Raw genomic sequence first — 57,671 nt, forward strand, 5'->3', positions numbered from 1 at the left:
CTGGGACGTCGCCGGTGTCGTGGAGGCCGTCGGCGAGGACACCTTCGACTACGCCGTGGGCGGCCCCCAGGGCCGTCCGGGCGGCGCCCCGAACGGTGCCACGCAGTCCGGTACCGCGGCCTTCCCGCAGAGCGACCCGTTCGGTCCCGGTACGCCGCCCGGCGGCCCCGGTGCCAACAACGGCTTCGAGCGTCCCCAGGGCCCGGGTCAGCCCGGGCAGGGGCAGGGCGCTCCGGTGACCCCGCGGGTGCGGCCGCAGCTGCCGCCGCGCGGTGGCGCGCCGCGTCCGGAGCTCCCGGGCGTCGGCAGCGCCGCGTCCGCCGGGCTCCCGCCGGCCCCCAGCTGGGGCGGCGACCAGGGCCGCCGAGGCGGTCAGGACGTACCGCGCGGGCACGACGAGGTCCAGGGCCCCGGCTCCACGGCCGAGTTCGCCCGCCCGGACTACAACGCCCCGATGCCCCGCTCCGGGGACGCCGGTACGACGGGCCAGTTCGCCCGCCCGGGCACCAGCGGTCCCCAGGACCCCGCGTCCACGGGTCAGTACGCCCTGCCGGATCTGCGCGGCGCCCAGGACCCGGCCGCCACCGGCCAGTTCCCGCGTCCCGACTTCCCCGCGGTCCAGAACCCGGCCTCCACCGGCCAGTTCGCCCGGCCCGACTTCCCGGCCGCCCAGGACCCCTCCGCCACGGGCCAGTTCGCCCGTCCGGACTTCCCCGGCCGCCAGGACCCCTCGGCCACCGGCCAGTTCGAGCGCGCCGACATACGCGGGGCGCAGGACCCGGCCTCCACCGGCCAGTTCCCGCGGCCCGACTTCCCGGCGCCGCGGACCGGCGGTCCCGGTGTCGGCGGGTACGGCGACCAGGGCGGCCAGGGCGGCCCGCAGGCCCCGCAGCACTACCAGGGCCAGCAGCCGCAGCAGCAGCCCGGCGGCCAGGCTCCGGGCCTGCCCCAGTCCCGCCGGCCGGAGGCCCTGCCCCCGGCGCAGCAGCTGGGCGACGGCCGGACCCCGCTCTTCGACAACCTGGAGTCGAACTGGTTCCGCCAGGAGGGCGAGCAGCCCCCCGGCCAGGCACCGGGCGTACCCCAGCAGCCGCAGCAGGGGCTGCCGACCGGCCCCACCCCGGTCCCCGCCTCCCCGCAGCAGCCCCTGCCGCAGCGCGGCCAGGAGCGTGCGGCCGAGCCCGCGCAGAACCCCGCACCCGGCTCGCCCACGGTGAGCTGGCGCTCCTCCCCCAACGACGAGCTGATGCGGCAGGCCGAGCGCGTGCGCCAGCCCGCCGCGGGCGGGATCACCACGTCGGGCCTGCCCCGGCGGGTGCCCCGGGCCAACCTCGTGGCGGGTACCGCGCAGCAGCAGGCCGAGGCCCAGGCGGGCCCGCAGGTCTCGCGCGCCCCGGACGACGTCCGCGGCCGTCTCACCAACCTCCGGCGCGGTATCCAGCAGGGCCGTCAGGCCGGCACCACCGGCCCGGCGACCGGCAGTTACCACATCGACCCCACTTACCAGCAGGAGCGATAGTTGAGTTCGATGAGCCAGGCGGCACAGAACCTGAACTGGTTGATCACGAACTTCGTGGACAACACCCCCGGGGTGTCCCACACGGTGGTGGTCTCCGCCGACGGCCTCCTTCTGGCCATGTCCGAGGGCTTCCCCCGGGACCGCGCGGACCAGCTCGCCGCGGTGGCCTCCGGGCTGACCTCCCTGACCGCCGGCGCCTCCCGCATCTTCGAGGGCGGCGCCGTCAACCAGACCGTGGTGGAGATGGACCGGGGGTTCCTCTTCCTCATGTCCGTCTCCGACGGATCCTCGCTGGCCGTACTCGCTCACCCCGAGTGCGACATCGGCCTCGTGGGCTACGAAATGGCCCTCCTCGTGGACCGCGCCGGCAGTGTCCTCACTCCGGACCTGCGCGCGGAGCTGCAGGGCAGCCTCCTCACCTGACGTCCAACACTCCCGGCCGGCCGGTACTGCCGGCCGGGAGACCGGGGCCCCCGCCCCGGAACCCAGTACCGCCGTTTGGCCGTCATCCCGTCCCCCCACCGGCCCCGTCGGACGGCACGTTGACCACTGCTGTCCAGCCCGGAGGATCCATGACCCCGCCCCCCGCCTATCCCGATGCCTACGGCGACCCGTCGTACTCGGAAGGCGACCAGCCGCTGGTCCGCCCCTACGCGATGACCGGTGGCCGGACCCGGCCCCGCTACCAGCTCGCCATAGAGGCGCTGGTCAGCACCACCGCCGATCCGATGCACCTGTCGGGCCTGCTTCCCGAGCACCAGCGCATCTGCACACTGTGCCGCGAGGTCAAGTCGGTCGCGGAAGTGTCCGCGCTGCTGTCGATGCCGCTCGGTGTCGCCCGGATCCTCGTCGCCGACCTGGCGGAGGCCGGAATGGTGGCCATCCACCAGCCGGGCAATGGAGAGGCCGGCGGCACGCCGGATGTAACGCTGCTCGAAAGGGTGCTCAGTGGACTTCGCAAGCTCTAGCAGCGGCGGAGCGACCCGCTCCACCACCTCCGCGAAGATCGTGGTGGCGGGTGGCTTCGGCGTGGGCAAGACCACGTTCGTGGGTGCCGTCTCCGAGATCAACCCGCTGCGCACCGAGGCCGTGATGACCAGCGCGAGCGCCGGCATCGACGACCTGACCCACACGGGGGACAAGACGACCACCACGGTCGCCATGGACTTCGGCCGCATCACCCTGGACCAGGACCTGATCCTGTACCTCTTCGGTACGCCGGGTCAGGACCGCTTCTGGTTCATGTGGGACGACCTCGTGCGCGGCGCCATCGGCGCGATCGTGCTCGTGGACACCCGCCGTCTCGCCGACTGCTTCCCGGCCGTCGACTACTTCGAGAACAGCGGTCTCCCCTTCGTCGTGGCGCTCAACGGCTTCGAGGGCCACCAGCCGTACACCCCCGAAGAGGTGCGCGAGGCCCTGCAGATCGGGCCCGACGCCCCGATCATCACCACCGACGCCCGTCACCGTGCGGATGCCAAGAGCGCGCTGATCACTCTGGTCGAGCACGCGTTGATGGCGCGCCTCAAGTAACACGGGTTCGTCTGCGCGAGTCGAGGGCGGGCTGTGTCATGCGACACGGCCCGCCCTCTCTTTTCATAACGTTTCGACAGAGAATTGTCACCTGCCGGACACACGGTGCGTTCGGGCGGTACCACTCCGCTCACAACTCGCCCCGTTTTTCCCGTCGGTTGCTCTTTATGTCCGGTTTATGCGGGGCATAAGGTTCTGGGCATGGCCGGATTCAACTGTTTGGAACACGGCCGTCAACCGTGCTGGAATCAACGAACTAGCTAGTAGCACCGCCGAGAGGTTGTTGGTCGAGTGAGGCGAAGCAATTCGAGCCCCGCGGAGGAACCCGCGCGCGGCAACTTCACCCCGCCGCCGCGCGCGGGTGCGTCGTTCGACGTACCCGTGGACGCGCCCGTCGGCGGTGGCAGCACCAGTAAGTTCGCGCCCCGCAACTGGCGCGTGCCGACGAAGCTGAACGCCATCCTGCTCGTGCCGGTCCTCGTCGGACTGGTCATGGGCGGCTTCCAGGTGAAGGGCTCCATCGACACCTGGAACGAGGCGAAGGACGCCGAGAAGACCGCGCGCATCGTCCAGGCCGCGGCCGAGTACGGCCAGGCGCTGCTCAACGAGCGCGACCTCACCGCCGAGCCCCTCCTCAAGGGCGAGCGTTCCAGCGAGGTCGTCACCAAGGCCTACACGGCGACCGACACGGCCAAGGCGAAGTTCGCCGAAGCCGTCAAGGGCATGCCGAAGAAGCAGGGCCTGGAGCGCCGCCTGGAACTCTTCCAGGTGGAGGAGCCAAAGCTCGACGTCATCCGCAAGACCGCGTACGCCGCGGCCGCCGAGACGCCGAAGAAGGACCTCCCCAGGGCGGCCGGGCCCATCCCGACCGAAGAGGGCTACCTCCTCGTCCAGCACAACCTCATGCAGTTCTCCAACGAGCTGGGTCTGGGCACCGGGAACGTCACCAGCTACGGCCGCATGGTCTACGCGATCGAGCTGGCCAAGGCCGCGAATTCGCTCCAGCGTTCCGTGGGCACCCACCTGCTCGTCCGTCCGAGCGAGACCGAGGAGATCCGCAAGGCCCAGCTGGTCGCCTTCTCCTCCTACGCCTACCTCGAAGAGATCGCGATCGGCGAGTACGTCGCCGCCGGTACCGAGGCGGACACGGACAAGCTGAAGGAGGTCATGGGCAAGCGGTCCGCCCTGGGCGCCGCCAAGCTCGCCGAGGCGCAGACCCAGGCCCAGCAGGCCGGTACCCCCTTCAAGGCCCCGCCGGTCGTCAACGGTTCTCCGCTGACGGGCATGACCGAGGCGATAGCCGGGGGCGACAAGCCCTCCAAGCTCGCCGCGAACGGCACCACGCCGCTGGCCTGGCAGGCCGCCGCCACCGCGAAGTTCGACGGTTACGCCGAGGTCGAGAAGGACCTCCTCGACAAGGCCGTCCAGGACACCATCGTCATCTCCGACGACGCCCGCAACGCCGCCATCATCAACGGCGCGATCGTGGTCGTGGCCCTGCTCGCCGCCTTCATCCTGGCGGGCATGATGGCCCGCCAGATGGGCCGCTCGATGCGCCGCCTGCGCAGCGCGGCCTTCGACGTGGCCGAGCAGCGCCTGCCGATGCTGGTCGACCAGCTCTCGCGGACCGACCCGGGCAAGGTCGACACCCGGGTGGTGCCGATCCCGATCGACTCCCTGGACGAGATCGGCGAGGTCGCCCGCGCCTTCGACCAGGTCCACCGGGAAGCCGTCCGGCTCGCCGCCGAGCAGGCGCTCCTGCGGGGCAACGTCAACGCGATCTTCACGAACCTCTCCATGCGCAACCAGTCGCTGATCGAGGGCCAGCTGACCCTCATCACGGACCTGGAGAACAACGAGGCCGACCCGGACCAGCTGGAGAACCTCTTCCGGCTGGACCACCTGGCCACCCGTATGCGTCGCAACGGCGAGAACCTCCTCATCCTCGCGGGTGAGGAACCGGGCCGCCGCTGGGACCAGCCGGTCCCGCTGGTCGACGTCCTGCGCGCCGCCTCCTCCGAGGTGGAGCAGTACGAGCGCATCGAGCTGTCGGGCGTCTCCGAGGCCGAGATCCACGGCCAGGCCGTGACCGACCTCGTGCACCTGCTCGCCGAGCTGCTGGAGAACGCCACCACCTTCTCCTCCCCGCAGACCAAGGTCCGCGTCAACGCGACCCGTCTGCCCGACGGCCGCGTCATGATCGAGATCCACGACAAGGGCATCGGCCTCACCGCCGAGGACTTCGCGGACATCAACCACAAGCTGGCGGACCCGCCGACCGTGGACGCCGCGATCTCGCAGCGCATGGGTCTGTTCGTGGTCGGGCGGCTGTCGGACCGGCACGGCATCCGGGTCCAGCTGCGCCCCTCGGGCGAGCAGGCCGGTACGACCTCTCTGGTCATGCTCCCGGACGCGATCACCCACGGTGGTGGTGGCGAGGGCATACCCGACGACGACTTCACCGTCTCGCAGATGATTCCGGAACAGCGCCAGCTCCAGCAGAGCGCGCCCCTGCGCACGGCCGCCGAGCTCGGCTTCGACGACTCGCAGTACGACCGTCGGCCGGGTTCCCAGGCCGACGGGCAGAACGGCGAGCCGGTCGCCCTGGACCCGGTGGGGCGCTCGCTGGGCCGTGACGAGCGGCGGGCCGCGCTGGAGGCGCAGGTCGGCTACGCGGAGCAGGCTCAGCCGCAGCAGGAGTATCCGGAACCCCAGCCGGAGCACGGCTACCAGCCGTACCCGGGCCAGGGATACGAGCAGCAGCCCGAGCAGGGCTACGAGGCCGCCTCGTACGCGCCCCAGGACAGCTACCCCCAGCAGGCCGGATACGACGCGTACCAGCAGGACGGTTACGCCTATCCGGAGGCCGGGTATCAGGACCCCGCGCAGGCCGAGCAGTCCTACGACGGTGGCTACGAAGCCCAGTCCCACCAGGCAGACTGGCCGGAGCAGAACAGCTACCCGGCCGCCTACCAGCAGAATTACGGGACCGAATCGGAATCACCGTCCGGTCCCGAACAGGCCCCGGAGCGCGTAGGCTTCGACCGTCCGGACACCGCTGCCGACGCTGGTCACCACCTGACCGGAGCGGGTCTGCCGCGTCGTGGCAGCCAGCAGCAGTGGCAGCCGGCGCAGAAGGAAACGGAGTCTTCCGGATCCCTCTTCGAGCAGCGGCCGCAGCGTCAGCAGCAGCCCGCCGAATCGGAGCGGGCGCCGGAGGAAGCGGAAGGTCCCGAGTCCTGGCGTTCGCGCAACGACGAACGCTGGCAGCAGGCCGGAAAGCTCAAGGAGCCGAAGGCGGGCGGGGTCACCCCGTCCGGTCTCCCTCGGCGGGTACCCAAGGCCAACCTGGTCGAGGGTGCGGCGGAATCGACCCCGCAGGGGGGCCCACAGGTCTCCCGCGCCCCGGAGGACGTCCGTGGCAGGCTGAGCAACCTGCGCCGCGGTGTCGAGCAGGGACGCAGTGCGGGTTCGGAGCAGTCAAGTAACAGCTATGACCAGGAGCGTTAGTGTGAGCCCGATGAGCCAGGCGGCACAGAACCTGAACTGGTTGATCACGAACTTCGTGGACAACACCCCCGGGGTGTCCCACACGGTGGTGGTCTCCGCCGACGGCCTCCTTCTGGCCATGTCGGAAGGCTTCCCGCGGGACCGCGCCGACCAGCTGGCGGCCGTGGCCTCCGGACTGACCTCGCTGACCGCGGGTGCCTCCCGCATCTTCGAGGGCGGCGCCGTCAACCAGACGGTGGTGGAGATGGACCGCGGGTTCCTCTTCCTGATGTCGGTGTCCGACGGATCCTCGCTCGCGGTGCTCGCGCACCCCGAGTGCGACATCGGCCTGGTGGGCTACGAGATGGCCCTCCTGGTGGACCGCGCGGGCAGTGTCCTCACCCCGGACCTTCGCGCGGAGCTCCAGGGCAGTCTTCTCAACTAGCAAACAGGCAGTGCGTTTCGCGCCATCGCACCATAGGGTGCGGTGGCGCGGTTCCACAGGGAGTACTGCGTTCTTGGAGTCGGAGGAGGAAACGTGACAACACCCCACGGAGGACATCCCTATGGCGGCTCGCAGCAGCCGCAGGGTGGACACGACCAGAACCGCTTCAACTTCCCTTCCTCTCCCAGCCGGCCCGCGCCGGAGCACCAGCCTTACCCGCAACAGCCTTACGGGCAGCCCTCGCAGGCCCCGCAGCGGCAGCAGCCTTACACGCCCCCGCAGCAACACCAGCAGCCCCGGCAGCCGCAGCGGTCTTCGCAGCCGCCGGCTCCCAAGGCGCACAACCCGCTGGTGCGTCCGTACGCCATGACCGGCGGCCGGACCCGGCCCCGCTACCAGCTCGCCATCGAGGCGCTGGTCAGCACCACGGCCGATCCCTCGCGCCTGCAAGGGCAGTTGCCCGAGCACCAGCGCATCTGCCGGCTCTGCATCGAGATCAAGTCGGTCGCCGAGATCTCGGCCCTTCTCTCCATCCCCCTCGGCGTCGCCCGAATCCTCGTCGCCGACCTGGCGGAGGCGGGCCTTGTCGCCATCCATCAGCCCGGCGGGGACGAATCCGCCGGCGGTCAGCCAGACGTGACACTGCTCGAAAGGGTGCTCAGTGGACTTCGCAAGCTCTAGCGGCGGTGGCGGAGCGACTCGCTCCACCACCTCCGCGAAGATCGTGGTGGCGGGTGGCTTCGGCGTGGGCAAGACCACGTTCGTGGGCGCCGTCTCCGAGATCAACCCGCTGCGCACCGAAGCCGTGATGACATCCGCTTCCGCGGGGATCGACGATCTCACCCACACCGGGGACAAGACGACCACCACGGTCGCCATGGACTTCGGCCGCATCACCCTGGACCAGGACCTGATCCTGTACCTGTTCGGCACCCCCGGACAGGACCGCTTCTGGTTCATGTGGGACGACCTCGTGCGCGGCGCCATCGGCGCCGTCGTCCTCGTCGACACCCGCCGTCTCGCCGACTGCTTCCCCGCCGTCGACTACTTCGAGAACAGCGGCCTGCCCTTCGTGATCGCCCTGAACGGTTTCGACGGGCACCAGCCGTACACCCCCGAAGAGGTCCGCGAGGCCCTGCAGATCGGCCCCGACGCCCCGATCATCACCACCGACGCCCGCCACCGCGGCGATGCCAAGAGTGCCCTGATCACTCTGGTCGAGCACGCGCTGATGGCGCGCCTGCGGTAGTCGCCCCACCGCGTACGAAGAGGCCCCCCGCACTCGGCGACGAGTGCGGGGGGCCTTTCGCGTGGTGCGGGTCGCAGGGGGGACGGACACAAAAAGGCCTCCCGCACTCGGCGACGAGTGCGGGAGGCCTTGCGCGGGGACCTAGCCCTGCCAGCTGTGCGGGGCGCGGAAGCCCGGGGTGCGCTCGAGGCGGCGCCAGCGGGCGGTGGAGCCGGTGGTGTGGACCGGGGCGGCCTCGGGGGTGGCGGCGGCGCGGGCGAGGAGGATCGCGGTGATCGCGGCCAGCTCCTCGGGCTCGGCGTGGCCCTTCTCGACGCGCAGCAGGGTGTCGGTGGTGGGGCTCATGAGTGGCAGGTCTCCTTCGCTTCTACTGGGGCGGGTTGCCGTGCTTGCGCGACGGCAGATCGGCGTGCTTGTTGCGGAGCATCGCGAGGGCGCTGACGAGGACCTCGCGGGTCTCGGCGGGGTCGATGACGTCGTCGACGAGACCGCGCTCGGCGGCGTAGTACGGGTGCATCAGCTCGGACTTGTACTCCTTGACCATGCGGGCGCGCATGGCTTCGGGGTCCTCGGCGTCGGCGATCTGCTTGCGGAAGATCACGTTGGCCGCGCCCTCCGCGCCCATGACCGCGATCTCGTTGGTCGGCCAGGCGTAGGTGAGGTCCGCTCCGATGGACTGCGAGTCCATGACGATGTACGCGCCGCCGTAGGCCTTGCGCAGGATCAGCGAGATCCGGGGCACCGTCGCGTTGCAGTACGCGTACAGCAGCTTCGCGCCGTGGCGGATGATGCCGCCGTGCTCCTGGTCGACGCCCGGCAGGAAGCCGGGGACGTCCAGGAGGGTGATGATCGGAATGTTGAACGCGTCGCACAGCTGGACGAACCGCGCCGCCTTCTCGGAGGCGTGGATGTCCAGGACGCCGGCGAGGTGGCCGGGCTGGTTCGCGACGATGCCGACGACCTGGCCGTCCATCCGCGCCAGCGCGCAGATGATGTTGCGGGCCCAGCGCTCGTGGATCTCCAGGACGTCGCCTTCGTCGACGAGTTCCTCGATGACCTTGAGCATGTCGTACGGACGGTTGCCGTCGGCCGGGACGAGGTCCAGCAGGACGTCGGAGCGGCGGTCGGCGGGGTCGGCGCTCTCGTGGACCGGGGGGTTCTCCCGGTTGTTGGAGGGCAGCATGGAGATCAGGTAGCGGACCTCGGAGATGCAGGTCTCCTCGTCGTCGTACGCGAAGTGCGCGACGCCCGAGGTCTCGGCGTGCACGTCCGCGCCGCCCAGACCGTTCTGCGTGATCTCCTCGCCCGTCACCGCGCGGACCACGTCCGGGCCGGTGATGAACATCTGCGAGGTGTCGCGGACCATGAACACGAAGTCGGTCAGCGCCGGGGAGTAGGCCGCGCCGCCGGCGCACGGGCCCAGCATCACCGAGATCTGCGGGATGACACCCGAGGCCCTGGTGTTGCGCTGGAAGATGCCGCCGTATCCGGCGAGCGCCGAGACGCCCTCCTGGATACGGGCGCCCGCGCCGTCGTTCAGCGAGACCAGCGGAGCACCCGCCGCGATCGCCATGTCCATGATCTTGTGGATCTTCGCCGCGTGGGCCTCGCCGAGCGCGCCACCGAAGATCCGGAAGTCGTGGGCGTACACGAAGACCGTGCGGCCCTCGACCGTGCCCCAGCCCGTGATCACACCGTCGGTGTAGGGCTTCTTCGCCTCCAGGCCGAAGCCGGTGGCCCGGTGCCGACGCAGCTGCTCGACCTCCTTGAAGGAGCCCGCATCGAGGAGGAGCGCGATGCGCTCCCGCGCCGTCAGCTTGCCCTTGGCATGCTGCGCCTCGGTCGCACGGTCACTGGGTCCGCGCCGCGCCTGCTCGCGCAGATCGTGCAGCTCGGCCACGCGGCCGCGAGCGTCCGTCGGCTCGCTCGAAGTCTGGTCCACAACGGTCATGTACTGACCTTACGAACCCGCCCCCCGAAAACCCTCCGTTGGTTCCGCACAGTCTCCGGCCCGATCCGCTGTCCGGCCCGGACAGAAGGGCCCGAGCATGCGAGGACTCCACCAGTTGGGACCTTGGTCCTTTGTGGAGACACCACAAAGACCTGTCAACATGGCGCATGGTGGTTGAAATTTGAACTGAATGGGTCTAGCGTCATTCTCGTTGAAGATTGAACAAAAGAGCTTCAACGAGACGCGCTCCGACGGGGCGCCACGACCGAGGAGTCACACCATGGGTATCTTCACCCGCCGCAGCCAGGACACCGCCACCGACACCACCGGCGCGTCCGCCGTCGCCACCCGCGAGGTGGACCCGGCGCTGGCGGCGCTCACCGGCGACTACGTCATCGACGCCGCCCACAGCAGCATCGGTTTCACCGTCCGCCACGCCATGGTGACCAACGTCCGCGGCGCCTTCGCCGACCACGAGGGCACCCTGCACCTGGACGGCGCCGACCCGGCCCGCTCCACGGCCTCCATCGACGTGAAGATCGCCTCTGTCGACACGGGCATCGCCGACCGCGACGGCCACCTGCGCGGCGGCGACTTCTTCGACGCCGAGGCCTTCCCGCTGATGACCTTCCGCTCCACCGAGGCGGCCCAGCTCGGCGGTGACACGTACCGGATCACGGGCGACCTGACGATCAAGGACGTCACCCGGCCGCTCTCCATCGACCTGGAGTTCAACGGATCCGCCACGGACGTCTACGGCAACGAGCGCGTGGGCTTCGAGGGCTCGGCCACCATCCTGCGCTCCGACTGGGGCCTGACCTGGAACGCGGCCCTGGAGGCCGGTGGCGTGATGGTCAGCGACAAGGTCAAGCTGACCTTCGACATCTCCGCGATCAAGCAGGCCTGACCCGGTGGGCGGGCAGGCCCGGGGGCGGCGGCGACGCTCAGAAGTCGCCGCCCCCGAAGCCGCCGCCGCCACCGTCGAAACCGCCACCGCCTCCGAAGTCTCCCCCGCCGAAGTCGGACGGGTTGAAGTCGGCGCCGGAGACGTCCCCGCCGTCGAAACCGCCTCCCATGTCGGAGGCGTAGGCGGGACCGGACATCATCATCGAACCGAGCATCGTGCCCATGAGCAGACCGGGCAGCATGCCACCGCCGAAGTAGCCGCCGACCCAGGGACCGTACGCCGGGCCGGCGTCGTAGTACGGACGCGGGCCGTGCTCGGTGTCGACCGTACGAACCGCCGGGTCCTCGCCCTCGCGCAGCCGGACGGCGTCCGCCGCGCAGACGGGAACGGTCCGCGGAGCTCCGCCCGCCGGGGCCCATGCGGCGTCCTCGGTACTCACGCCGTGGCGCGGGTCGAAGAAGCAGGGCGCCCGGCGCTCGGGCACGGGCTTGCCCTGGCGGCGCGCGTCCAGTGAGGCCAGCGCGTACCGGCCGTCCTCCAGTGCCTGGGTCACGCCCCGCACCTCGTCGGGGTGCCGGACCGAGGCCATGATCTGCTTGGCCTTCTCGTACGAGTCGAGGCCCTGCTCGTAGTCCTTGCGCATGGCGTCGTCGGCGCCGGGTTCACCGGGGTGGAAGTCCAGCCGGTCCAGCTCCTCGCCGAAGGCCGTGATGTCCTCGTCGACGACCACGGAGAGCTTGCGGATCGCCTCGCGCTCCTCCTCTTCCTTCTTCTTGCGGTTGCGGCGCACCAGCGCGTACGCACCGCCGCCGCCGACGAGCGCCACCGCGCCCAGCCCGATCAGCGCGCCGGAACCGCCCCCGCCGTCCGAGCCGGAGCCGCCCCAGGAGGCCGGCGCGCCGCCCTTGGTCTGGGACAGGGCCTGGTCGACGAAGTTGTTGAGCTGGGTGACCGCGTCCACCGCGCCGCCCGCCTTGACGGCGTCGGTGAGGTTGCGGACGGAGTTGACCGGCATGACCGTGCGGTCGGCCGCGGCGTTGAAGCCGTCGCCGAGCCGGATCGCGTAGAGCCCGGTGATGCCGGTCTCGGTGCGCACCGTGCGCAGCACGGTGGCGGCCGGGAACTCGGCGGTCGCGGGCAGCACCGCCACGAACACGGGCTTGTCCGCGTCCTTGATCTTCTTCGCCAGGGCGTCCGCCTGGTCCTTCGGCAGCTGCGCCTCGGCGCGCGGGTCGACGTAGACCGGGCCCTTCTTGAGCGCCTCCGCGACGGCGGCGGGGCCGGTGGCGGCGGACGCCTGCGGCGCGACCACGAGGGCGGTCGCGGACAGGGCCAGCAGCAGACCGGAGAGTGCGGATATCAGCCTGGTCCTCATGGTCACGACGGTACCCGAACCGGTCATTTCCCGTGTGAGCTGGACATAAGGCTCGGGGGCCCGTCGCCGGGCCCCCGTACCGCGCTCCCCGCCGCCCGGGGACTACTCCGCCGGCTCCACTCCCGCGCGCAGCAGGCCGTAGGTGAAGGCGTCCTCCAGGGCCTGCCAGGACGCCGCGATCACGTTCGTCCCCACGCCCACCGTGGACCATTCGCGGTGGCCGTCGGTCGTGGCGATCAGTACGCGGGTGGTGGAGTCCGTGCCGTGCTTGCCCTCGAGGATGCGGACCTTGTAGTCGATCAGCTCGAACTTGGCGAGCTGGGGGTAGAAGCGCTCCAGCGCCACCCGCAGCGCCCGGTCGAGCGCGTTGACCGGGCCGTTGCCCTCGGCGGTGGCGACGATGCGCTCGCCCTTGGCCCACAGCTTCACCGTGGCCTCGTTCGCGTGCGTGCCGTCGGGGCGGTCCTCGACGATCGCGCGCCAGGACTCGGTACGGAAGTACTTGCGCGCCCGGCCCTCGACCTCGGCCCGCAGCAGCAGCTCGAAGGAGGCGTCGGCGGCTTCGAAGGTGTAGCCCGCCAGCTCGCGCTCCTTGACCCGCTCGACCACCCGGGAGATCAGGGCGCGGTCCCCGCCGAGGTCGACGCCCAGCTCCTTGCCCTTCAGCTCGATCGAGGCGCGCCCGGCCATGTCGGAGACCAGCATCCGCATGGTGTTGCCGACCCGCTCGGGGTCGATGTGCTGGTAGAGGTCCGGGTCGACCTTGATCGCCGAGGCGTGCAGCCCCGCCTTGTGCGCGAAGGCGGAGACACCGACGTAGGGCTGGTGGGTGGAGGGGGTGAGGTTGACGACCTCGGCGATGGCGTGCGAGATCCGGGTCATCTCGGCCAGCGCGCCCGCGGGCAGGACCGTACGGCCGTACTTGATCTCCAGCGCGGCGACGACCGGGAAGAGGTTGGCGTTGCCCACGCGCTCGCCGTAGCCGTTGGCCGTGCACTGGACGTGGGTGGCGCCCGCGTCGACGGCGGCGAGGGTGTTGGCGACCGCGCAGCCCGTGTCGTCCTGGGCGTGGATCCCCAGGCGTGCTCCGGTGTCGGCGAGGACGGTGGCGACGACGGCGCCCACCTGGGCGGGCAGCATGCCGCCGTTGGTGTCGCAGAGGATGACCACGTCGGCCCCGGCCTCGTGCGCGGCGCGCACGACGGACTTCGCGTAGGCGGGGTTGGCGCGGTAGCCGTCGAAGAAGTGCTCGCAGTCCACGAACACCCGCCGGCCCTGCTCGCGCAGGTAGGAGACGGTGTCCCGGACCATGGCGAGGTTCTCGTCCAGGGTGGTGCGCAGGGCCAGCTCGACGTGCCGGTCGTGGGACTTGGCCACCAGCGTGACGACCGGCGCCCCCGACTCCAGCAGGGCGCGGACCTGCGGGTCCTCGGCCGCCGAACCGCCCGCGCGGCGGGTCGCGCCGAAGGCGACCAGCTGGGCGTGCTGGAAGTCGATCTCGGTGCGGGCGCGGGCGAAGAACTCCGTGTCGCGGGGGTTGGCGCCCGGCCAGCCGCCCTCGATGAAGCCCACGCCGAAGTCGTCCAGGTGCCGGGCGATCGTCAGCTTGTCCGCGACGGTGAGGTTGATGCCCTCGCGCTGCGCTCCGTCGCGCAGCGTGGTGTCGAAGACATGGAAGCCGTCGTCGAGGACCGCGCTCGCCTCTGTCGCCTCTGTCGTCGTCATGCTGATCTGACTCCTGTCGGATGAGTGGCTCCGGATTCCCGCCCGGGGGAAGGCCGCCGTCGCTTGCCCCCATCATCGCGCGCGGTCCGCTCCCGGCAGGAATGGGGCCGGGAAACGAAAAGACCCCTCGCGGGTGCGAGAGGTCTGCGCGCGGGTCTGGGGCACGATGCCGCTGCCGCGAAGTTCTTCCGCGGTCTCAGCGGTCACTGCGGACCGGCGCGCTGCTGCCGATAATCATGGGCTGAGCAAGCACGCCCGCAGTCTGCCACACGTCCCGCCCCGCGAGCGGGCCGTCTCAGGATCCGGTCAGCGGTGGTGCCGTGTCCGGGGATACGAGCGCCTCATCGAGGAATTCCCCGACGTGCGCCAGGATGTCGGCGCGCCCGATCCCGGGCAGGCCCACGGCCAGCTGGATGCTGAACCCGTCCAGCAGCGCCCGCAGCCGGGCCCCGAACCGGTCGGGGTCCACCCGCCGGAACTCCCCGCGCGAGACGCCCTCGGCGAGCAGGGCCACCAGGTCGCGGTGCCAGGCGCCCTCGATGGCGGCCTGGCGGTCGCGCTCCTCGGGCCCGGCGTTCTGGGAGCGGTTCCAGACCTCCATCCACAGCGTCCAGTGCGGATCGCGGGCGCCGAGGGGCACGTACAGGTCGACGTACGCCTGGAGCCGCTCGCGGACCGGGCCGCGGCGGGAGAGCAGGGCGCGCCGCTCGTCGCCGAGGGCGGACTCGCTCCACTCCAGGGTCTGCAGGAGGAGTTCGTCCTTGCTGCGGAAGTAGTAGAGGAGGTGGCCGCTGCTCATGCCGACCTGGCGGCCCAGGCCGGCCATGGTCAGGCCCTCCAGGCCGCGCTCGGCGATCGTGGCCATGGCGGCGACGAGTACGTCCTCGCGCGGCGGCGCGTTCTTCCGCGCGCGTACCCCTCCGGCCACCATGGGCCACTCCTTACCGTCCGCCGCAGGTCAGGCCTTCGGCTGCTGCTGGGTGATGCAGTGGATACCGCCACCCCCGGCGAAAATCGTACGCGCGTCAACCAGTCGCACGGTCCGCTCGGGGAACAGTCCGCGGAAGATCTCGGCGGCCTCCTCGTCGCGCGGGTCGTCGAAGGAGCACAGCACCACGCCGCCGTTGCACAGGTAGTGGTTGATGTAGGAGTAGTCGACCCACTCGCCGTCCTCCTCCAGGACGGTCGGCGCGGGCACCTCGACGACCTCCAGGCGGCGCCCCCGGGCGTCCGTCTGGCCGCGCAGCAGGGCCGCGATCAGCTTGCAGCGCTCGTGGTCGGGGTGCGCCGGGTCGGGCTGGGTATGCACCAGCACCACGCCGGGGCGGGCGAAGGCGGCGACGATGTCCACGTGGCCCTGGGTGCCGTAGGTGCCGTAGTCACCGGCCAGGCCGTAGGGCAGCCAGATCGCCTTGGTGGTGCCCAGGTGGGCGTGGACCTCCCGCTCGACCTGCTCCCGGGTCCAGCCGGGGTTGCGGCCCGCGCCCAGCTGCACGGTGTCGGTGAGCAGGACCGTACCCTCGCCGTCGACGTGGATCGCGCCGCCCTCGTTGACGAGCGGGGTGCTGTACGTCCGGGTGCCGGCCAGGTCGGAGACGTGGCGGGCGATCTTCGAGTCGTGCTCCCAGCGGGCCCACTCCTGGGCGCCCCAGCCGTTGAAGGTCCAGTCCACCGCCGCCAGCTCGCCCGCGTCGTTGGTGACGAAGGTCGGGCCGATGTCCCGCATCCAGGCGTCGTCCAGCTCGCGCTCGACCAGCTCGACGTCGTCCCCGACGATCGCGCGGGCGCTGTCGGCGTCGCCGGGCGCGACGACCAGGGTCAGCGGCTCGAAGCCGCGCACGGCGCGGGCGACGGCGCCCCAGGCCTCCCGGGCCTCGGCCAGCTCCCGCTCGTTGGTGAAGGTCGGGTTCGGGCTGGGCCAGGCCATCCAGGTGCGCTCGTGGGGAGCCCACTCGGGGGGCATGCGGAACCCGTCGGAGGCGGGGCAGGCGGGCGTGGCGGTCATGAGGGGGTCCTTCCGGGCTGCGGGGTGGTGCGGGGGCCGGGCGGGGGCTCGGCGGGGCGGGGCGGGCGGATCAGAGGAAGTACAGGCGGTTCAGCGACACGGAGTCGGCCGCTTCGGAGCGCAGCGGGTCACCGTCGAGGCTGACGAGCCCGCTGCGCGCGTCCACGTCGACCGCGCCCACCCGGGAGTTGAGGAGGAGGTCCTTGGGTCCGATGCCGCGGGTGCCGCGGACGGCGACCCGGCGCCTGCGGGTGGGCATCTCGTCGCTGCCGAGCGCCGCGGCGGCGGCCGAGACGAAGGCGACGGAGATGTCGGCGGCGGTGGCGCCGTACGAGCCGAACTGCGGCCCGAGGACGAGGGGTTCGCAGGTGTCGGTGGCCGCGTTGGGATCGCCGGTGACCCCGTAGGCCGGGAAACCGGACTTCAGGACGAGCTGCGGCTTCGCGCCGAAGAACTGCGGGCGCCACAGCACGATGTCGGCGAGCTTGCCGACCTCGATGGAGCCGATCTCGTGGGCCAGGCCGTGGGCGATGGCCGGGTTGATGGTCAGCTTGGCCATGTAGCGCAGCACGCGGGCGTTGTCGTCGCCCTCGCCGTCGCCCTCCAGCGGGCCCAGCTCGCCCTTCATCTTCGCGGCCATGGCGAAGGTGCGGCGGATGGTCTCGCCCGCGCGGCCCATGCCCTGGGCGTCGGAGGAGGTGATGCCGATGGCGCCCAGGTCGTGCAGGACGTCCTCGGCTCCCATGGTGCCCGCGCGGATCCGGTCGCGGGCCATGGCCGCGTCCCCGGGGAGGTCGGGCTTGAGGTCGTGGACGGAGACGATCATGCCGTAGTGCTCGGCGACCGCGTCCCGGCCGAAGGGCAGCGTCGGGTTGGTCGAGGACCCGATGACGTTGGGGACGCCCGCCATCTTGAGCACGTTGGGGACGTGGCCGCCGCCGCAGCCCTCGATGTGGAAGGCGTGGATGGTGCGCCCGTCCAGGACGCGCAGGGTGTCCTCGACGGAGAGGCACTCGTTCAGGCCGTCGCTGTGCAGGGCGACCTGTACGTCGTACTCCTCGGCCACGCGCAGGGCGGTGTCCAGGGCGCGGGTGTGGGCGCCCATGTCCTCGTGGACCTTGAAGCCGGACGCGCCGCCCTCGGCGAGGGCCTCGATGAGGGGGGCGTCGTGGGAGGAGGAGCCGCGGGCGAGGAAGCCGATGTTGACGGGCCAGGCGTCGAAGGCGTTGAAGGCGTGCTTCAGCGCCCACGGGGAGTTGACGCCGACGCCCCAGACCGGGCCGAACTCCTGGCCGATGATCGTGGTGACGCCCGCCGCGAGCGAGGCCTCCATGATCCGTGGGGAGAGCAGGTGGACGTGGGTGTCCACGGCTCCGGCGGTGGCGATCATGCCTTCGCCGGAGACGATGGAGGTGCCCGTGCCGACCACCACGTCCACCCCGTCCAGGGTGTCCGGGTTCCCGGCGCGCCCGATGGCGTGGATGCGGCCCTCGCGGATGCCGATCGACACCTTGCGGATGCCGAGGACCGCGTCGATGACCAGGACGTTGCTGATGACGACGTCACAGGTCTCGCGGACGGCCGCGGCCTTCAGATGCAGGCCGTCCCGGGCGGTCTTGCCGAAACCGGCCAGGAACTCGTCGCCCGGCTTCTGGGCGTCGTGCTCGACCCGCACGGTGAGGCCGGAGTCGCCGAGCCGCACGCGGTCGCCGGCCCGGGGGCCGAAGACGGAGGCGTACTCGTGCGGGTCGATGTGGCGGCTGCCGGGGGCGCAGTGGTCGCTGTGCCGGGTCTGCTTGCTCACGCCTGGTCTCCGTCCGTGACGTCGGTGCTCTCGGCGGCCCCGGTGGTTTCGGCGGCCCTGGCGACCCCGGGGGCTCCGGTCCCGAGGTAGCCGCAGGCGGCCGCCCGGCGCAGGGCCTCGGCCTTGGCGCCCGGGGCGTCGAGCGGGCCGTCCACCAGCCCGGCGAACCCGATGGCGATGCGCTCGCCGCCGATCGGGACCAGCCCGACCTCGGCCGCGCCGCCCGGGTCGAAGCGGACCGAGGACCCCGCGGGGACGCACAGCCGCATGCCGTAGGCGGCGGCGCGGTCGAAGTCCAGGCGCGGGTTGGCCTCGAAGAAGTGGAAGTGGGAGGTGACGCTGACCGGCACGGAGGCCGTGTTGCGCACGTGCAGGTGCACGGCGGGCTCCGGCTGGGGCGCGCCCGGGCCCGGTACGACCGCGCCCGGCGCGTGCTCGCCGAGGCCGACGGCGCCCCGGATCGGTGACGAGACCACCGCGAGGCGGGATCCGTCGTCGAAGACGGCCTCCACGTGCACCTCGGTGACCACGTCGCTGACGCCGGGCAGGACGTCGTCGGGGCCCAGCACGGAGCGGGCTTCCTCGATGGCCTCCGCCAGGCGCTTGCCGTCGCGGGCGGCCTCGCAGACCGTGTCCGCGACGAGCGCGGTGGCCTCCGGGACGTTGAGCTTGAGCCCGCGGGCCCGTCGGGCCCTGGCCAGTTCCGCAGCGCTGCGGAGCAGCAGCCGGTCGCGCTCCGTAGGGGTCAGCCGCACGCCGATCCACCACCTTTTGAGTCGATGGGTTAGAGCATCACTCTAACTCTTCATTTCCCAGCAGTGAAGCATTGACCTGGGAGCAGGCCTTGGGTCACATTGAATGTCGCTCAAACATTGCATCGCCGCCCCCCGCCCTGCCAAGGGAGTCCCCCCATGCCCATCGAACAGCGCGGAGTCGACACCATCCCGGAGGAGGAGCGAACGAGCGGTCCCCGTGACCTGATCTCGATCCTCCTCGGATCCAATCTCTGCCTCGGTGTGATCGTCTTCGGCTGGCTGCCCCCGTCCTTCGGACTGGGTCTGTGGCCGTCGGTCACCGCCATCGTGACCGGCACGCTCGTCGGAATCGCCGTCACCGCGCCGCTGGCGCTGGTCTCACTGCGCACGGCGACCAACCTCTCCACCTCCAGCGGCGCCCAGTTCGGCGTCCGCGGCCGGCTCGTCGGCTCCGTCGTGGGCCTGCTGCTCTCGCTCGGCTACACCGCCCTGACGCTGTGGATCGGCGGCGACGTGATGGTGGGCGCCCTGTCCCGGCTCACCGGACTGCCGGACACCGGCGTCTCGCGGGCCGCGATGTACGGCGTGCTCGCCGCGTGCACGGTCGTCGGAGCCGTCTTCGGCTACCGCCTCCTGCTGCGCATGAGCAAGATCCTCTCCATCGGCATGGTGGTCCTGCTGGCGATCGGCCTCTACGCCTACGCCCCCGACTTCACCACCACCGCGGCGGAGACCTCCTACCTCCTCGGCTCCTTCTGGCCGACCTGGCTGCTCGCCGCCGTCGCCGCCGGGCTCAGCGGCCCCGTCGCCTTCATCACCCTGCTCGGCGACTACACCCGGTACGTCTCCCCGCGCCGGCACAGCTCCCGCAAGGTGCTCTGGGCCACCGGCCTCGGCCTGCTGATCGGCCTGCTGATACCGCAGCTGTTCGGCACCTACACGGCCCTCGCCGCCAAGGCCGGCGCCGACGACTACGCCGGGCCGCTCGTGGCCGCGTCGCCCTTCTGGTACCTGGTCCCGCTGCTCGCCGCCGCCGCGGCCGGCTCGGTGGGCAACGCCGGGCTGATGCTGTACTCCATGGGCCTGGACCTCGACGCGATCATCCCCCGGGCCACCCGCACCCGGGCCACCGTGATCGCCGCCGCCGTCGCCACCGCCTTCGTCTTCGTCGGCTCCTTCGAGTGGAACGTGCAGTCCGCGATGACCTCCTTCGTGCTGGTGCTGACCGCGATCGGCACCCCGTGGGCCGTGATCACCCTGATCGGCTTCGTCCGATGCCGGGGGCAGTACGACGCCGACGCCCTGCAGGTCTTCAACCGCCGCGCGGTGGGCGGGATCTACTGGTACCGCGCGGGCTGGAACCTGCGCGCCACCGCGTCCTGGGTGATCGGCGCGGGCGTGGGTCTGCTCGCCGTGAGCACCCCCTTCTACGAGGGGCCGCTGCTCGCCCTGACCGGCGGGGTGGACTGCTCCTTCATCTTCTCGGGGCTGGCCGGAGGCCTCGTCTACACGGCGCTGACCGCCCGCACCGGGCCCGCGCGCACCCCGGCCCCCGCCGGGGAAGCGGCCCCCGCCGAGGAGCCGGTCACCGCCTGACCCTCCCGCGGCACACGAACGGCCCGCGCCCCGGGATTCCGGGAGCGCGGGCCGTCGTACGTACGGGAGCGGGAGGCCGTCCTAGCCGAGCGGGTGCATCCAGCCGTGGGTGTCGGCGGCGCGGCCGGTCTGGAGGTCGAGGAGCGCCTTGCGGAGCTTCATGGTGACCTCGCCGGGCTCGCCGTCGCCCTGGGTCCAGTTGGCGCGCTCGGACTTGACCGAGCCGACCGGGGTGATGACGGCGGCGGTGCCGCAGGCGAACACCTCGGTGAGGGTGCCGTTCTCGTTGTCCCGCTTCCAGTCCTCGGTGCTGATGCGGCCCTCTTCGGCGGTGTAGCCGAGGTCGCGGGCGATGGTGAGGAGGGAGTCGCGGGTGATGCCGGGCAGGAGCGAGCCGGTCAGCTCGGGCGTGACGATCCGCTGCGTGCCGTCCTCTTCCCCGTACACGAAGTACAGGTTCATGCCGCCCATCTCCTCGATCCAGCGGTGCTCGACGGCGTCGAGCCAGACCACCTGGTCGCAGCCGTGCGAGGCCGCCTGGGCCTGGGCCACGAGGGAGGCCGCGTAGTTGCCGCCGGTCTTGGCCGCGCCGGTGCCGCCCTTGACGGCGCGGACGTACTCCTCGGAGAGCCAGACGGAGACGGGCTTGACGCCACCGGGGAAGTAGGCGCCGGCCGGGGAGGCGATGACCATGAAGAGGAACTCGTTCGCCGGGCGGACACCGAGGCCGACCTCGCTGGCGAACATGAACGGGCGCAGGTACAGCGAGGCCTCACCGGAGTCCGGCACCCAGGCGCGGTCCTGCTTGATGAGCGCGTCGCACGCCGCGATGAACAGCTCGGTCGGCAGTTCCGGCATGGCCATGCGGCGGGCGGACTTCTGGAACCGCTCGGCGTTGGCCTCCGGGCGGAAGGTGGAGACGGTGCCGTCGGGCTGCTGGTAGGCCTTGAGGCCTTCGAAGATCGTCTGCGCGTAGTGCAGCGTCATGTTCGCCGGGTCCATCGACAGCGGCGCGTAGGGGACCAGCTCGGCGTCGTGCCAGCCGCGGCCCTCGGTCCACTTGATCGTCACCATGTGATCGGTGAAGTGGCGGCCGAAGCCGGGGCTGGCCAGGATCGCCTCGCGCTCCGCGTCGGACAGGGGGGTCGAGGAGGGCTTCAGCTCGATCGTGGGCGTCGTCATGAGTGCTTGTCCTTCACCGGTTCGTAGGGCGGACCGCGCTCACGGCGTACTAGGACGTCCGAGCTTCCCCGTATTCCGCGGCCTCGCGTTCGATTATCGCGCGAGGGGAGGCCTCGGTGAAACGGGGTGTTGTGCGGCCCAGGGGAGATGGTGGCACCCGGGGCCGTACAGGAAAAGCCGCCGGGTGCGGTGTGCGACCCGACGGCTTCCTGGAAGTGGAACTGCCGGGTCAGCCGGCTACTCGTGCGACGAGGGCGTCGCCGATCGCGTCCGTGCTGCGGAAGGTTCCGTCGCGCTCGGCCAGGTCGGCCGTGACCGCGTCCTCGATGCGGGCGGCCTGGGCGTCGTAGCCCAGGTGGCGCAGCAGGAGGGCGACGGAGAGGATCGTCGCGGTGGGGTCGGCCTTGCCGGTGCCCGCGATGTCCGGGGCCGAGCCGTGGACCGGCTCGAACATGGACGGGAAGGCGCCGGTCGGGTTGATGTTCCCGGAGGCGGCCAGGCCGATTCCGCCGGTCACGGCGGCGGCCAGGTCGGTGAGGATGTCACCGAAGAGGTTGTCCGTGACGATGACGTCGAAGCGCTCGGGCTGGGTGACGAAGAAGATCGTCGCGGCGTCGACGTGCAGGTAGTCGGTGGTGACCTCGGGGTACTCCGTGCCGACCGTGTCGAAGATGTTCTTCCACAGGTGGCCGGCGTAGACGAGGACGTTGTTCTTGTGGACCAGCGTCAGCTTCTTGCGGGGGCGGGCGTTGGCCCGCTCGTACGCGTCGCGCACCACGCGCTCCACGCCGTACGCCGTGTTGACGCTGACCTCGGTGGCCACCTCGGCGGGCGTACCGGTGCGCAGCGAGCCGCCGTTGCCGGTGTACGGGCCCTCGGTGCCCTCGCGGACGACGACGAAGTCGATCTCCGGACGGCCCGCCAGCGGGGTGGCGGTGTTGGGGAACAGCTTCGACGGCCGCAGGTTGATGAAATGGTCGAAGGCGAAGCGGAGCTTCAGCAGCAGCCCGCGCTCCAGCACGCCGGACGGGACCGAGGGGTCGCCGATGGCGCCGAGGAGGATCGCGTCGTGCTGCCCCAGGGCCTCCAGCTCCGCTTCGGGGAGGGTCTCTCCGGTGCGGTGCCAGCGCTGGGCGCCGAGGTCGTATTCCTTGGTCTCCAGCTTCACGTCCTCGGGCAGGACCGCGGTAAGGACCTTGAGGCCCTGAGCCACGACTTCCTGGCCGATTCCGTCACCGGGGATCACTGCGAGATTGATGCTGGTCGCCATGTCGAAACCGTACTCCCAGTCCCAGTCCTCGACATGTCCCGTCCAGCATGCGGACGGGACGTGTCGTGAGCAGGGAAGAACCATTCGGTGGCCCGTCGGGAACGGCCGGTCAGCGGCCCGTCGGGGAGGACCCGGTCAGTGGCCGGTCGAGCCGCCGTTGTCACGGCGGTCGAGGGCGCGCTGGAGGGCGGCGGCGGCGTTCTTGCGGTCGGCGTCGGCGGGGCGGGAGCCGTGGCGGACGCGGCGGACGGCAGAGGTCTCGGACATGGTGATCGACTCCTTGAGAAGAGAGGGGGGTCTCCAAGGCGCCGGAAGGGGCGGGGAGCGGTGCGCCACAGGGGTTGCCTGTCTCGGGGCGCACGCTCTCGACCGCCATTCGCTGGATCAGCGAGACGTTCGGCTCCTACAAAGCTAGGCCAGCTCGCCCTGTATGTCTCCGCAGTTACTCGGACTTCCTACTATCTGAGACGGCGAACCGCCCGAAAGGACCCGCGGCGGACCCTCCTCGACCCCCCCGATCCCGCGTCCACCCTCCGTTTCAGCCCCTCTGGGCCCGGAGTTCCCTGATCAACGCCCGGACGGCCAGGGTCGACGCGGATTCCGGTGTGGTGACGTATCCCACCTGCCGCACGGGCCGCACAGGCCCCAGGTCGGTGATCTCGACGGCGTCGGTGGCCTCCCGCAGCGACAGCTCGGGCAGGATCGCCATCCCCAGCCCGCGGCCGACCATCGTCAGCACCATCGCGTCGTCCTCCGCCTTGACCGTGGCGCGCGGGATCCAGTCCTGGGCCCGCCACCAGTCGCGGGTGTACGAGCCGCAGTTCTCGTCCCAGTCCAGCAGGGGCAGCTCCCGCGGAGCCGCGTGCCCGGCCGGGTGGACCAGGGCGTACGCCTCCTCCACGAGCACCCCAGCGAGCAGGCCGGGCGGCAGTGCGCCGGACCCGCCCAGGGTCGCGATGCCCAGGTCGGCGCGGCCCGCGGCGACCTCGCCCGCGCTGCCGGCCCCCAGTTCGCGCACCACGCGCACCTCCGGCCGGATGCCCGGGTGCAGGGCGGTCAGCCGCTCCAGGGCGGGCGGCAGCAGGTGCAGGGCGGCGCTGCGGAAGGCGGTGATGCGCAGCGGGCCCTCGACCACGTCCCGCCCCGCGTCCTGCCCGGCGCCGCGCGCCTCGGCGCCCATCACCTCGTACAGGCGCAGGATCCTGCGGGCGTGGGCGACGGCGCGCTCCCCGGCGGGGGTGGGCCTGGCGCCCGTACGTCCGCGCTCGAAGAGGACGACGCCGAGCTTGGCCTCGCTGCCGCGCACCGAGTGGGAGACGGCCGACTGGGTGAGTCCCAGCGTCTGAGCGGCGGCCGAGAAGCCCCCCGCTCCGGCGACCGCGACCAGCACCCGGAGCTCCTGGGGCAACAGCTCCACGGGCCTCCCCCCTCGTTCCATGAGTGTCGTTCATGGATGGCTCCCATCCATGAACGCAACCCTCTGCCCGGCCCCGGGATTCCTTCCTAGCCTCGTGATCATGACCACGCAGACCGCATACGCCGTCCACCAGAGCGCCCGCCCCACCGGCTTCCCCACCGCCGCCGACTTCCGCCTCGCCGCCTCCCCCGTCCCCTCCCCCGCGCCGGGCACCGCCCTGGTCGAGAACCTGCTCCTCTCCGTCGACCCGTACCACCGCGGGATGATGGACGGCGGCGAGGGCGGCTTCGAGCTCGGCACCCCGCTGGAGGGCCGAGCGGTCGGCCGGGTGACCGCCTCCCGCGACCCGGGGCTGCGCGAGGGCGACCTGGTCTTCCACCGGGAGGGCTGGCGCACGCACGCGCTCGTCACCCGCGGCGTGGCCGGGACCCGCGTGCTGCGCGGCCACGAGGGGATCCCGCTCGAGGCCTACCTGAGCATCCTCGGCGGCACCGGCCTGACCGCCTACGCCGCGCTGACCCGCACGGCCGCACTGCGCGCGGGCGAGGACCTGTTCGTCTCCGCCGCCGCGGGCGGGGTCGGCGCCGCCACCGGGCACATCGCCCGGCTGCTCGGCGCGCGCCGGATCATCGGCAGCGCGGGCTCCGCGGCCAAGGTGGCCCACCTGACCGGAACCCTGGGCTTCGACGCGGCCTTCGACTACCACGACGGTCCGGTCGGCGAGCAGCTCGCCGCGGCCGCCCCGGACGGCATCGACGTGTACGTGGACAACGTCGGCGGCGACCACCTGGAGGGCGCGATCGACGCCCTGCGGGAGTACGGCCGGATCGCCTGGGTGGGCGCGATCTCGATGTACAACGGCGACCGCTCGCCCGCCGCGCCGCGCAACCTCTTCGAGGTCGTACACAAGTCGCTGCGGCTGGAAGGGGTATTGGTTCGCAATCACACCAATCTGCAGGACGAGCTGGAGGACTTCCTCGTTCCGCACCTGCGCAGTGGCCGAATCGGCACCGACACCACTGTTGTCCAGGGCTTCGAGCACACGGTGGAGGCCTTTCTGGGCATGCTCCGCGGGGACAATCTGGGCAAGATGCTGGTCAGGATCGGTGGCTGAATCACACCACCCGAAGTTCACCGAACTCTTACCGCACGGCTGTAGACCTTTGAGCCCCGCGCCGCCACTCTTGCGCCTGACGTGCCGACAGGGCACCGGAGTGGGGAGTGGTGGCCAGTGACACCGATCAGCCGCAGAGGGTTCGTGGGAATCGGCGCGGGGCTGGTGGCGGGGGCCGCCCTGCCCCCGCTCACGGCGTCGGCGGCCGCGGCCGCCGCGACCGGCACGATCACGGACGTGAAGCACGTGGTGATCCTGATGCAGGAGAACCGCAGCTTCGACCACTACTTCGGCAAGCTGAAGGGCGTCCGGGGCTTCGCCGACCGCGCCGCGGGCAACATCCCGGGCGGCTGGGGCATGTTCAACCAGCCCAACTGGGGCGGCCGCCAGTACCCGTGGAAGCTCAGCTCCACCCCGGCCGTCGGCGGTGTCGACGGCGAGACCCTGGCCCAGTGCAACGGCGACCTGCCGCACAGCTGGTCCTCGCAGCACGCGGCCTGGAACAAGGGCCGGATGGACAACTTCGTCACCGGCGTCGGCAACACCCGCACCCTCGGCTACCTCGACCGCGGCGACATCCCCTTCCACTACGGCCTCGCCGACAACTACACCGTCTGCGACGCCTACTTCTGCTCCACCCTCAGCGCCACCGGCCCCAACCGCACCTTCCTGTGGAGCGGCAAGGTCGAATCCGGCAGCAAGGACGGCGGCGACGAGTCCGGACTGACCTGGGAGACGTACGCGGAGGCCCTCCAGCGGGCGGGCATGAGCTGGAAGGTCTACCAGAACGCCCAGGACAACTACGGGGACAACGGTCTGGCGTACTTCAAGAAATTCACCGACGCCGCCCCCGGCAACCCGCTGTGGGACCGGGGCATGGGCTCGGTGCCCAAGGTCACCGGCTCCACCCCCGACGACATCGCGGCGGCCATCCGCGCGGACGTGGTCGCGGGCACCCTGCCGCAGGTCTCCTGGGTCGTGGCCAACGAGGCCTTCTCCGAGCACCCGTACGCGCCGCCCGGCGACGGCGCGCACTTCGTGGACCTGGTCTACCGCGCCCTGTCCGCGAACCCCGAGGTCTTCGACTCCACCGTCCTCTTCCTCAACTACGACGAGAACGACGGGTTCTTCGACCACGTGCCGCCGCCGGTCGCCCCGCCCGGCACCCCCGGCGAGTACATCGACGGCACCCCGATCGGCCTGGGCTTCCGCGTCCCGATGATCGTGATGTCGCCGTGGACCCGCGGCGGCTGGGTCAGCTCCGAGGTCTTCGACCACACCTCGGTCCTCCAGTTCATGGAGACCTGGACGGCGGCGATCGGCACCCCGGCCACCTGTCCGAACATCAGCGACTGGCGCCGCAAGGTGACCGGCGACCTGACCGGCGTCTTCGACTTCGCCCACCCGGTGTACGGGGTCCCCTCCGGCCTTCCGTCCACCGCGAAGGTGATCGGGCAGTCGACCTGCGGCCCGCTGTCCAACCCGGTCCCCCAGGACAACGCCCTGCCGGTGCAGGAGGCCGGCACCCGTCCTGCGCGCGCCCTGCCGTACCAGGTGAACGGCAACCTCGACCGCTTCGAGTTCGGCGCCGCGGGCAAGATCCTGGCCTGGTTCTCGATGACCAACCAGGGCGCGCAGGCGAAGAGCGCGGCGCACTTCCAGATTCGCCCCCACCAGTACCGCGACACCGCGTCCTGGGAGTACACGGTCGACCCGGGCGGCACCGCGAGCGACTACTTCAACATCGGCCTGGGCAGCGGCTCGGGCAAGTACGACCTCTCGATGGTGGGCCCGAACCGCTTCCTGCGCCGCTTCATCGGCGACACGTCGAAGCCGGGCAAGTCCCTTGAGGTGGCGGCCCGTTACGCGACGGAGCCGGGCACCGGCAAGACCGCGCTCTACTTCAAGCTGACCAACGCCTCCGCGTCGGCGGTCACCTTCACCATCCGCTCCAACGCCTACCGCACGGACGGCCCCTGGACCTACACGGTGGCCGCGAACTCCTCCCGCGAGGACTACTTCAACGTGGTGGCGTACGCCAACGGCTGGTACGACTTCACCATCCTGGCGGACTCCGACGGCACCTGGTCGCGCCGCTACACGGGCCACATCGAGACGGGCGCGCCGAGCATCAGCGGCTGATGGCCCGGCCGGGGGCGCCACCGCGCGGCCCCGGCCCCAGTCCAGGGGCCCGGCCCCAGCCCCGGTCCCGGTCCCCGGATTGCGGACGCCGATGTGGTCTATACCAGCCGCATTCGGCCGACGCGGTGCTGTCGGGAGCGGGCCGGGGCTCGGCAGACTCGGCGCATGTCGCCTCAGACCCAGCAGTGGACCCCCACCCACGGCGAGCCCTATCGCCCCGTCGCCTACCGCCCCGAGCGGATGCCCGCATCCGAAACCCTGGCGCGGGCCGCCGAGTTGCGGGAGCGGATGGACCGGCGGCGGACCGTGCGCCACTTCTCCGCCGAGCCGGTGCCCGAGCGGGCCGTCCGGGACGCGATCGCCTGCGCCGCGACCGCCCCGTCCGGGGCGCACCAGCAGCCGTGGACCTTCGTCCTGGTCAAGGACCCCGAGGTGCGCCGCCGGATCCGGGACGCCGCCGAGCAGGAGGAACTCCTGTCCTACGACGGCCGGCTCGGCGACGAGTGGCTCGCCGCGCTGCGCCCGCTGGGCACGGACGCGGTCAAGACCCACCTCACCGACGCGCCCGCGCTGATCGTGGTCTTCCAGCAGCGCTACTGGCTCGGCCCGGACGGCGCCAAGCGCAAGCACTACTACGTCGACGAGTCGGTCGGCATCGCGGTGGGCATGCTGCTGTCCGCCCTGCACCTGAGCGGCCTGGCGGCCCTGATCCACACCCCGAGCCCGATGCGCTTCCTGAGCCACGTGCTGCGCCGCCCGGAGAACGAGAAGGCCTTCGCGGTCATCCCGGTCGGCTACCCGGCCGACGACTGCGAGGTCCCGGACCTCGTGCGCAAGTCCCTGGACCAGGTCATCGTCGAGGTCTGACCTCCCCCTCCCCCTCGGCGGGCGGTGCCTCCTCCCGCCCGCCGAGGGCCGCGGCCAGCCGCATCCCGATCCGCACCCGGTCCTCGACGGAACACCCCTCCAGGGCCGCCCGCACCTGCCGCAGGACCAGCCAGTCCCGCACCACCTTGGCCACCCCCAGCACGGCCGCCGCCGCCAGCGCTCCGGTCAGCACGCGGGACACACCTCCCCCACGGTCCGCAGGAGGAGCTTGGCCCCGCCCAAGGTGATGATCCCCGCCGAGGAGAGCTCGGGCGGGCCGGTACCGGGGGCCGGGGCGGCCAAGCCGCTGCGCCGGAGCCGACGTTCCACCACCGCGATCCCCGGATCCGCATCCCACTCGATGACGAGGTCCGACCGCGCGTGGCCGTAGGTGTTCGCCCGCCCGTGCGGCGCACCGGCGGCGTTGAGCACCAGCGGGCGCCGCAGGACCCGGCTGAGCAACCGGTCCCGGGCGTCCGGGCCACGGGCCCACAGGTCGAGCCGCGCCCGCTCGGCGCCGTGCAGCGGGGCGTCCCGGTCCCCCAGGGCGACCGCGCCCGACCTGCTCGAGGGCCGGTGCCAGGCGGGCGAGGACGGGAGGATGCGGATGGCACCGCCGCCCGCCGCGCACCGCAGATGGAGTCCGTCCTCACCCCTGTGGTCCCGGCGCAGTCCCGGCACCCCGCGGAGGGTTCCGGTCGCCGCGTCCAGCACCGGCATCAGGGCCGCGAACACCCGGTGCGACACGTCCGGGTGCAGCCCGATCCCGAGCCCGGCGGCGGTGGGCCGCACCCCCGTGATCCCGAACAGCGTGCCGTTCGTCCGCTCCTGGGCCAGGGCCTCGGCGAGGGCGACCACCACCCGCGCCTCGAAGGCCCGCTGCGCGGCGCTCTCCGCGTCGGGGACGGGCCGGCCGCGCGAGATCAGGCCGTCGGCCGCCCACTTCATGCAGACGTGGTGCGGGAGGCCGGTGGCCTCGCGGCAGAGGGTGGCCGCGCGGTGGCGGTTGTCGGTGCGCCGGGACATACGTCTCCTCGGGCCCCCGTCCCGGCACGGACGCGTAGAGGTCGTATATCTCCTGCAACGGAAACCCACCCCGCACGGGAACTCGTGAGAGCCCTTCGCTCCCCCGGGAAGCCGGGCCCGGGTGGCGGAGCGTGTCGCCGTACGCGACAACTGCACCCAGGCTAGCAGGGGTTGCCCGGCCCGGCAGGTGTCCCGCCTATCGTGGGGGGCGTCCAGGGAATGTGATCAAGGGAGTCCCGTGCTGCGCGTCCGGTTCGAGGTCAACGGTGGTCCCGAGGTGCTGTTCACCGAGCGGGCCGAGGTCCCCGCGCCCGGCCCCGGGGAGCTGCTGATCCGGGCCGAGGCCATCGGGGTGACCCTGCCCACCGTCCGCAAGGTCCGCGAGGGCGACGGCCCGGTGCCGCTCGGCGGCGAGGTCGCGGGCGTCGTCGAGGCCGTCGGCGAGGGCGCCGGGGACTTCGCCGTCGGGGAGCGGGTGACCGGGCTGTGCTTCTCCCACTCCTACGCCGAGTACGCCGTCGTACCGGCCGCCTTCGCCTCCCGGATCCCGGCCGCGGCGAGCGCCGCCACCGCGATCGCGCTGGTCCGCAGCGGGCTGGTGGCGCGCGGGGCCTACGAGTCCGCGCGCCCGGAGCCCGGCGCGTCGGTGCTGGTCACCGCCGCCGCGAGCGCGGTCGGTTCGCTGGCCCTGCAGTACGCCAGGGCAGGGGGCGCGGAGCGGGTGGTCGCGGCGGTCGGCAGTCCCGCCAAGGCGGACTTCGTGCGCGCCCTGGGCGCCGACGAGGTCGTGCTCTACGACGCGGCCGGCTGGGGGGAGCCGTACGACGTGATCCTCGACGGGGTCGGCGGTGAGCTGCTCGGCCCCGCCGTCCGCGCCCTCGCCCCCGGCGGCCGCCTGGTGGCCTTCAGCTCCGGCGGCGGCACGGTGGAGGCGTACGAGCTGCTGGTGCGCGGCGCGTCGGTGATCGGCTTCCAGATGGCGGTGATCGCGCGCGCCAAGCCCGAGGTGTACGCCCGCTGGCTGCGCGAGCTGTGGGAGATGTGGGAGCGCGGCGCCCTGCGCCCGGCGGTGCACGCCGAGATCCCGCTGGCCGAGGCGGCACGTGCGCACGCCGTCATCGAGGAGCGGCGCAACCTCGGCAAGGTCGTGCTCGTCCCGTAGGGGACGGAGCGGCGCGGAAAGTGGAACCGCCCCCGCTCCGGACTTGGGGGTACCGGGGCGGGGGCGGGGTTCAGCGGGGCCCTGGCCGGGCCCGGTGGGCGGCTCAGCCCATGTGCGGGTAGCCGTACTCGGTCGGCGGGACCAGGGTCTCCTTGATGGAGCGGGTCGAGGTCCAGCGCAGCAGGTTGGAGGCCGCGCCCGCCTTGTCGTTCGTACCGGACGCGCGGCCGCCGCCGAAGGGCTGCTGGCCGACGACGGCGCCGGTCGACTTGTCGTTGATGTAGAAGTTGCCCGCCGCGAAGCGGAGCTTCTCCATCGCGTCGGCCGCGGCGTAGCGGTCCTGGGCGATGACGGCGCCGGTCAGCGCGTACGCCGACACCGACTCCATCTGCTCCAGCATCGCGTCGAACGCGTCGTCCTCGTAGACGTGGACGGCGAGGATCGGACCGAAGTACTCGGTCGTGAAGACCTCGTTCGCCGGGTCGGTGCAGACGATGACGGTCGGGCGCACGAAGTAGCCCTCGGTGTCGTCGTACGTGCCGCCCGCGACGATCTCGCAGGTCGGGTCGGCCTTCGCGCGGTCGATCGCGGCCTTGTTCTTCGCGAAGGAGCGCTCGTCGATGACCGCACCGATGAAGTTGGTCAGGTCACGGACGTCACCCATGGTGATGCCGTCGACCTCGGCCGCGAACTCCTCCTTGAAGCCGTCGTTCCAGATCGAGGCCGGAACGTAGGCGCGGGAGGAGGCCGAGCACTTCTGGCCCTGGAACTCGAAGGAGCCGCGGGTCAGGGCGGTCTTCAGGATGCCGCGGTCCGCGGACGGGTGCGCGACGACGAAGTCCTTGCCGCCGGTCTCGCCGACCAGGCGCGGGTAGGACTTGAACTTCTCGATGTTGTTGCCGACCGTCTTCCACAGGTACTGGAAGGTCTTGGTCGAGCCGGTGAAGTGGATGCCGGCCAGCTCGGGGTGGTTCAGCGCGACCTCGGAGACGGCGATGCCGTCACCGGTGACCAGGTTGATGACGCCCTTGGGCAGACCGGCGGCCTCCAGCAGCTCCATGAGGAGGACGGCGGAGTGGGTCTGGGTCGGGGACGGCTTCCACAGGACCACGTTGCCCATGAGCGCGGGGGCGGTCGGCAGGTTGCCCGCGATGGCCGTGAAGTTGAACGGCGTGATCGCGTAGACGAAGCCCTCGAGCGGGCGGTGGTCGCTGCGGTTCCACACGCCGGCGGAGTTCGCGACCGGCTGCTCGGCCAGGATCTGGCGGGCGAAGTGGACGTTGAAGCGCCAGAAGTCGACGAGCTCGCACGGGGTGTCGATCTCGGCCTGCTGGGCGGTCTTCGACTGGCCGAGCATGGTGGAAGCGGCCAGCTTCTCGCGCCACGGGCCGGACAGCAGCTCGGCGGCGCGCAGGATGATCGCGGCGCGGTCGTCGAAGTCCATCGCGCGCCAGGCCGGGGCGGCGGCGAGGGCGGCGTCGATGGCCTCCTGCGCGTCGGCCTCGGTGGCGTTGGCGTACGTACCGATGACCGACTTGTGGTCGTGCGGCTGCACGACGTCGAAGCGGTCGCCACCGCCCATCCGCTTCTCGCCGTTGATGGTCATCGGCAGGTCGATCGGGTTCTCGGCCAGCTGCTTGAGCTGGAATTCGAGACGTGCGCGCTCCGGGGTGCCGGGGGCGTACGAGTGGACCGGCTCGTTGACCGGCGCGGGGACCTGGGTCACAGCATCCATGGGGCTGGTAACTCCTTGAGCTAGTTCTCGGTTCGCGGCTAGTTCTTGGTGATCATCGAGCGGAGGAAGAAGAGGAGGTTGGCGGGCTTCTCCGCGAGGCGGCGCATGAAGTAGCCGTACCAGTCCGTGCCGTACGCGGTGTAGACGCGCATCCGGTGGCCCTCCGCGGCGAGCCGCAGGTGCTCGTCGCTGCGGATGCCGTACAGCATCTGGAACTCGTACTCGTCGGGCTTGCGCCCGGCCTGGCGGGCCAGCTCCTGGGCGATGGCGATCAGGCGCGGGTCGTGGGACCCGATCATCGGGTAGCCCTCGCCCTCCATCAGCGTCTTCAGGATGCGGACGTACGCCTTGTCGGTCTCTGCCTTGTTCTGGTAGGCGACCTCGGCGGGCTCCTTGTAGGCGCCCTTCACGATCCGGACGCGGCTGCCGGCGGCGGCCAGGCGGCGGGCGTCGGCCTCGGTGCGGAAGAGGTACGCCTGGATCACGCAGCCGGTCTGCGGGAAGTCGCGCCGCAGCTCCTCGTGGATGGCGAACATCGAGTCGAGGGTGGTGTGGTCCTCGGCGTCCAGCGTGACGGTGGTGCCGATGGCGGCGGCGGCCTCGACGACCGGGCGGACGTTGGCGAGGGCGAGCTCGTGGCCGCCCTCCAGCGCCTGGCCGAACATGGACAGCTTGACCGACATCTCGACCGTCTCGCCCAGGCCCAGCTCGGCGAGGTGCTCGATGAGCTGGAGGTAGGCGTCGCGGGCGGCGTGCGACTGCTCGACGGTGGTGATGTCCTCACCGACCACGTCGAGGGTGACCTCCAGGCCCTTCTGCGTGAGGTCCACGACGATGGGGATGACCTGGTCGACCGTCTCACCCGGGATGAACCGGTTCACCACGGGCTTGGTCACCGGAGCGGCGGAAACGATGCGGCGCATCTTGTCGCTGCGCGAAGCGGCAAGGATCGCGGGACCCAGCACGGGCACCTCCAACGAGTGGCAGAAGTAGGAGAATCGCAAGTAAGACCACCGTGAAACCTAGAGATCGCCTCGATCCTCTGCCATCGACAGCTGTCACGCATCCGTGGCCGCGATCTCATACATATGTCTGAAAGATGGCTCGGCGGGTGGGAGAATGTCCCCGTGAAGGGCGATTACCAGGACCTGGTGGACGAGATTTCGGCGCTGCTCGGCGCCCCGGCGACGCTGGAGAACCGGGACTTCCGCCTGATCGCCTTCGGCGCGCACGACAGCGAGGACGACCTCGCGATGGATCCGGTGCGGACCCGGTCGATCCTGACCCGCCAGTCGACCGCGGCCGTACGGTCCTGGTTCGAGGGGTTCGGGATCACCCGGGCGACCGGGCCGGTGCGGATCCCCGCGGCACCCGAGGCGGGGGTCTTCCGCGGGCGGATCTGCCTGCCGGTGCGCCACCGCGGGATCGTCCAGGGGTACGTGTGGCTCCTGGACGCCGAGCCGGGGCCCGGGCCGGAACAGCTGGCCGCGGCCATGGAGGTGGCCGAGCGGATCGGCGTCCTGATGGCCGAGGAGGCGAAGGCGGGGGCGGACCTGTCACGGGAGTTCCGCGCGGTGGTCACCGCCGGGCGGGGCTGGCAGCGGGACATGGCGGTGGCCTCGCTCCGGGTGGCCCTGGGGCCGGGCGCGGAGGGGCCGCACGCGGTGGTGTGCGTGGCGCCCTGGACCGGGCAGGCCCCGCCGTCGGTGCCGGGGGCGGCGGCCGTGTGCCTGGTCCCCCGGGCCACCGCGGACGGCGGCGCCGAGGGGCCGTCCGGGTTCGCGCTGGCGGTGCTGGTGCGGCTGCGGACGACGGACGTGCTGACCCCGGCGGCCACGGCGGCGACCCGGCTGCTGGCCGGGGCGGGGACCGCGGCCGCGACCGCCGGGATCGGGGTCCCCCGGACCGGGCTCGGCGGGCTGCCGGGTGCCTGGGAGCAGGCGGTGGCCGCGGCCCGGGCGGCGGCGGCGCAGCCCCTGCTGGGCCCCGTGGCCCAGTGGTCCGGGATCGGTCCGTACCGCATGCTGGCGGCCCTGGCGACGGCCCCGGAGCTGGCCAGGGACGACCCGGCGGCCCGCGAGCTGCTGGCCCCCGCCCACGCCGAGCTGGCGCGGACGGCGGAGGTGTACCTCGACTGCGCCGGCCAGGCGGGCCGCGCGGCGGCGGCCCTGGGTATCCACCGCCAGACCCTGTACTACCGCCTCGCCCGGGTGGAGAAGCTGACGGGCCTGGACCTGGACGCGGGCGAGGACCGGCTGCTGCTCCACATGGCCCTCAAGGCGGCCCGGCTGCAGGGCTGACCCGGGACCGCGGGGGACCGTACGCGGAAGGGCCCGGGGTCGCCCCCGGGCCCTTCGTCACGCGCGCGCGTCGGTGATCAGCCGAGGTTGACCGAGCGGGCCGAGACCGCGCCGATCTCCTCGGAGATGGCCGCGAGGACCTCGGCCGGCACCTCGGCGTCCACGGTGAGGACGCCGAGCGCCTCGCCGCCCTCCTCGGCACGGGCGACCTGCATGCCCGCGATGTTCAGACCGGCCTCGCCCAGCAGGCGGCCGACCGCGCCGACCACGCCCGGGCGGTCGGTGTAGCGCAGGACGACCATGTGGTCGGCGAGCGAGAGGTCCACGTCGTACTCGCCGATGCCGACGATCTTCTGCAGGTGCTTGGGGCCGGCGAGGGTGCCGGAGACCGAGACTTCCGAGCCGTCCGACAGGGTGCCGCGCACGGTCACCACGTTGCGGTGGTCCGGGGACTCCGACGAGGTGGTCAGGCGCACTTCGACGCCGCGCTCCTGTGCGAACAGGGGCGCGTTGACGTAGGAGACCGTCTCGTCGACGACGTCCTCGAACACACCCTTGAGCGCGGAGAGTTCGAGCACCTTCACGTCGTGCTGGGTGATCTCGCCGTAGACCTCGACGTCGAGACGGACCGCGACCTCGCCCGCGAGGGCGGTGAAGATGCGGCCGAGCTTCTCGGCGAGCGGAAGGCCCGGGCGCACGTCCTCGGCGATGACCCCGCCCTGCACGTTGACCGCGTCGGGGACGAGCTCACCGGCGAGCGCGAGGCGCACCGACTTGGCGACCGAGACACCGGCCTTCTCCTGGGCCTCGTCCGTGGACGCGCCGAGGTGCGGGGTGCAGACGACCTGGTCGAGCTCGAACAGCGGGGAATCCGTGCAGGGTTCCTTCGCGTACACGTCGAGACCGGCCCCGGCGACGCGGCCTTCCTTGAGGGCCGAGTACAGCGCGGCCTCGTCCACGATCCCGCCGCGCGCGGCGTTGACGATGCGGACGGAGGGCTTCACCTTGTGCAGTGCCTCGTCACCGATGAGACCGAGGGTCTCCGGGGTCTTGGGCAGGTGCACGGTGATGAAGTCGGCGACCTCGAGCAGCTCGTCCAGCGTCAGCATCTTGACGCCCATCTGGGCGGCGCGCGCGGGCTGTACGTAGGGGTCGTAGGCGACGATCTTCATACCGAAGGCCGACATGCGCTGCGCGACCAGGACGCCGATGCGGCCGAGGCCGACGACGCCGAGGGTCTTCTCGCTCAGCTCGACGCCGGTGTACTTGTTCCGCTTCCACTCGCCGTTCTTCAGGGCGGTGTTGGCCTGCGGGATGTGGCGCGCCGTGGCGACGAGCAGGCCACAGGCCAGCTCGGCGGCGGTGACGATGTTGGAGGTCGGTGCGTTGACGACCATCACGCCGGCCTTGGTGGCGGACGAGACGTCGACGTTGTCCAGACCGACGCCCGCACGGGCGACGACCCTCAGCTTCTTCGCGGCGGCGATGGCCTCGGCGTCGACCTTGGTCGCGGAGCGGACCAGGATCGCGTCGGCGTCGACGATGGCGGGCAGCAGCTCCGCGCGGTCGGCGCCGTTGCAGTGCCGGATCTCGAAATCGGGGCCGAGGGCCTCGACGGTGGCCGGCGACAGCTCTTCGGCGATGAGTACGACAGGTTTCGAGCTCACGTGGGTCCTCACAAGTCCAGTGCGGACGGCCGTCCCGACGGCCGCAGGCGTGGAGGGGGTAGCCGCGTGGAAGACGCACGACACTGTGGGCCTGACGCGTTGTGTTGAGCAGTGTAATGGCGTTGCGGGACCGCTTCTCCGCCTGTCCGGAAGGATCACCCGTCCGTGGTTGGCCGGGGTGGACAAGGCGCACTACGTGGAAGACCTGAATGTGGCGGTGCCGGTCGTTCCGACCGCTCCGGCGGGCGGATACGCGGCGGGGCCGGGACGCGCGTCCCGGCTCCGCCGCGCGGGGCTCAGCTCTCGTCGTTGTCGACCCAGCTCATCAGCTTGCGCAGCTTCTTGCCGGTGGTCTCGAGCAGGTGCTCCTCGTCGGCCTTCTTGTACTCGTTGTACTTCGGCAGACCGGCCTTGTACTCGGCCATCCAGTTGTTGGCGAAGGTGCCGTCCTGGATCTCCGCGAGGACCTTCTTCATCTCGGCCTTGGTGGCGTCGGTGATGACGCGCGGGCCGGTGATGTAGTCGCCCCACTCGGCGGTCTCGGAGACCGACCAGCGCATCTTCTCCAGGCCGCCCTCGTACATGAGGTCCACGATGAGCTTCAGCTCGTGGAGGCACTCGAAGTACGCGATCTCCGGCTGGTAGCCGGCCTCGGTCAGGGTCTCGAAACCGGCCTTGACCAGGGCGGAGGCGCCACCGCAGAGGACGGCCTGCTCACCGAACAGGTCGGTCTCGGTCTCCTCGGTGAAGGTGGTCTTGATGACGCCGGCGCGGGTGCCGCCGATGCCGGCCGCGTAGGACAGGGCCAGGTCGAAGGCCTTGCCGGTCGCGTCCTGCTCGACCGCCGCGATGCACGGAACGCCGCGGCCCTCTTCGTACTGACGGCGGACCAGGTGACCCGGGCCCTTGGGGGCGACCAGGGCGACGTCCACATCCGCGGGGGGCTGGATGAAGCCGTAGCGGATGTTGAAGCCGTGGCCGAAGAAGAGCGCGTCGCCGGCCTTGAGGTTGTCCTTGATGGACGCCTCGTAGACCTCGGCCTGGATCGGGTCCGGGGTCAGGATCATGATGACGTCGGCCCAGGCCGAGGCCTCGGCAACGGAGACGACCGTCAGGCCCTGCTCCTCGGCCTTGGCCTTGGACTTGGAGCCCTCCTGGAGGCCGACGCGGACGTCGACACCGGAGTCGCGCAGGGACAGCGCGTGGGCGTGGCCCTGGCTGCCGTAGCCAATGACCGCGACCTTGCGGCCCTGGATGATGGACAGGTCGGCGTCGTTCTCGTAGAACAGCTCGGCCACTGGGATATCTCCTTGGTGCGCTGGTGTTGCACCCACCGTACGGCGGGGAACGGAATCAGAGTTTCTTGGTCTCGCCATGCGAACGCGGCGCGTCGCGCGGGGCGAGGGGCCGGGAGGCCGGATCAGGCGCTGCGGTCGAGCGCGCGCAGGCTGCGGTCCGTGATGGACCGGCCGCCACGCCCTATGGCGATCGTGCCGGACTGCACGAGTTCCTTGATGCCGAAGGGCTCCAGCATCTTCAGCATCGCGCCGAGCTTGTCCGTACCGCCGGTCGCCTCGATGGTGACGGCCTCCGGGGAGACGTCGACCGTCTTGGCGCGGAACAGCTGGACGATCTCGACGATCTGCGAGCGGGTCTCGTTGTCGGCGCGGACCTTCACCAGGACCAGCTCGCGCTCGATGGCGTTGTGCTGCTCCAGCTCCACGATCTTGAGCACGTTGACCAGCTTGTTGAGCTGCTTGGTCACCTGCTCGAGCGGGAGGTCCTCGACGTTGACGACGATGGTGATGCGGGAGATGTCGGGGTGCTCCGTGACACCGACGGCGAGCGAGTCGATGTTGAACCCTCGGCGGGAGAACAGCGCGGCGATCCGGGCGAGGATGCCGGGCGTGTTCTCGACCAGGACGGAGAGCGTGTGCTTGGACATGTCGGTCGTTCTCTCTTTCGCTCTTCGCTCAGTCGTCTTCGTTGTCGCCGAAGTCGGGACGGACGCCCCGGGCGGCCTGGACCTCGTCGTTCGAGGTGCCCGCGGCGACCATCGGCCACACCATCGCGTCCTCGTGGACGATGAAGTCGATGACCACCGTACGGTCGTTGATCGCGTTGGCCTCGGCGATGACCCGGTCCAGGTCGGCCGGGTCCTCGCAGCGCAGCGCCACGCAGCCCATGGCCTCGGACAGCTTGACGAAGTCCGGGACGCGGGTGCCCTTGCGGGGGGCGCTGGACTCGCCGAGCTGCGAGCCGACCGCGGTGTCCTGGCCGGTCTCGTCGGCGTGCAGGACGGTGTTGGAGTACCGCTGGTTGTAGAACAGGGTCTGCCACTGGCGGACCATGCCCAGCGCACCGTTGTTGATGATCGCGACCTTGATCGGGATGTTGTTCAGCGCGCAGGTGACCAGTTCCTGATTGGTCATCTGGAAGCAGCCGTCACCGTCGATCGCCCAGACCGTGCGCTCCGGCATGCCGACCTTGGCGCCCATCGCGGCCGGGACCGCGTAGCCCATGGTTCCGGCGCCGCCGGAGTTCAGCCAGGTGCGGGGCTCCTCGTAGTTGACGAAGTGGGAGGCCCACATCTGGTGCTGGCCGACGCCCGCCGCGAAGATCGTGCTCTTCGGCGCGAGGGCGCCGATCCGCTCGATGACCTGCTGCGGCGAGAGCATGCCGTCCTCGGGCAGGTCGTAGCCCAGCGGATAGGTGTCGCGCCAGCGGTTGAGGTCCTTCCACCAGGCGGTGTAGTCGCCCGCGTGGCCGTCGGTGTGCTCGGCCTGGACGGCCTGGACCAGGTCGGCGATGACCTCGCGGGCGTCGCCCACGATCGGGACGTCGACGGCGCGGTTCTTGCCGATCTCGGCCGGGTCGATGTCCGCGTGGATGACCTTCGCGAAGGGGGCGAAGCTGTCCAGCTTGCCGGTCACGCGGTCGTCGAAGCGGGTGCCGAGCGCGATCAGCAGGTCGGCCTTCTGCAGCGCGGTGACCGCGGTGACGGCGCCGTGCATGCCGGGCATGCCCACGTGCAGCGGGTGGCTGTCGGGGAAGGAGCCCAGCGCCATCAGGGTGGTGGTGACCGGGACGCCGGTCAGCTCGGCGAGGACCTTCAGCTCGGCGGTCGCGCCGGACTTCATGATGCCGCCGCCGACGTACAGGACCGGGCGCTTGGCCTGGCAGATGAGCTTGGCGGCCTCGCGGATCTGCTTGGCGTGCGGCTTGGTGACCGGCCGGTAACCGGGGAGGTCCTGGGTGGGCGGCCAGCTGAAGGTCGTCTTCGACTGGAGGGCGTCCTTGGCGATGTCGACCAGGACCGGGCCGGGGCGGCCGGTGGAGGCGATGTGGAACGCCTCGGCGATCGTCCGCGGGATGTCCTCGGCCCTGGTGACCAGGAAGTTGTGCTTGGTGATCGGCATCGTGATGCCGACGATGTCCGCCTCCTGGAAGGCGTCGGTGCCGATCGCCTTGGAGGAGACCTGGCCGGTGATCGCGACGAGGGGCACGGAGTCCATGTGCGCGTCGGCGATCGGGGTGACGAGGTTGGTGGCGCCCGGCCCCGAGGTGGCCATACAGACGCCGACCTTGCCGGTGGCCTGCGCGTAGCCGGTGGCGGCGTGACCGGCGCCCTGCTCGTGGCGGACCAGGATGTGACGGACCTTCTTGCTGTCCATCATCGGGTCGTACGCGGGGAGGATGGCGCCGCCCGGGATGCCGAAGACGGTGTCGCACCCCACCTCTTCGAGAGAGCGGATGAGGGACTGCGCACCCGTGACGTGCTCAACTGCGGCGGTGTGGGATCCGCCGTTACGGGCCCGCGGCTGCGGATGGTGGGCCCCGGTGGCCTGCTCGGTCATCGGCATTCTCTTCTCGAAGCTGAGGGTTTTTGCGAGGGTTCGGTGTGTGCCAGTGCAACAAAAAACCCCTCGTGCCGGGAGGCAAGCGAGGGGAGCGCGTCGGGTGCAGTGAGCGGGGGCATGAGTGACCCTGCTTCAGCCGACGCGCTTTCCAAGTACGAGAATTCGGGTGCGCATGGCACTGACCCTCCCTCCGGCGGGAGGTCGGTGTCAAGCGGGTGGGACGGGCGTCTCATTATTTGAGCCCCTATGGATGGCCATCGGTCCCCCGAGGGACCCGCCGGCCAAGGCGGGATGAGCCGCCGCGCCCGGTACAGGGAACGTACCGCGCACGAGCGCGCGCCGCAGCCGGTACTCGTCAAGAGGACCGGAGAAGGCCATCCCCTGGCCGTGTGTGCAGCCCATCGCGCGCAGGGCCGCGAGCTGCTCGGGCAGGTCCACCCCGTCGGCCACGGACTGCATCCCCAAATCGTTTGCGATGCGCAACAAGCCCGCGGTGATCTTGTGCAGTCTGGCTGACTCGACCACACCCTCGACCAGGCCGCGGTCCAGCTTGAGTACGTCGACGGGCAGGCGGCGCAGGGCGCTGATGGCCGCGTAACCGCTGCCGAACCCGTCCAGGGCGATCCGGACCCCGAGCCGCCGCAAGGCCGTCAGGCGGCGCTCCAGCTCGTCGAAGGGCACCCTGGGGTCGCTGTCCGCCAGCTCGATCACCAGCGCGCCGGAGGGCAGCCCGTACCGGGTCAGCAGGGACTCCACCGAGCCGCCGGGCACCGACCGGTCCAGGAGCCGCTGCGCGGTCATCCGGACGGCCACCGGCACGTCGTGTCCGCAGCGGTGGCGCTCGGCGGCCTGCTCCACGGCCTCCTCCAGCAGCCACCGGCTCAGCTCGGCGGTCCGGGAGGCGTCCGCGACGGCGGTCGGCGCCGGACCGGCCGGCCCGCCGGGGCCCGCCGCGCCCTCGCTGTACTCGGCCACCCGGAGGAATTCCGCGGGGGTGAAGAGGATCCCCTGGGCGGACCGCCAGCGGGCCTGGGCGGCCACCGCGGTGACCTCGCCGCTGGCCAGACAGACGACGGGCTGGTGCAGCAGCGCGAACTCGCCCTCGTGGAGCGCGGTCCGCAGCCGCCCGGCCAGCTCCGCCTTGCGCACCACCTCGGCCTGCATCTGGGGTGCATACAGCTCCACCCGGTTCTTGCCGCCGGCCTTGGCCCGGTACATCGCCAGATCCGCGTTGCGCATCAGGTCCGAAGGGGTGATGCCCGGGTCGGCGAAGGCCACCCCGATGCTGGCGGCGACCCTGACCTCGCTGCCCGCGATCCGGTAGGGCTGGGAGAGGGTGGTGCGCAGCCGGTCGGCGATCTCGTGCACCTGGTACTCGCGGGCGGAGCGGCCCCGGCTGCCGTCGCCGAGGATCAGGGCGGCGAACTCGTCCCCGCCGAGCCGGGCCGCGGTGTCCCCGGCGCGGACGGAGTCCTGCAGGCGGCGGGCGGCCTCGATGAGGAGCTCGTCGCCGGCCTGGTGGCCGATGGTGTCGTTGACCGCCTTGAAGCCGTCGAGGTCGATGAAGAGCACGGCGGTGCTGTGGTCCCCGGCCCTGCGGCCGGTGAGGGCCTGGCGGACCCGGCGGGTGAACAGGGCCCGGTTGGGCAGATCGGTCAGCGGGTCGTGTTCGGCGCTGTGCTGGAGCTGGGCCTGGAGACGGACCCGCTCGGTGACGTCCCGGCTGTTGAGGATGAGGCCGCCCTGGTGGCGGTTGACGGTGGACTCCACGTTGAGCCACTCGCCGCCGCCGGACTTGAAGCGGCATTCGATACGGGTGGTGGGCTCCTCGGCGGGCGGCGCCGCGAGGAAGCGGCGCACCTCGTGGACGACCCGGCCGAGGTCCTCGGGGTGGATCAGCGCGGAGAGCTCGCTGCCGACCAGCTCCTCGGCGTCCCGGCCGTAGACCCCGGCGGCTGCGGGGCTGACGTAGCGCAGTATCCCGGTGGGCGCGGCGATCATGATGACGTCGCTGGAGCCCTGGACCAGGGAGCGGAAGTGGTTCTCCTTCTGGGCCAGTTCCTGGGTCAGCGCGATGTTGTCGAGGAGCATGATGCCCTGCCGGATGACCAGGGCGAGCACGACGGTGCAGCCGGTGAAGACGACCATCCGGTCGACCTTCCGGCCCTCGATCACGTTGTAGAGGATGCCGAGGGTGCACACGGCGGCGGCGAGGTACGGGGTGAGGGCGGGCAGCGAGCCGGTGATGGGGCGGCTGACCGGCCGTCCCTCGCGCGCGTGCGCGGAGAGCTGCTCGCTCGCGCCGCGGTCGGCGCCGCGCCGGGCGCGGGGCGGGGGCGCGCCGGGCGGCCTCCGGCGGCGGATGCATCCGGCGGGCGCCCCAGGGCGCGTAGGCCAGGAGCAGGGAACCGGCGAACCAGCCCGCGTCGAGCAGCTGCCCGGACTGGTAGTGGGCGCTCAGCAGCGGTGAGGTGAACAGGGCGTCGCTGAGCACGGTGAGCGCGAGGGCCGCGATGGCGGTGTTGACGGCCGAGCGGTTGGTCGCGGAGCGCCGGAAGTGCAGGACCAGCACTATCGAGACGAGGGCGATGTCGAGCAGCGGGTAGGCCAGGGACAGCGCGGTGCGCGGGACGCTGCCGAGGGCACCCTCCTGGGCGGTCCGGGCGGCGTGCGCGAGGGCCAGGCTCCAGGACAGGGTCAGCAGGGAGCCGCCGATGAGCCAGGAGTCGAGTGCGAGGCAGACCCAGCCGGCCCGGGTGACGGGGCGCTTGGCGAGGACGAGGAGTCCGACGATGGCGGACGGTGCGAAGCAGAGGAAGGCGAAGTCGGCGACCGAGGGCTTCGGCACTTCCTGGCCGAGGATCACCTCGTACCAGCCCCAGACGAAGTTGCCGACGGCGGCCATGAGCGAGGAGAACGCGAACAGCAGCCAGGCGGGGCGCTCACGGCGGCCGATGGTCCATGCGTAGCGGTAGCAGGAGACCGAGGCCAGTAACCCGGCGGCGCTGAGACCGAAGTCGCCCATGATCTCGGCGGCTTCCTTGGTCCCCCAGCCGACGGCGGCCCCTACGGCATAGCCGGCGCTGACGACGGCGAGGAGGAGCTGCGCCGCCAGACCCTTGCCGCCGCTGACGGCCGGCGGCCGGGTCAGCAGGGCCCCGGGGGCGCTCACCGGTCCGCCTCGGTGGCTGGTTTCGGCACGCGCTGTCGTCGCTTGCGGCGGCTGTGCCGCGTCGGATCCTTCGCCCATTGGCCGTACATCGCCCGTCGCCCCCCAAAATGTCCGATCACTCCCCAGCGCCAGACGAACGCGCTGCAGCCCCTTCTTCCGGACGATACACCACTTTCGTCACTCAGGGACATAGATCCTCTACGCTCCGTCACCATCGAGGGAGTCGCGCGCACAGGGTGCGGTCGCATGGCTACGGAAGGTGCCGGAAGTGGTTCACTCCGTGGTCAGCACCGTGTTCGAGAGCGGCTCCCCCGCCGCGAACGCGGTGAGCTGGCGGGCGATCAGCCGCTTGGCCCGCGGTTCGAACGCCGAGCTGCTGCCGCCGACATGGGGCGTGATCAGGACATGCGGAGCGTGCCAGAGCGGGTGCCCCGGGGGCAGCGGTTCGGGGTCGGTGACGTCGAGGGCCGCCCGCAGCCGCCCCGACTCCAGCTCGGCCAGGAGGGACGCGGTGTCGACGACCGGTCCGCGCGCGACATTGACGAGCAGCGCGCCGTCCCGCATCCGGGCGAGGAACCCGGCTCCGGCCAGCCCGCGGGTGTCCTCGGTGAGCGGGGTGGAGAGGATCACCACGTCGGCCTGCGGCAGCAGCGCGGGGAGGTCGGCGAGGGCGTGCACCGGGCCGCGGGCGGCGGTGCGGGCCGAGCGGGCGACGCGGGTGATCCGCGCGCATTCGAAGGGCGCGAGCCGGTCCTCGATGGCCGCGCCGATCGATCCGTAGCCCACGATCAGGACGGACTTGTCGGCGAGGGCGTCGTAGAAGCCGAAGCGCCACTCCTCCCGGTCCTGGCCGCGGACCATGCCGGGGATCCCGCGCAGGGAGGCGAGGGTCAGGGTGAGGGCGAGTTCGGCGGTGCTGGCCTCGTGGACGCCGCGGGCGTTGCACAGGTGCACGCCGGGAGGCAGGTCGCCGAGGCCGCCCATGACGTGGTCGATGCCCGCGGTCAGGGTCTGGACCGCGCGCAGGCGGGGCATGTGGGCGAGCGGGCGCAGGGTGACGGCCGGCGGCTTCATGTAGGGCGTGACGTAGAAGACGCAGGCGGCCGGGTCGGCCGGGAACTCCTCCTCGCCGTCCCAGTGCCGGTAGCGGAAACGGTCCGGTAGGCCCTCGGTCTCCGCGGCGGGGAAGGGCAGCCAGACGTCCTCGGTCTTTGAAGTCATGATCACGAGGCTATGCGAAGGGATCCTGATCAAGCCGTTAGTTTGTGTGGCGGACCGGGAGGGGGACCCAGGAGTGGAGCGCAGGTCGATCGGGGCGTCGGCACTGACGGTGGGCGCCATCGGGCTCGGCTGCATGCCGATGAGCTGGGGGTACGCCGCCTCGGGGCGCGAGGGCGCCGAATCGATGCGGACGGTGCACACCGCGCTGGACCTGGGTGCGAACCTGCTGGACACGGCGGACATCTACGGGCCCTACACCAACGAGCTGCTGGTGGGCCGGGTGCTCAAGGAGCGGCGGGCCGACGCGTTCGTGTCGGCCAAGGTCGGGCTGCGGATGGGCGATCAGCACGTGGTGGCGGACGGCCGGCCCGGGTACGTCCGGCGGGCCTGCGACGCCTCGCTGCGCAGGCTGCGGACCGACGTCATAGACCTCTACCAGCTGCACCGGGTCGACCCGGACGTGCCGGTGGAGGAGACCTGGGGGGCCATGGCCGAGCTGGTGGGCTCGGGGAAGGTGCGCTCCCTGGGGTTCTGCGCGCTCGGGGCGGGCGCGGGGCCCGGGGCCGGGCGGCTCGGGGACCGCGCGTACACGGTGACCCTGCGCCATCTGGAGCGGGCGCAGCAGGTGTTCCCGGTGAGCGCGGTGCAGGCGGAGCTGTCGGTGTGGTCGCCGGAGGCGGCCTGGCAGCTGCTGCCTTGGTGCCGGACGCGTGGGGTGGGCCTGCTGGCCGCGATGCCGGTGGGCAGTGGGTTCCTGACCGGGACGCTGACGCCGGGGCAGGGGTTCGAGGAGTCGGACGCGCGGGCCCGGCATCCGCGGTTCACGGCGGATGCGATGGCGGCGAACCAGGTGCTGCTGGCGGGGCTGCGGCGGATAGCGCGGCGGCACGAGGGGCCGGGCGGTGAGCCCGCGACGGTGGCTCAGGTGGCGCTGGCGTGGGTGCTGGCGCAGGGGCCGCAGGTGGTGCCGGTGCCGGGGGCGGAGCGGGCGTGCTGGGCGGCGGAGAACGCGGCGGCGGCGGAGGTCCGGCTCACGGGTCGGGATCTGGAGGAGATCGCGGCGCTGCCGGTGGCGGTGGGGGCCTGGGACTGATCGGATCGGCCCTCTTCCCCGTCCGGGACCCGTCCATCCCCACTCGATCGAGTGTACGAAGGGGTGGAACTTCGCCGACTCTCCGGGCTGTTGAGAGGGGTGACCGGCAGGATCGGCAGGGCAGCGGGAACCGAAGGGAGCAGGGCGATGCGTACGGGAGCGATGCGGGGCCGCGCGGTGCGGGGCGGGGCGGTTCGGGGCGGGGCGGTTCGGGGCACGGTGGGCCGGGGCGGGGTGCCCGGGAGCGGTGCCGGGCGGGGCGTGTGGGCGGCCGTGGCGCTGGCCGGGTGCGGTGCCCTGCTGGTGGCGGGGTGCGGGCCGACCGTGCCCCGGGACGGGGCCTCGGCGGGTTCCTCACCGCCGGCGAAGGGGGCGACGAGCCCGTCCGGGGGCGGTTCCGCCTCCCCCGGGGCCTCGCCGTCGGGGCCCCCGGCGAAGGGGTCGGTGACGGTGTCCGGCGAGGTGGCCAAGGGGCTGGAGTCGCCGTGGGGCGTGGCCGCGCTGCCGGACGGGGACCTGTTGGTCGCCTCGCGGGACAAGGGCACGATCACCCGGGTCGAGGCGAAGACGGGGAAGCTGACGGAGATCGGCAAGGTCTCCGGGGTGGCTCCGGGCGGCGAGGGGGGCCTGCTCGGCCTGGCCCTGTCCCCCTCGTACGCCTCGGACCGGCTGGTCTACGTGTACTTCACGACGGAGTCCGACAATCGGATCGCGCGGCTCAGGTACGACGAGCAGAGACAGCCCGGGCAGCAACTGGGCGCCCCCGACACGGTGTTCCGGGGCATCCCGAAGGGGCTCGTGCACAACGGCGGGCGGATCGCCTTCGGCCCGGACAAGATGCTCTACGCCGGGACGGGCGAGACCGGGGAGACCGGGCTCGCCCAGGACAAGAAGTCGCTGGGCGGGAAGATCCTGCGGATGACTCCGGACGGGCAGCCGGTGCACGGCAATCCGGAGGCCGACTCCGTCGTCTACTCCTACGGACACCGCAATGTGCAGGGGCTCGCCTGGGACAAGGACAAGCGGTTGTGGGCCACGGAGTTCGGCCAGGACACCTGGGACGAGCTGAATCTGATCCAGCCCGGCGGGAACTACGGCTGGCCCGAGGCCGAGGGGAAGGCGGGCAAGCCCGGGTTCATCGACCCGGTGGCCCAGTGGAAGACCGATGACGCCTCGCCGAGCGGGATCGCCTTCGCCCAGGGGTCGATCTGGATGGCCGGGCTGAAGGGAAGCAGGCTGTGGCGGATCCCGCTGGACGGGACCAGAGCCCTGGCGGAGCCGGAGGCCTTCCTCCAGGGGACCTACGGGCGGCTGCGGACGGTGGTGGCCCTGGGCGGGGACAAGCTGCTGCTGGTCACGAGCGAGACGGACGGGCGCGGGACGCCGGAGCCGGGCGACGACCGGATCCTGAGCCTGACGGTCCGGTAGCCCGCCGGCCCCGGCCCCGAGGGGCGGGAGCGGGGGCGGGGGGCCTTGGAGGGCACGGGCCGGGAGGGCACGGGCCAGGAAGGGGCGGTCTAGGAGGGGGCGGGGGTGAAGAGACGGAGCCGGTGGGCGAGGGCGGCCGCCTCGCCGCGGCCGGCGACGCCCAGCTTGGCCAGGATGTTCGAGACGTGGACGCTGGCCGTCTTGGGGGAGATGAAGAGTTCCTCCGCGATCTGACGGTTGGTGTGGCCCACCGCGACCAGGCGCAGGACGTCCCGCTCGCGGCTGGTCAGGCCGAGGCTCTCCACGGGGTCGGTGTCCGGCGCGGTGAGCGCCGGGGCGGCGCTCCCGTCGGGGGCGGTGAGCTGCAGGCGGCCGCGCCGGGCGAGCAGGACCAGGTCGTCGCGGAGCCGGAGTGATCCGAGCTGCTCGGCGGCGGTGTGGGCCGCGCGGACGAGGCAGGCGGCGCCTTCCCGGTCGCCGCCCGCGACCAGCAGCGACTCGGCGAGGCGGTGGCGGGCCCGGGCCAGCAGGTACGGGCGCTCGAGCGGCCGGATCGCGGCTTCCACGGCGGTCCAGTCGGCGGGGGTGTCGCGGTCCTCCGCGCGCAGGAGTTCGGCGCGGACGAAGGCGGCGTGGGCGGCCCACAACGGCATCGGGGCGGCCAGGGCCAGGCTGGCGTCGCGCAGGATCGCCACGGCCTCGTCGTGGCCCGCGACGGCGGCCGGGAGGCCCCGGGCGTCGGCCTCGGCGGAGGCCGCTGCCAGGAGCAGGGGCCAGGCGTAGCGGTGGTGGCCGAGCGGGAACCCGTGGCCGATCGCCTCGGCGACCTCGGTGCGGACATCGGCTATCCGGCCCTCCAGCGCGGCCAGGCCGACCGCGAGGCGGTACATCGGGATGCGGTGCTGGGGCTGGGTGTCGTGGGTGCCGAAGTGTTCGTGGGCGGCGGCGAGCCACTCGGCGGCCGCTGCCACATCACCGCGGGCCAGGGCGAGGTAGGCCAGGCGCGCCGAGGCCATGCCGCGCGGGGCGGCGCTCTGGCTGACGTTCAGGGTGCGCTGGGCGGCTTCGGTGGCCTCGTCCCAGCGGCCGAGGCTGTAGAAGCTCTCCGCCATGTTGCCGCGGACCCAGGCCTCGGAGTCGCGGAGCCGGGAGGCTCCGACGAGCTGGATTCCTTCTTCCGCGAGTTCCACCGCTTCCCGTGAGCGGCCGTAGTTCTCCAACTGAGAGGTGAGATTGATATGGACACGACCCGCGAGCATGACGAGGCCGAGTTCGGTGGCCTGCTTCTTGACCTCGTGCATCATGGCGAGGCCGACCTCCTCGTCCCCGGCGTCGGCGAGCAGACTGCCCAGGGTGATCCGGGAGTGCAGTTCGACTTCCTGGGCGCCGACCATCCGCGCGTATTCGACGGCGCGTTCGGCGGCCGCCATGTTGTCGAGGCCGGGATTGTGGAGCATGCCCCAGGCCGCCGCCCGGGAGAGCACCTCGGCGTGCACGTGGGACGGGGGCAGCCCTTCGACGAGCCGCTGGGCGGTGCTCAGTTCGGTCCAGCCGTCGCCGCGGCCCAGGCTGGCCACCAGCTTGGAGCGTTCGGTCCAGAACCAGGCGGAGCGCAGCGGGTCGTCCTCGTCCTCCAAAACGCGCAGCGCCATCTTGGTTATCTTCAGGGCGCGTTCGCGTTCACCGCCGAAGCGGGCCGCGACGGTGGCCTCGGCCAGCAGGTCGAGGCGGCGCAGCGGGGTGGTCTCGGGATCGCAGCCGCACGGCGGGTACACCTCGGTGTAGTCGGCGGGGCGCAGCGCCGCGCGGACCTCCGGCGGGGCGCTCTCCCACAGGTCGATGGCCCGGTCCAGCAGCCTGAGCTGCTCGGAGTAGGCGTGCCGGCGGCGGGCGGCGACGGAGGCGTCGAGCACGGCGGGCAGGGCCTTGGCCGGGTCGTTGGCGTAGTACCAGTAGCTCGCGAGCCGGATGGTCCGCTCCGGTGCGCAGACGAGACCGGGGTCGGCCTCCATGGCCTCCGCGTAGCGGCGGTTGACGCGGGCGCGCTCGCCGGGCAGCAGGTCGTCGCTGACGGCCTCGCGGACGAGCGAGTGCCGGAAGCGGTAGCCGTCGTTGTCGGGGCTGGCCAGCAGGATGTTGGCGCCGACGGCGGCGCGCAGCGCCTCGATCAGCGCGTCCTCGGTCAGCTGGGCGACGGCGAGGAGGAGGTCGTGTTCGACGGTGGAGCCGCCCTCGGCGACGATGCGCACCACCCGCTGGGCGGCGTCGGGGAGCACCTCGACGCGGACGAGCAGCAGGTCGCGCAGCGATTCGGTGAGGCCGGTGCGGCAGCCGCTCTCCCGGCAGGCGACGAGTTCCTCCACGAAGAAGGCGTTGCCGTCGGAGCGGTCGAAGACGGAGGTGACCAGGGCCTCTTCGGGCGGAGCGGCCAGGATCCCGGCGAGCTGGCCGCGTACTTCCGCGCGGTTGAAGCGGGACAGTTCGATCCGCTGGACGGTGCGCAGCCGGTCGAGTTCGGCGAGGAGCGGGCGCAGCGGGTGGCGGCGGTGGACGTCGTCGGCGCGGTAGGTGGCGACGACGACGAGGCGGCCTCCGGAGAGGGTGCGGAAGAGGTAGGAGAGGAGGTGCCGGGTCGAGGTGTCCGACCAGTGCAGGTCTTCGAGGACGAGGACGATCGTGCGGTCGGCGGCGAGCCGCTCCAGCAGGCGCACGGTCAGTTCGAAGAGCCGGGCGGTGCTCTCCTCGTCGTGGGGTCCGCGAGGGGTCTCGCCGAGTTCGGGCAGGATCCGGGCGAGTTCGTCCTCCTGGCCCGCGGCCGCGGCGGTCAGCTGCTCGGGGAGCCGGCGACGCAGGCTGCGCAGGGCAGCGGAAAAAGGGGCGAAGGGAAGGCCCTCCGCCCCTATCTCCACACATCCGCCGACGGCCACGACGGCGCCGCGCCGCTCGGCCTCGCAGGTGAACTCCTCGGTGAGGCGGGTCTTGCCGACCCCGGCCTCACCTCCGATGAGGAGGGCTTGCGGTTCCGAACCGGCGGCCCGCGTCAGTGCGTCGATGAGTACGGCCAGTTCGTCGGCGCGGCCGACGAACACCGGGCTGACAGATCTGGTCTCCACGCCGCCGAGCATCGCACAGCGGTCCCGCACTACGGCACTGGATATCGGTGCGCTTCTCATCACGTGTCAGATCACGTGGTGCGTGGCGCGGGTTACGCGGCCGGGGTGAACCGGCCGCGGTTCCCACTCACCGACCCTTCCGGTGCCTTCTTGAGTGAGAACCCGCGGCGTGCGCCCCGGGCCTTGGCCAGGCGCACCTGGCGGTACTCGGCGGCCTCACGGATGAGCTCGTCGCGGTGGGCGATGGCGATCTCGTACACGAACATCTCGTACTCCCTGGTCTGCGTTTCCCGGCACCTCGTTCGGTGTGATCCAAGATTCGCTTCCCAGAGGGTCCGTGGGCATCGGGCGCATGCCGCATCTCCGAGCGACCGGGGTCCTTAGGCGGGGGCCCCGGGGGTCTCCGTGCCGACTGAGGCGGGCTAAGGCGGACTGCGGACTAAGGAAGGGGTCCCCGTGCCTAGGCGGCGGCCGCGGCCTTGGGGAGGGGGAAGAGGACGTCGAAGTACATGAGGCCGAAGATCAGCACGCCGACCAGGCCGAGCGCGACGGCGACCCATGAGACGGCCTTGACCCAGCTCGGGTTGACCCGGCCGGGGGCGCCGAAGGAGGGGCCGACCAGCACGAACATGCCGATGAGGAGGGCGATCGTGGAGAAGACGCCGTTGACGAGGGCGGTCATGTGCCAGCCGTCGCTGTACAGCGCGTTGATCTTCTGTTCCATCGAGGTGGCGTTGACCGAGTCGATCTGGCCTATGAGGCCCTGGCGCTCGGAGATCACCCGGGAGACCCAGGTGCCGCTGAGGGCGACGAGGGAGAGACCGGCGCCCGCGATGGCTGCGGCGGCGGCGAAGACACCGGTGGGTCGGTCCTCGGAGTCCTGGTTCAGGAGGTCGTCGGACGCGTCGTCGAGGTCCCCGTCCTCGTCTCCGGCCACGTCAGCGATATCGGTGACCGCGATATCGGTGGCGGCGGCTTCGGTGACGGTGGCGGCGGCCGGCTCGGTGGAGTCCGACTCGGGCGCGCTCTGGGCAGGGGTCTTCGTGGTGTCCATGCGGGGCACGGTAAGCGGCGTTTCTGAGAGGTTCCTGAGAGCCGCCGGCCCGGTTGTGCGTATGCGTCGAGCGGGGCCGGCCGCGGGTCCGGGCGGCCCGGCCGACCGTGGTCCGCCGGGCCGGGCACGGCACGGCTCAGACGGCCGCCGGGGAAGCCGGGTCGACGTCCGGGGCGGCGGGCCATTCGTGGGCGAGGACCGACCAGATCTCGGTGTCCTGGCGGACGCCCCGGTGGAGGTGGCTCTCGCGCAGGACGCCTTCGCGGGTCATGCCGAGGCGCTCGGCGACGGCGAGGCTCTTGGTGTTGAGCGCGGAGGCGTGCCATTCGACGCGGTGCATGCCGCGCTCGTGGAAGGCGTAGTCGATCAGGATCCGGCACGCCTTGGTGATCAGGCCGCGCCCGGCGGCGGTCGGCTCCAGCCAGCAGCCGATCTCGCAGTTGCCCGCGTCCGCTTCGAAGATCCGGAAGAGGACCCCGCCCATGAGGGTGCCGTCGACCCGGATGCCGAAGAGCCGGCCGCCGTCGGCGGCGGCCTTCTGGGCGTAGTTGGTCAGGAGGGTGCGGGCCGACTCGAGGTCGGTGGCGGCGTCGGGGAAGCCGATGTGCACCCCGATGAAGTCACGGCCGCGCTCCATGTGCGCGAGGAATTCCTCGGCGTGCCGGGCTTCCAGGGGGATCAGCCGGGCGTCGTCGGCCAGGTCTATCGAGAACATGCGGGTTCCTTCGGGTGCCTTCGGGTTCCTACGGTGCCGGGCCCGATGCGTCAGCGGGGCGCGGCAGCCCGTTCGTCGGTTGCGGGTTCGTCGGTGGCGCTGCGCTGCGCGGGAAGTGTCGCATGGGCACGGCACTCGGGAGGTTCGATGCTGATCTTGGGCAGTCGCCGGTCGAGCCAGGCGGGGATCCACCAGTTCGCGCCGCCGAGCAGGTGCATGAGCGCGGGCACCAGCAGGGTGCGCAGGACGAAGGCGTCGAGGGCGACGGCGGTGGCGAGGGCGATGCCGAACATCGCGATCAGCCGGTCGCCGCTGAGGACGAAGGCGAGGAAGACGGAGATCATGATGACCGCCGCCGAGTTGATCACCCGGCTGGTCTCGGCGAGGCCGACCCGGACGGCCCGTCTGTTGTCGCCGGTCTCCAGCCACTCCTCGTACATCCGGCTGACCAGGAACACCTGGTAGTCCATGGACAGCCCGAAGAGGACGGAGACCATGATCACCGGGAGGAAGGGTTCGATCGGCCCGGCGCTGCCGAGGCCCAGCGGTTCGCTGCCCCAGCCCCACTGGAAGACCGCGACGACCACACCGAAGGAGGAGGCGACGGCGGCGACGTTCATGGCGGCCGCCTTGAGCGGGATGCCGAGGGACCGGAAGGCCAGCAGCAGCAGGACGCAGCCGAGGGCGATCACGACACCGACGAAGAGCGGCAGCTTCCCGATGATGACCTCGGCGAAGTCGTCGTAGCCGGCCGTCACGCCGCCGACGTGCACCTGCAGGGAGTGGCCGCGTTCGGCGCGCGGGATGACGTCGTGGCGCAGCCGGTCGACCAGTTCGCTGGTGTCCCGCGACTGCGGTGACGAGGCGGGTACGACCGTCAGGAGGGCGGTGTCCCCGCTCCGGTTGAAGACGGCCGGGCCCGCGCCCGCGACGCCCGGGGTGGTGCGCAGGGTCTCGCCGAGAGCGGCGAGGGCGACGCGGTCCGCCGGGCCGTCGAGCCGGGCGACGAGGGTGAGCGGCCCGTTGACCCCGGGCCCGAAGCCCTCCGCGAGCAGGTCGTAGGCCTGCCGGGTGGTGGAGGTGGCCGGGTTGTTGCCCTGGTCGGAGGTGCCGAGGTGGAGGGAGAGCATGGGCAGGGCGAGGACGGCCATGACCAGGGCGGCGACGGCGCCGAGCAGCTTGGGGTGGCGTTCCACGAAGGCGGACCAGCGGGCGGCGAGGCCGGTGGGGGTCTCCGGCCGCGGGCCGTCAGAGGCGAGCTTGCGGCGCTCGCGGCGGGACAGCGCCCGCATGCCGATGAAGGAGAGGAGCGCGGGCAGCAGCGTGACGGAGGCCGCGACCGTCAGGATGACGGTGAGCGAGGCGGCCAGGGCGACCCCGTTGAGGAAGTTCAGGCGCAGGACCAGCATGCCGAGCAGTGCGATGCAGACGGTGGCCCCGGCGAAGACGACGGCACGGCCGGTGGTGGCGACGGCGGTGCGGGCGGCCTCGTCGACGGACAGGCCGCGTCTGAGGGCCTTGCGGTGCCGGGTGACGATGAACAGCGCGTAATCGATGCCCACGCCCAGACCGACGAGGGTGCCGAGCATCGGGGCGAAGTCGGCGACCGGCATGGCGTGCCCGAGCAGGGTGATGCCGAAGTAGGCGGTGCCGACGCTGACCAGCGCGGTGGCCAGGGGGAGCAGGCTCGCGGCGAGCGAGCCGAAGGCCAGGAAGAGGACGACGCCGGCGACGGCGACGCCCAGCACCTCGGCGAGGTGGGCCGAGGGGGCCTCGGTGAGGCCTATCGCGCGGCCGCCGAGCTCGACCTGGAGGCCGTCGCGTTCGGTCCCGGGGTTCTTGGCCGCCGCCCGGACGGCCTTGGCCTGCGCCTTGGGGACGGCGTCGGCCGGCCGGTCGAAGGTGACGACGGCGTAGGCGGTGCGCCCGTCGGCGCTGATCAGGGCCGCGCCCTCGGGGGCGTACGGGCTGAGGACCGAGCCGACCCCGGGGAGCGCGGCGACCGCGGCGAGGGCCCGGTCCATGCGCTGCTCGACCTCGGGCGTACGGACGTTCTGGTGGGCGGGGGCGCGCCAGACGACGGTGTCGGTATCGCCGCCCCGGCCGTGGAAGCCTTCACGGAGCAGGGCGTGGGCCTTGCCGGACTCGGTGCCGGGGACCTCGTAATCGTTGGAGAACGCGGTTCCGGCGCTCACGGCGGCCGCCGCGGCGCCCCCCAGCGCCAGGAGCCAGAGCAGGACGGCGACGAGGCGGTGCCGCATGCACCACCGTGCGATTGCTGCCAACGAACGTGCTCCCTGGTGGTTCGGATCTTGCCGGGGAACAGCCCGTCGGAAAGAACGCGTATGCCCGAGGTGGTCTACTGCACAACGATCTCAACGATTCGTGATCGTTGGCCCCGTTCGTGTGCATCGTCACAGGGCGTGGGAGGGGCGGCCGGAGCTACTCCCCCGTACCCTCCTCCGCCCGGTATCCCGGGAGGGAGGGCCAGCGGACGGTGAGGACGACGGCGTCCTCCTCGGCGTACCAGGAATGGTCCACTCCGCGCCCCCAGAGTACGTAGTCCCCCTGTTCGGCGAGGACCACGGTCCGCCCGGGGAACTCCAGCCGGAACCGCCCGCTGATCAGGACCTGCAGGGCGGTGCGCTCCTCGCCGGTCACCCACTGGGCGCGCTCCTCGCCCTTCGGGTGCACGCCCCACTTGATCTCGACGTCCGCGCTGTGCCTGGGGTCGCCCGGCTCCTTGAAGTGGCCGAGGAGCCAGCCCCGGTCGGCGGCGGCCTCGGGCCCCGCCTTGCCGGTGTGGACGATCCCGTCGGAACCGGCGGGGCGGCGGGCGGGGTCGGCCGGCGGGGTCACGGCGGTCGCATCGGCCGGAGGGGTCGGAGGGGTCGGAGGGGTCGGATCGGTCATATGAGGAGGCTAATGCACTTGCGTGGAGGGCCGATTGCCTGCTGAGCTGCACGGATGACGATGGATCTTGATGCAGTAAGGGCCCTCTTCGACGCCGAGGCCCGCCGGGGCGCCCAGTCGGACGGGGATCACTCCCTGGTGGAGCACGACGGGCCCGTCGTGCGGCGCGTCTCGCGCGGACCGGGGTGGAACGGGGTGCTCTGGTCGGACCTCGACGAGGACACGGCGGACGCGCGGATCGCGGCGCAGATCGCCTACTTCGAGGCCCGTGGGGTGTCGGAGTTCGAGTGGAAGATGTACGACTACGACGCCCCCGCCGACCTGGGCGCGCGGCTGCTCGCCGCGGGCTTCGTGCCGGAGCCGCCGGAGACGCTGATGGTGGCGCGGGTCGCGGACATCGCGCGCGAGGCGGCGGCGCCCGAGGGGGTGACCCTGGTGAACGTGACGGACGTCGAAGGGGTGGACCTGATGATGGACGTCCACGCGCAGGCCTTCGGCGAGAACCGGCCGCGCATCCGGCACGCGCTGGTCACCCAGGTCACCCAGGCCCCGGAGACCATCCTGGCCGTGGTCGCGATGGCGGACGGCCAGCCGGTCAGCTCGGCCCGGATGGAGATCACCCCCGGCGCGTCCTTCGCGGGCCTGTGGGGCGGCGGCACCGTCCCCGAGTGGCGGGGCAAGGGCATCTACCGCGCCCTGGTGGCCCATCGCGCGCTCGCGGCGGCCGAGCTGGGGATCCCCTACCTCCAGGTGGACGCGTCGAGCGAGAGCCGCCCGATCCTGGAGCGGCTGGGCTTCGGGGTGCTGGGCGTCACGGTTCCGTACGTGTGGGTCGGGAAGTAGCGGACCGGACCCCGCCGCGCGGGCTCCGGACGAGGCACGCCCGTACGAGGCACCCGTACGAGGCACCCGTACGAGGCACCCGTACGAGTCACGCCCGTGCGGGGCCCGGTCCCGCACCGCGGCGGCCCTTTCGCCCCGCCCGTCCGCGCGGCAAGATCAGTCCATGGATCGCATAGGACCCCCACTGACCGGCAACGAGCGCGAGACCCTGCGCGCGTTCCTCGACTTCCACCGCGCCACCCTCGCCCTGAAGTGCGAGGGCCTCAGCGACGACGAGCTGCGCCTGCGGGCGTCGCCGCCCTCCACCCTGACCCTGCTCGGCCTCGTGCGGCACATGGCCGAGGTGGAGCGCCACTGGTTCCGGCGCGTCCTGGCGGGCGAGGACGTGGCCCACGTCTGGTCCGACAAGCACGACTTCCAGGAGGCCTACGACGCCTCCGCCTCCACCCGCGCCGAAGCCTTCGCCGCGTGGGAGGCGGAGACCGCGTACTCCCGCCGCTTCGAGGCCGAGGCCGACTCCCTCGATGTGACGGCCTACTTCGACAAGTGGGAGGCGGACGTGTCGCTGCGCCTGGTGATGCTCCACCTGATCCACGAGTACGCCCGCCACAACGGGCACGCCGACTTCCTGCGCGAGGCCATCGACGGCACCACCGGCGCCTGACGTCCGGACGGCCGGACCCGCGGACCTGCCGAGCCGCAGACGCGTGGACGCACGACCCGCGGACGCACAGACCCGCAGGCGCCTGGGCCCTACGCCGCCCGCCAGTACCCCAGCCCGTTGACCCGCTGCTTGGGGAGCGCCAGCTCCTTGCGCAGGTACGCCGTCAGGGTCCGCGTGGTCGTCGTGTCGCACGCCAGCCACACGTAGGCGGAGGCCGGGTCGTCGATCAGCGCGGGCAGCTGCGCCTTGACCTCCTCCACCAGCGCCGATCCTCCGCGCCGGACGCGGCGCACCTCGTGGCGCGCCGCGTCCACGCGGACCGGAAGGCCGGCGTCCGAGTCGTGCTGCGTCTCGAGCCAGATCGTGGCCGGGGTCTGCGGAAAGGCGTCCAGCAGGGAGTTGATCGCGGGCAGCGAGGCGGCGTCACCGATCACCAGCAGCCGCTCGGGTGCCGGGGCGGGCGCGGTGAAGCCGGTCCCGTGCACCGTGGCGTCGATGGTGTCGCCCGGCTTCGCGTCGCGCGCCCAGCGGCTGGCGACCCCGTCGTGCAGGGCGAATTCGAGGGTGAAAGTGCCCGCGGCCGGGTCGGGGTCCACCAGCGTGTAGGCGCGCTGGTGCGGCTTGCCCTCGCTCTCGAACCACACCCGCACCCACATCGTGGGATGCAGCGACTCCCCCGCCGCCGCGAGCAGACCGCCGTCCGACAGGTGGACGCGGCGATAGTGCTCCGTGACCTGCTCCGCCCCCGTCACCGTGAACGTGAAGTCCTTGCCCCGCAGCAGCTTGAGGACCACGCCCTCCCAGCCTTTGGCAACGCCCATGTCCGCCTCTCCCCCGACTTCCCTTGGCCCGGCTTCCCTTGGCCCGGCTTCCCCTGGCCCGGCTTCCCCTGGCCCGGCTTCCCCTGGCCCGGCTTCCCCTGGCCCGGCTTCCCCTGGCACACGATCTCAGCCTTATAGTTAGGACAGCCTAACCTAATCATTTGGGGAACAGTGTGAGCAGCGTGACCAATTCGGGTCCACAGGACGCGGCATCCCCGGCAAGCGCGCCCGCGGACCCGGCCGCCCCGGAGCGCTACGCGTGTTACCGGGACACATGGGGCATTCCCCATCTCCGCGCGGCCGACGGCCTCCGCCTCTCCTACGCCCAGGGCCGCACCACCGCCCTGGACCGCGCCTGGCAGCTGGAGGTGGAGCGGCGCCGCTCGCAGGGCACCACGGCCGCCTTCCTCGGCGGCGCCGAGCTCGCCTGGGACCGCTTCGCCCGCCGGTCCCGGCTCGACGACACCGCCCGCCGGTGCTTCGAAGCCCTGGACCCCGAAACCGCCGCGTGGGTACGGGCCTACGTCGACGGGGTCAAC

General features: G+C 71.8%; 47 protein-coding genes and 2 pseudogenes (1 of these 49 running past the window's edge). 20 read left to right on the top strand and 29 right to left on the bottom strand.

Annotated features, from left to right (window positions below; translation table 11 throughout):
- The 8 genes and pseudogenes from ABT084_RS25800 to ABT084_RS25835 form a co-directional block, all read left to right on the top strand.
- Window positions 1–1,519 (top strand): annotated as a pseudogene (locus ABT084_RS25800) (histidine kinase); the annotation flags it as partial.
- A 9-nt stretch (window positions 1,520–1,528) separates the two neighbouring features.
- A complete protein-coding gene (locus ABT084_RS25805) occupies window positions 1,529–1,942 on the top strand; it encodes a roadblock/LC7 domain-containing protein (protein ID WP_069922098.1) in 414 nt (137 codons plus the stop codon).
- Between the two features lie 149 nt (window positions 1,943–2,091).
- Window positions 2,092–2,487, top strand: a complete 396-nt coding sequence (locus ABT084_RS25810; RefSeq protein ID WP_351048358.1) for a DUF742 domain-containing protein — start codon at window positions 2,092–2,094, stop codon at window positions 2,485–2,487.
- The gene (locus tag ABT084_RS25815; RefSeq protein ID WP_351048361.1) at window positions 2,468–3,052 is read left to right on the top strand and encodes a GTP-binding protein; all 585 of its coding nucleotides are present in this window, start codon (window positions 2,468–2,470) and stop codon (window positions 3,050–3,052) included. The genes ABT084_RS25810 and ABT084_RS25815 overlap by 20 nt, the downstream gene beginning before the upstream one ends.
- A 291-nt stretch (window positions 3,053–3,343) precedes the next feature.
- Window positions 3,344–6,562: a sensor histidine kinase gene (locus ABT084_RS25820; protein ID WP_351048364.1), complete on the top strand. Its 3,219-nt coding sequence runs from the start codon at window positions 3,344–3,346 to the stop codon at window positions 6,560–6,562.
- A 10-nt stretch (window positions 6,563–6,572) separates the two neighbouring features.
- Window positions 6,573–6,986, top strand: a complete 414-nt coding sequence (locus ABT084_RS25825; protein ID WP_319722215.1) for a roadblock/LC7 domain-containing protein — start codon at window positions 6,573–6,575, stop codon at window positions 6,984–6,986.
- A 93-nt stretch (window positions 6,987–7,079) separates the two neighbouring features.
- Window positions 7,080–7,667, top strand: a complete 588-nt coding sequence (locus ABT084_RS25830) for a DUF742 domain-containing protein (protein ID WP_351048368.1) — start codon at window positions 7,080–7,082, stop codon at window positions 7,665–7,667.
- Complete coding sequence (locus ABT084_RS25835; protein WP_351048370.1) at window positions 7,648–8,235, top strand: GTP-binding protein; 588 nt, start codon at window positions 7,648–7,650, stop codon at window positions 8,233–8,235. Before ABT084_RS25830 ends, ABT084_RS25835 begins: the two co-directional genes overlap by 20 nt.
- A 141-nt stretch (window positions 8,236–8,376) precedes the next feature.
- Here the strand turns inward: ABT084_RS25835 and ABT084_RS25840 are convergent, their stop codons facing one another.
- Complete coding sequence (locus ABT084_RS25840) at window positions 8,377–8,580, bottom strand: acyl-CoA carboxylase subunit epsilon (RefSeq protein WP_351048372.1); 204 nt, start codon at window positions 8,578–8,580, stop codon at window positions 8,377–8,379.
- Window positions 8,581–8,602: 22 nt separating this feature from the next.
- A complete protein-coding gene (locus ABT084_RS25845; protein WP_351048375.1) occupies window positions 8,603–10,186 on the bottom strand; it encodes an acyl-CoA carboxylase subunit beta in 1,584 nt (527 codons plus the stop codon).
- 280 nt (window positions 10,187–10,466) lie between these two features.
- Here ABT084_RS25845 and ABT084_RS25850 point away from each other — a divergent pair, with 280 nt between their 5' ends.
- A complete protein-coding gene (locus ABT084_RS25850; RefSeq protein ID WP_351048378.1) occupies window positions 10,467–11,093 on the top strand; it encodes a YceI family protein in 627 nt (208 codons plus the stop codon).
- A 37-nt stretch (window positions 11,094–11,130) separates the two neighbouring features.
- On the opposite strand, the gene ABT084_RS25855 is transcribed toward ABT084_RS25850, so the two are convergent.
- From ABT084_RS25855 to ureA, 6 genes are all read right to left on the bottom strand, one after another.
- The gene (locus tag ABT084_RS25855) at window positions 11,131–12,468 is read right to left on the bottom strand and encodes a hypothetical protein (RefSeq protein ID WP_351048381.1); all 1,338 of its coding nucleotides are present in this window, start codon (window positions 12,466–12,468) and stop codon (window positions 11,131–11,133) included.
- Between the two features lie 102 nt (window positions 12,469–12,570).
- The gene (cimA, locus tag ABT084_RS25860; protein ID WP_351048383.1) at window positions 12,571–14,193 is read right to left on the bottom strand and encodes a citramalate synthase; all 1,623 of its coding nucleotides are present in this window, start codon (window positions 14,191–14,193) and stop codon (window positions 12,571–12,573) included.
- A gap of 295 nt (window positions 14,194–14,488) precedes the next feature.
- The gene (locus ABT084_RS25865; RefSeq protein WP_351048386.1) at window positions 14,489–15,124 is read right to left on the bottom strand and encodes a TetR/AcrR family transcriptional regulator; all 636 of its coding nucleotides are present in this window, start codon (window positions 15,122–15,124) and stop codon (window positions 14,489–14,491) included.
- A gap of 27 nt (window positions 15,125–15,151) precedes the next feature.
- Entirely contained in the window at window positions 15,152–16,198 is a 1,047-nt protein-coding gene (locus ABT084_RS25870) for an agmatine deiminase family protein (protein ID WP_351048389.1), read from the bottom strand.
- A gap of 70 nt (window positions 16,199–16,268) precedes the next feature.
- Window positions 16,269–18,002, bottom strand: a complete 1,734-nt coding sequence (locus tag ABT084_RS25875) for an urease subunit alpha (RefSeq protein WP_351048392.1) — start codon at window positions 18,000–18,002, stop codon at window positions 16,269–16,271.
- A complete protein-coding gene (gene ureA, locus ABT084_RS25880; protein WP_351048394.1) occupies window positions 17,999–18,757 on the bottom strand; it encodes an urease subunit gamma in 759 nt (252 codons plus the stop codon). Before ureA ends, ABT084_RS25875 begins: the two co-directional genes overlap by 4 nt.
- A 156-nt stretch (window positions 18,758–18,913) precedes the next feature.
- Between ureA and ABT084_RS25885 the strand changes: the two genes are divergently transcribed.
- Window positions 18,914–20,353 (top strand): cytosine permease, encoded by a 1,440-nt coding sequence (locus ABT084_RS25885; RefSeq protein WP_351048397.1) that lies wholly within the window; start codon window positions 18,914–18,916, stop codon window positions 20,351–20,353.
- Window positions 20,354–20,434: 81 nt separating this feature from the next.
- Here the strand turns inward: ABT084_RS25885 and ABT084_RS25890 are convergent, their stop codons facing one another.
- The 4 genes from ABT084_RS25890 to ABT084_RS25905 all read right to left on the bottom strand — a co-directional run bounded on the left by ABT084_RS25890 (window position 20,435) and on the right by ABT084_RS25905 (window position 24,222).
- Complete coding sequence (locus ABT084_RS25890) at window positions 20,435–21,535, bottom strand: branched-chain amino acid aminotransferase (RefSeq protein ID WP_351048400.1); 1,101 nt, start codon at window positions 21,533–21,535, stop codon at window positions 20,435–20,437.
- A 229-nt stretch (window positions 21,536–21,764) separates the two neighbouring features.
- Window positions 21,765–22,805, bottom strand: coding sequence for a 3-isopropylmalate dehydrogenase (locus ABT084_RS25895; protein WP_351048402.1), 1,041 nt, complete (start codon window positions 22,803–22,805; stop codon window positions 21,765–21,767).
- A 135-nt stretch (window positions 22,806–22,940) separates the two neighbouring features.
- Window positions 22,941–23,072, bottom strand: a complete 132-nt coding sequence (locus tag ABT084_RS25900) for a hypothetical protein (protein ID WP_351048405.1) — start codon at window positions 23,070–23,072, stop codon at window positions 22,941–22,943.
- A 271-nt stretch (window positions 23,073–23,343) separates the two neighbouring features.
- The gene (locus ABT084_RS25905; RefSeq protein WP_502969202.1) at window positions 23,344–24,222 is read right to left on the bottom strand and encodes a LysR family transcriptional regulator; all 879 of its coding nucleotides are present in this window, start codon (window positions 24,220–24,222) and stop codon (window positions 23,344–23,346) included.
- 100 nt (window positions 24,223–24,322) lie between these two features.
- On the opposite strand from ABT084_RS25905, the gene ABT084_RS25910 reads away from it, so the two are divergent.
- The 3 genes from ABT084_RS25910 (at window position 24,323) to ABT084_RS25920 (ending at window position 28,345) form a co-directional block, all read left to right on the top strand.
- Window positions 24,323–25,336, top strand: a complete 1,014-nt coding sequence (locus ABT084_RS25910) for an NADP-dependent oxidoreductase (RefSeq protein WP_351048410.1) — start codon at window positions 24,323–24,325, stop codon at window positions 25,334–25,336.
- 117 nt (window positions 25,337–25,453) lie between these two features.
- The gene (locus tag ABT084_RS25915; protein ID WP_351048413.1) at window positions 25,454–27,478 is read left to right on the top strand and encodes a phosphocholine-specific phospholipase C; all 2,025 of its coding nucleotides are present in this window, start codon (window positions 25,454–25,456) and stop codon (window positions 27,476–27,478) included.
- A gap of 165 nt (window positions 27,479–27,643) precedes the next feature.
- The gene (locus ABT084_RS25920; RefSeq protein ID WP_351048416.1) at window positions 27,644–28,345 is read left to right on the top strand and encodes a nitroreductase family protein; all 702 of its coding nucleotides are present in this window, start codon (window positions 27,644–27,646) and stop codon (window positions 28,343–28,345) included.
- Here the strand turns inward: ABT084_RS25920 and ABT084_RS25925 are convergent.
- Both ABT084_RS25925 and ABT084_RS25930 read right to left on the bottom strand, forming a co-directional pair.
- Window positions 28,329–28,538 (bottom strand): hypothetical protein, encoded by a 210-nt coding sequence (locus ABT084_RS25925; RefSeq protein ID WP_351048418.1) that lies wholly within the window; start codon window positions 28,536–28,538, stop codon window positions 28,329–28,331. The two genes, ABT084_RS25920 and ABT084_RS25925, sit on opposite strands and share 17 nt — an antisense overlap.
- Window positions 28,532–29,371 carry a hypothetical protein gene (locus ABT084_RS25930; protein ID WP_351048421.1) on the bottom strand — a complete coding sequence of 280 codons (840 nt, stop codon included), beginning with the start codon at window positions 29,369–29,371 and terminating at the stop codon, window positions 28,532–28,534. Before ABT084_RS25930 ends, ABT084_RS25925 begins: the two co-directional genes overlap by 7 nt.
- A 238-nt stretch (window positions 29,372–29,609) precedes the next feature.
- Here ABT084_RS25930 and ABT084_RS25935 point away from each other — a divergent pair, with 238 nt between their 5' ends.
- The gene (locus ABT084_RS25935) at window positions 29,610–30,533 is read left to right on the top strand and encodes a quinone oxidoreductase family protein (RefSeq protein WP_351048423.1); all 924 of its coding nucleotides are present in this window, start codon (window positions 29,610–29,612) and stop codon (window positions 30,531–30,533) included.
- A gap of 103 nt (window positions 30,534–30,636) precedes the next feature.
- Here the strand turns inward: ABT084_RS25935 and pruA are convergent, their stop codons facing one another.
- Together pruA and ABT084_RS25945 are read right to left on the bottom strand one after the other, a co-directional pair.
- On the bottom strand, window positions 30,637–32,268 hold the full coding sequence (pruA, locus tag ABT084_RS25940; protein WP_351048426.1) for an L-glutamate gamma-semialdehyde dehydrogenase: 1,632 nt from the start codon (window positions 32,266–32,268) through the stop codon (window positions 30,637–30,639).
- Window positions 32,269–32,306: 38 nt separating this feature from the next.
- A complete protein-coding gene (locus tag ABT084_RS25945; protein ID WP_351048478.1) occupies window positions 32,307–33,233 on the bottom strand; it encodes a proline dehydrogenase family protein in 927 nt (308 codons plus the stop codon).
- A gap of 162 nt (window positions 33,234–33,395) precedes the next feature.
- Here ABT084_RS25945 and ABT084_RS25950 point away from each other — a divergent pair, with 162 nt between their 5' ends.
- Window positions 33,396–34,568 (top strand): PucR family transcriptional regulator, encoded by a 1,173-nt coding sequence (locus tag ABT084_RS25950; protein ID WP_351048429.1) that lies wholly within the window; start codon window positions 33,396–33,398, stop codon window positions 34,566–34,568.
- 77 nt (window positions 34,569–34,645) lie between these two features.
- On the opposite strand, the gene serA is transcribed toward ABT084_RS25950, so the two are convergent.
- The 6 genes and pseudogenes from serA to ABT084_RS25980 form a co-directional block, all read right to left on the bottom strand.
- Complete coding sequence (gene serA, locus ABT084_RS25955) at window positions 34,646–36,235, bottom strand: phosphoglycerate dehydrogenase (RefSeq protein WP_351048432.1); 1,590 nt, start codon at window positions 36,233–36,235, stop codon at window positions 34,646–34,648.
- 296 nt (window positions 36,236–36,531) lie between these two features.
- Window positions 36,532–37,533 (bottom strand): ketol-acid reductoisomerase, encoded by a 1,002-nt coding sequence (gene ilvC, locus ABT084_RS25960; RefSeq protein ID WP_351048434.1) that lies wholly within the window; start codon window positions 37,531–37,533, stop codon window positions 36,532–36,534.
- Between the two features lie 122 nt (window positions 37,534–37,655).
- Window positions 37,656–38,180 carry an acetolactate synthase small subunit gene (ilvN, locus tag ABT084_RS25965; protein ID WP_053677671.1) on the bottom strand — a complete coding sequence of 175 codons (525 nt, stop codon included), beginning with the start codon at window positions 38,178–38,180 and terminating at the stop codon, window positions 37,656–37,658.
- 28 nt (window positions 38,181–38,208) lie between these two features.
- On the bottom strand, window positions 38,209–40,098 hold the full coding sequence (locus tag ABT084_RS25970) for an acetolactate synthase large subunit (RefSeq protein ID WP_351048437.1): 1,890 nt from the start codon (window positions 40,096–40,098) through the stop codon (window positions 38,209–38,211).
- Between the two features lie 204 nt (window positions 40,099–40,302).
- Window positions 40,303–43,267: pseudogene (locus tag ABT084_RS25975) on the bottom strand (putative bifunctional diguanylate cyclase/phosphodiesterase).
- A 273-nt stretch (window positions 43,268–43,540) separates the two neighbouring features.
- Window positions 43,541–44,488 carry a 2-hydroxyacid dehydrogenase gene (locus ABT084_RS25980; RefSeq protein ID WP_351048439.1) on the bottom strand — a complete coding sequence of 316 codons (948 nt, stop codon included), beginning with the start codon at window positions 44,486–44,488 and terminating at the stop codon, window positions 43,541–43,543.
- Window positions 44,489–44,561: 73 nt separating this feature from the next.
- On the opposite strand from ABT084_RS25980, the gene ABT084_RS25985 reads away from it, so the two are divergent.
- Both ABT084_RS25985 and ABT084_RS25990 read left to right on the top strand, forming a co-directional pair.
- Window positions 44,562–45,581: an aldo/keto reductase gene (locus ABT084_RS25985; RefSeq protein ID WP_351048480.1), complete on the top strand. Its 1,020-nt coding sequence runs from the start codon at window positions 44,562–44,564 to the stop codon at window positions 45,579–45,581.
- 147 nt (window positions 45,582–45,728) lie between these two features.
- Complete coding sequence (locus ABT084_RS25990; protein WP_502969203.1) at window positions 45,729–47,009, top strand: PQQ-dependent sugar dehydrogenase; 1,281 nt, start codon at window positions 45,729–45,731, stop codon at window positions 47,007–47,009.
- 89 nt (window positions 47,010–47,098) lie between these two features.
- Here the strand turns inward: ABT084_RS25990 and ABT084_RS25995 are convergent, their stop codons facing one another.
- The 6 genes from ABT084_RS25995 to ABT084_RS26020 all read right to left on the bottom strand — a co-directional run bounded on the left by ABT084_RS25995 (window position 47,099) and on the right by ABT084_RS26020 (window position 54,804).
- On the bottom strand, window positions 47,099–50,134 hold the full coding sequence (locus ABT084_RS25995) for a helix-turn-helix transcriptional regulator (protein ID WP_351048484.1): 3,036 nt from the start codon (window positions 50,132–50,134) through the stop codon (window positions 47,099–47,101).
- An 80-nt stretch (window positions 50,135–50,214) separates the two neighbouring features.
- A complete protein-coding gene (locus tag ABT084_RS26000) occupies window positions 50,215–50,388 on the bottom strand; it encodes a hypothetical protein (protein ID WP_351048442.1) in 174 nt (57 codons plus the stop codon).
- Window positions 50,389–50,582: 194 nt separating this feature from the next.
- Window positions 50,583–51,176 carry a hypothetical protein gene (locus tag ABT084_RS26005; protein ID WP_351048445.1) on the bottom strand — a complete coding sequence of 198 codons (594 nt, stop codon included), beginning with the start codon at window positions 51,174–51,176 and terminating at the stop codon, window positions 50,583–50,585.
- A gap of 136 nt (window positions 51,177–51,312) precedes the next feature.
- The gene (locus tag ABT084_RS26010) at window positions 51,313–51,891 is read right to left on the bottom strand and encodes a GNAT family N-acetyltransferase (RefSeq protein WP_351048446.1); all 579 of its coding nucleotides are present in this window, start codon (window positions 51,889–51,891) and stop codon (window positions 51,313–51,315) included.
- 50 nt (window positions 51,892–51,941) lie between these two features.
- Entirely contained in the window at window positions 51,942–54,176 is a 2,235-nt protein-coding gene (locus ABT084_RS26015) for an MMPL family transporter (protein WP_351048449.1), read from the bottom strand.
- A 157-nt stretch (window positions 54,177–54,333) separates the two neighbouring features.
- Complete coding sequence (locus ABT084_RS26020) at window positions 54,334–54,804, bottom strand: cupin domain-containing protein (RefSeq protein WP_351048452.1); 471 nt, start codon at window positions 54,802–54,804, stop codon at window positions 54,334–54,336.
- A gap of 60 nt (window positions 54,805–54,864) precedes the next feature.
- On the opposite strand from ABT084_RS26020, the gene ABT084_RS26025 reads away from it, so the two are divergent.
- Both ABT084_RS26025 and ABT084_RS26030 read left to right on the top strand, forming a co-directional pair.
- A complete protein-coding gene (locus ABT084_RS26025) occupies window positions 54,865–55,647 on the top strand; it encodes a GNAT family N-acetyltransferase (protein WP_351048486.1) in 783 nt (260 codons plus the stop codon).
- A 163-nt stretch (window positions 55,648–55,810) separates the two neighbouring features.
- The gene (locus tag ABT084_RS26030; protein WP_351048454.1) at window positions 55,811–56,311 is read left to right on the top strand and encodes a DinB family protein; all 501 of its coding nucleotides are present in this window, start codon (window positions 55,811–55,813) and stop codon (window positions 56,309–56,311) included.
- Between the two features lie 89 nt (window positions 56,312–56,400).
- On the opposite strand, the gene ABT084_RS26035 is transcribed toward ABT084_RS26030, so the two are convergent.
- Window positions 56,401–57,132, bottom strand: a complete 732-nt coding sequence (locus ABT084_RS26035) for a siderophore-interacting protein (protein ID WP_351048457.1) — start codon at window positions 57,130–57,132, stop codon at window positions 56,401–56,403.
- Between the two features lie 281 nt (window positions 57,133–57,413).
- On the opposite strand from ABT084_RS26035, the gene ABT084_RS26040 reads away from it, so the two are divergent.
- Window positions 57,414–57,671: the 5' portion of a penicillin acylase family protein gene (locus ABT084_RS26040; protein WP_351048488.1), read on the top strand. The gene runs 1,776 nt beyond the window's last position; 258 of the gene's 2,034 nt are visible here — the first part of the coding sequence; the start codon lies at window positions 57,414–57,416; its stop codon lies off the right edge, out of view.

This window comes from Streptomyces sp. NPDC002138, assembly GCF_040296485.1.
Lineage (GTDB): Bacteria > Actinomycetota > Actinomycetes > Streptomycetales > Streptomycetaceae > Streptomyces.

Coding starts and splice junctions, on each gene's coding strand:
- ABT084_RS25805 (WP_069922098.1), top strand. CDS start 1,529: ATGAGCCAGGCGGCACAGAACCTGAACTGGTTGATCACGAACTTCGTG.
- ABT084_RS25810 (WP_351048358.1), top strand. CDS start 2,092: ATGACCCCGCCCCCCGCCTATCCCGATGCCTACGGCGACCCGTCGTAC.
- ABT084_RS25825 (WP_319722215.1), top strand. CDS start 6,573: ATGAGCCAGGCGGCACAGAACCTGAACTGGTTGATCACGAACTTCGTG.
- ABT084_RS25840 (WP_351048372.1), bottom strand. CDS start 8,580: ATGAGCCCCACCACCGACACCCTGCTGCGCGTCGAGAAGGGCCACGCC.
- ABT084_RS25845 (WP_351048375.1), bottom strand. CDS start 10,186: ATGACCGTTGTGGACCAGACTTCGAGCGAGCCGACGGACGCTCGCGGC.
- ABT084_RS25850 (WP_351048378.1), top strand. CDS start 10,467: ATGGGTATCTTCACCCGCCGCAGCCAGGACACCGCCACCGACACCACC.
- ABT084_RS25855 (WP_351048381.1), bottom strand. CDS start 12,468: ATGAGGACCAGGCTGATATCCGCACTCTCCGGTCTGCTGCTGGCCCTG.
- cimA (WP_351048383.1), bottom strand. CDS start 14,193: ATGACGACGACAGAGGCGACAGAGGCGAGCGCGGTCCTCGACGACGGC.
- ABT084_RS25865 (WP_351048386.1), bottom strand. CDS start 15,124: ATGGTGGCCGGAGGGGTACGCGCGCGGAAGAACGCGCCGCCGCGCGAG.
- ABT084_RS25870 (WP_351048389.1), bottom strand. CDS start 16,198: ATGACCGCCACGCCCGCCTGCCCCGCCTCCGACGGGTTCCGCATGCCC.
- ABT084_RS25885 (WP_351048397.1), top strand. CDS start 18,914: ATGCCCATCGAACAGCGCGGAGTCGACACCATCCCGGAGGAGGAGCGA.
- ABT084_RS25890 (WP_351048400.1), bottom strand. CDS start 21,535: ATGACGACGCCCACGATCGAGCTGAAGCCCTCCTCGACCCCCCTGTCC.
- ABT084_RS25895 (WP_351048402.1), bottom strand. CDS start 22,805: ATGGCGACCAGCATCAATCTCGCAGTGATCCCCGGTGACGGAATCGGC.
- ABT084_RS25900 (WP_351048405.1), bottom strand. CDS start 23,072: ATGTCCGAGACCTCTGCCGTCCGCCGCGTCCGCCACGGCTCCCGCCCC.
- ABT084_RS25910 (WP_351048410.1), top strand. CDS start 24,323: ATGACCACGCAGACCGCATACGCCGTCCACCAGAGCGCCCGCCCCACC.
- ABT084_RS25920 (WP_351048416.1), top strand. CDS start 27,644: ATGTCGCCTCAGACCCAGCAGTGGACCCCCACCCACGGCGAGCCCTAT.
- ABT084_RS25930 (WP_351048421.1), bottom strand. CDS start 29,371: ATGTCCCGGCGCACCGACAACCGCCACCGCGCGGCCACCCTCTGCCGC.
- pruA (WP_351048426.1), bottom strand. CDS start 32,268: ATGGATGCTGTGACCCAGGTCCCCGCGCCGGTCAACGAGCCGGTCCAC.
- ilvN (WP_053677671.1), bottom strand. CDS start 38,180: ATGTCCAAGCACACGCTCTCCGTCCTGGTCGAGAACACGCCCGGCATC.
- ABT084_RS25970 (WP_351048437.1), bottom strand. CDS start 40,098: ATGCCGATGACCGAGCAGGCCACCGGGGCCCACCATCCGCAGCCGCGG.
- ABT084_RS25980 (WP_351048439.1), bottom strand. CDS start 44,488: ATGACTTCAAAGACCGAGGACGTCTGGCTGCCCTTCCCCGCCGCGGAG.
- ABT084_RS25990 (WP_502969203.1), top strand. CDS start 45,729: ATGCGTACGGGAGCGATGCGGGGCCGCGCGGTGCGGGGCGGGGCGGTT.
- ABT084_RS25995 (WP_351048484.1), bottom strand. CDS start 50,134: ATGCTCGGCGGCGTGGAGACCAGATCTGTCAGCCCGGTGTTCGTCGGC.
- ABT084_RS26000 (WP_351048442.1), bottom strand. CDS start 50,388: ATGTTCGTGTACGAGATCGCCATCGCCCACCGCGACGAGCTCATCCGT.
- ABT084_RS26005 (WP_351048445.1), bottom strand. CDS start 51,176: ATGGACACCACGAAGACCCCTGCCCAGAGCGCGCCCGAGTCGGACTCC.
- ABT084_RS26010 (WP_351048446.1), bottom strand. CDS start 51,891: ATGTTCTCGATAGACCTGGCCGACGACGCCCGGCTGATCCCCCTGGAA.
- ABT084_RS26020 (WP_351048452.1), bottom strand. CDS start 54,804: ATGACCGATCCGACCCCTCCGACCCCTCCGACCCCTCCGGCCGATGCG.
- ABT084_RS26025 (WP_351048486.1), top strand. CDS start 54,865: ATGGATCTTGATGCAGTAAGGGCCCTCTTCGACGCCGAGGCCCGCCGG.
- ABT084_RS26030 (WP_351048454.1), top strand. CDS start 55,811: ATGGATCGCATAGGACCCCCACTGACCGGCAACGAGCGCGAGACCCTG.
- ABT084_RS26035 (WP_351048457.1), bottom strand. CDS start 57,132: ATGGGCGTTGCCAAAGGCTGGGAGGGCGTGGTCCTCAAGCTGCTGCGG.